This window comes from Streptomyces sp. NPDC126510 (assembly GCF_040302345.1).
Lineage (GTDB): Bacteria > Actinomycetota > Actinomycetes > Streptomycetales > Streptomycetaceae > Streptomyces.
The window spans coordinates 1-54198 of record NZ_JBEORR010000039.1; the positions used below are offsets into that span (position 1 = coordinate 1).

The window sequence follows — 54198 nt, forward strand, 5'->3', positions numbered from 1 at the left end:
CGCTCGCCGACGCCGGCAAGCTCACGGTCCACGTCGATCGCGTCCTGCCCCTGGCCGAGGCGGCCGAGGCGTTCCGCCTCAGCCAGACCCGGCGCATCCGGGGCAAGATCGTGCTCGACGTCGGCTGACCCGGCATGGCACGGGCCGGTGTCGCGGGAGCAGGACGCCGCGGCACCGGGCCGAGCGACCGCCGTACAACCCCCACAAGGTGGCCGCCAACATGCCGCCGCGCCGCGGCTGGGGCCTGCGCCCGAGCTCGTGGGCACCGATGTCCGCACCCAGGTGGCCTGCCCGGGGGTCGTGGCGACGGAGTTCAGCGACGGCTTGGCCGCAACGTCCCCTTCGCCATGAACGCCGCGGGTGTAGGTCAGGCCGGCCTGTCCGGTCTGCGGTTGGGCGAGGCGATCTTGCGTCCCCTGCCTGGAGGATCAGGGTGTCGCGCTCGACGCCCTCCTCTCCTTCGGGGCCGCGCACGCGCAGGTCGGTTCGGAGGACGGCCAGAAGCGGGTGCTGCTGGTCGGTGCCGTTCCAATACCTGGTCTCTGCGGCCGCCTCTCCGTTCGACAGTCCAGCACGCGGAAGGCGGTGTCGCCAGGACGATGGCCACGTTGACCCGGCCGGCGGCCCCGCGCCCGCCGGATTGCGGGGAGGTGCTGCTGTCGACCATGGCCTGCCGCGGGCCACAGTTGTTCTACCAGCACGCGCAGGGCGCAGGGTCTGCTGGTTCGCCGTGACGCCCCGGACGAGCACATGTCACAGCCGGCGCGCAACCCTGGTCGCCTCCAGCATCGCGTCGAGGATGCCCCGTGGAGCCACTGCGTCTCCGACAAGATGGGTTTCCCACGGCCCCGTCTTCAGTTGCTGGTACAGACCGTCGCGCGGCCGTGCCCCGTCGCTGAAGACGACCAGTTCCAGTCCTTCGATGCCGGTGGAGTGCCTCGTGTAGACCTGCTCGAGGTCCACAGTGAGCGAGTCGCCCGGCCGGATGGCGACGACATCCTGATCGGTGATGATCTCCACGCCCGCCCGGCAGAGGTTGTCGTACACCGGTTCCCGGGTGGACTTCTCTTCCATCTCGGCGATCATGTGATACGGGGTGAGGATGCTCACCCGGTGTCCGGCGACGGCCAGTGCGTGTGCTGCCAGGCCGGCCTCGGCGTTCCCGATGAGGTCGACCACGAGGCAGGATGCAGCCGTGTCCAGCTGCGGGGGGTGGGCGAACACGTCCTCGGCGCTGGTCACCCCCGGCAGGTCAGCGCCCGGGAGCTGTGGGATGTGCGGTGTGCTGCCGGTCGCGACGACGACGGCGTCGGGCTCGAGCTCGGCGACGACGGTCGCGTCGGCTTCGACGCCCGTACGCACTTCGACGCCGGCTTGGTGCGCCTGGCGCACCAGCCAGTCGATCGACTGGCCCCACTCAGGACGCATGGGCGCACGAGAGCTGATGGTCACGCGCCCGCCGAGGAACGGCCGGGCCTCCAGCAGGGTCACCTGGTGACCCCGCGAACTCGCCACCCGTGCGGCCTCCAGTCCGCCGGGCCCGCCGCCGATGACGACGACCCGACGGGACGCCCGGGCGGGTGCGATGTCCCTGAGTTCCTTCTCGCGTCCGATGACGGGGTTGTGCGTGCAGCCGGTGTACAGGCCCTGTGGCCCGCGGCCGACGCACCCCTGCTGCATCGCGACGCATGGCTTGACGTCCTGGAGGGCACCCGCGGCTACCTTGTTCGGCAGATGCGGGTCCGCGATCAGCGCTCTGGTCATGCCCACCAGGTCGCAGATGCCGTCGGCGATGAGACCGTCGGCGAACGCGGGGTCGCTCACCCTGCCCGTGTAGAGCACCGGCCGGTCGGTCGCCTTCCTCACCTCGGCGGCGTACTGGGCGTACACGCCCTGAGGAGCGTCGAACGCGGGGATCACCTTGCTTCCGATGCTCACCGGCTCCCCCGTCGCGCCCGCCACGCTGAAGTAGTCGAGACAGCCGAGCTGGTCGAGGTAGGCGACGATCTCCTTGGCACCGTCGATCCCCCTGCCCCCCGGAATCAGCTCGTCGCCGCTGATCCGCAGACCGACGACGAAACCACTGCCGACGGCTTCCCGCACGGATTCGATGACCTCGACACCGAAACGCATCCGGTTGACGAACGAACCCCCGTACTCGTCGTCACGCTGGTTGATCTCCGGCGACCAGAACTGGTCGATGAGGTGCCTGGCGTAGCCGGAGATCTCCGCGCCGTCGAACCCGGCACGCTGCAGGCGGCGGGCGGCCGCGGCGTACGCCGCCACGATCTCCCTGATCTCGTCGACCCGCAGGGCTCTCGGCACCGTACGGCTGACCTTCTCTGGAACGGGGGAGGGCGCCACCAACGCCTGCTCCGTCACCGATCCGTTGCCACGGCGGCCGCGGTGCGTTATCTGCGCCATCACCTTCGCACCCCAGCGGTGCATCTCCGCGGCGAACTTCTCGAAGCTCGGCAGCGAGGAGTCGTCCCAGTTCTTGACGGTGCCCCAGTCCTGATAGGGGGAGGAGGGGTGCACGGTCATGCTGCCGAAGCACTGGAGCAGGCCGGCGCCGCCGCGCGCCTTCTCTCTGTAGTAGTCGATGTAGTCGTCGGTGATGTAGCCATCTCGCGGGAAGCGTGTGGTGTGCGGTGTGCTCACGATGCGATTCCGCACGGTGAGGTTTCCGAGCTGGAACGGGCTGGTCAGGTGAGTCAAGCTGGACATGTCTCCGGGCCTTGTGCGCTGTTGTTCATCGGGTGGGTGTGAATCGCCTTGGCGATACAGGCGAGCACGTCCCCGGTGAGGACGAATGACGTGCCGATATGCGGATGGCGTCGTGAACGACGCGGATCAGGAGGCCGGCCCGGACTCAGGCGTCGGCCGGTGCGTCCCATCGAAGGCGGACGCTGACAACTAACCCGGTCCCGCTGTGTACCCCGGCGACCAGCGGACGGGGCGCCAGGCTTGAGGGTGGCCCACTGCCGCAGGACGGGGGCGCCTCGCCGACGAAGGCGGCTGACACACCCGTTGGGCGACCAGGAGCCCGCCCACCGGGACATACCGAGACTGCCACGAACGTGCCCCCTAAAGGCTCAACGTGCCAGAATGTGGCACGCTGTGCTGAATTGTGGAACGCACACTTAATGTGGCAGCCGAGTCGGCGCTGGTCAAGGTCAGGAACAAATCGACTATCCGCCGTTTCGGCAGCGCGACGAAGCCCTTCCGGCCGTCGCTGCGCTTGGCGATCGCCGATATCAGGTCCGGTGACGCGACGGTGCTCGATGATGCTGTGGGTGTAGTAGCCGTACGCCGGGAAGGGGCAGCCGGGGCGCCCCTGTTGATAGCAGTGACCATTACCGCCCGGCAGCAGGCCGAGAGCGTTCGACTGTGACCTGCCATTGCGACCGTTGATGTTCGTGCCGCTGTCCAGCCCGCCTCACCCGCCATCACGACACGGAGGCACTCGCCCGGGCCGTCGTCCTACGGCTGCATGTCCGGTGAGGGCACCGTGTCCCTTCTCTCCGGCGGACTCAGTGGACGACTCCATGACCGGATCCTGGCCGAGAGAGACCTGACAGCGAAGTGATGCGCCGATAGCTGATCTCGACCTCCACCGCCCTGCGCACCAGCGGTTTCAACTCAGCCTCACAGGCCAAGAGCTCTTCGAGGAGCCGTACCCGGCGCTGCGCGACGGGCCGAAGCGCCTCTTCCGCCTGCGCTCGCAGCATGGCGGGCGTCACGTCTTCCATCACACACGCCCCCTTACGCCTGCGGCTGTCCGAGTTCGGCGCGGATCTGGGGGAGCGCCTTGGTGCCGAGCAGTTCGATGCCGTGGAGGAAGTCGCGGTGCGACAGCACGAGCTCGAGACCAACCACTACGCTCAACACCAGTCTCAACCGGCGGCTGGAGTCAACGCATAAAGCCTCCACCGATCCCGGAGCGGTTCAACCTCCTCCTGCCCCATATACCAACAAGCTCCCCCTTTCTGCTCCACCAGTGCCTTCGCGTCACAGAGGTACCCCCAGCCGAACCTGGCGGCCGCTCCCACGCAGTGATCACCGTACGTATCCAAGGGACCCCCAGATCCCCCTCGTACTCCTCAACTCCAGCTGCCTACCGCCAGCGAGCCGTGTAGCCCTGATCTAGCGATCTGACGATTCTGCTGCGCCAGCGTAGTGACCCCGCCGTACTCAGGATTGGTGGACGCTCGCTGGCCGGCCGGGGCCGGCGCTGCCTGGAACGTCAATCGTTGCGGCGTGAAAGCAGAAGTGGGGCGGGCGGCCACTCAGACAGGGTGGCCGCCCACGCGCGCTGTCACAAGCTGAGGTAGAAGCGCAGGGCCGTGCCGTCGTCGCCGGTGTGCACGCGCACAAGATCGGCCACGTAGTGGACCAGCATCAGGCCCCGGCCGCCCAGCTGGCCGTGCGCCGGCGGGCGGCGGCCGGCCAGCGGATCGGCCAGCCGGCCCGCATCGCGGACCTCACACACCAGCTGCCCCTGCTCGGCCCAGACCGCGAGTGTCCCGCGGCCTCCGCCGTGGACCACGCTGTTGGTCGTCAGCTCCGCGACCGCCAGCTCCACATCCATCAGCCGGTCCCCGGCCAGGCCCAGCCGCATCGCCTGAGCGAGAGCGAACTGACGGACCGCCGGAAGATCCTCACCACCGTAGGAGAAGGCCGCGGCGTCCGGTGCAGGCACAAGCGCCTGGTTGTACCGGTCGACGACCGCCTGCCAGTCGTAGGCGTCGCTGACCGACTCACGTCCATCCCCGCTGATGAGGGTCGGGTGAGTAACCCGCGCATCAGCGATCACCTGCGGATCCAGCCGCACCTCGTCGTAGGGGCACAGGATCGTCACCGCCCGGCCCTCGAACGCGGCGTTGATCAGCGCCTCGTGCTGCGCGCACGCCGGGTACTCCACCGCGCTGCGCCCGGCCCAGATCGGCTCGCCGATGATCCGCACACGCCCCTTCGGGTGGGCGTCGGCGAATCCGCGCAGCACCTTGGGGATGATCCGCCCCGGGTTGCGGCCGGCCTCGGTCATGTCCAGGAACAGGATGCCCTCGGCGTCCCCGCCCAGACCTGCCTTGATCAGCTCCAGGTTGGGGCCGGGCACCGCCACGGCCATCGGCTCGCCGTTGGTCAGCCCCTCGCGCAGGAAGGCCACCGTCTGCTGCGTGTACTCCTGCTCGGTGCGGTAGAACAGGGCAGGGTGCACGAATGCCTCACGGGTGGTCACCGTGCTCATCACCGAGCCACCTCGATCCGGTCCAGGCCCGGCCAGAACATCTCCAAAACCCGCGGCAGCTGCGGCGGGGGATTCTCGACCACAACCCTCCCGTCGGGCAGGTTCATGGCGGTGACCGCCAGCGCGGTTACCCCGGCCACGTCGACGAAGGCCACATCCGACAGCTCCACGTACGACACGCCCGCGTGCCGCCGGGCCAGCTCGGACAGGGCCTGCTCCCACGACGGGCGCGTGAGGGCGCTGATCTCACCACGGGCACGTATCCCGGAACGACCGGGCAACGGGCTCACCTCCAACGCGGCCCTCCCAGGCAGCGCCGGGGCGGGCCCGCCCACCACATGTGGGGCATCCACTCTCGGGCTCCTTCACAATCAAGCCGCCTGCCGACCGGCCCGGCACAGGCAGAGGAAAAGCTCCTCCCGACGGGGCAGTCTATCCGGGCGGCAGACCGGCCTGGTTCTGTAAGCAGGTGGTGATTCGTCCCAGTGGGGTTGGGATGCAAGCCCCCGCGGCCCGTCACCGATCGCAGTCCCCTCCCCGCAGCGCCGCACGAACCATGCAGACACTGCCCGCGTCCGATCTCGCCACCGTCGGGCAAGGACGGGCTGTGCCGTCACGCGCCGCCCTCACGCGGCCCGGCCAGGGCGCGGGCAGCCATGGCCTGCCGTGCTTGCTGCTCCTCCCGCTCCCGGCGCACCAGTGCGCGGGCCCGGCAGGACCCTGCCCGCATCCAGATCCCGGAGCACCACCCGATGCAACGAGGCCCACGAAGGCATCTCTCCCCACGCCTGTGGTGCCGCGCGGCCATGAGATCGACAGCAGGGTCCGGCTGAGGCAGTTCGGCCGGCTCGTCTCCAGCAACGACGGCGTCGACCAGCTGTTCCAGAGCGTGAGCGTATCGGTCGTGATCCACGCTGGCGGACGCACCTCGAGAGGTGTCGACCAACCGTGGCCGGGAGTGATCACCGTGCGGCCAGACCCATGGCCGGCTCCACGGCTGCTCGCACGTGTGTTTGGCCATGATGGCCGGGGGCTACTCGCTGCGGGAAGCATGTCTCGCCGCTGGGAAGCCCATGGTGACCGGCGGGAGCGAACACCTTGGGCTTCCATACGGGAACTGGGGTGCGCGCGTGGACAGGGCCCGCACGGGCGGGACCCCAGAGATGGCAAGGGGCTGGTCGACATGACCGTGGCAACGCAGCAGGGGGGCGGCGGCGGAGGCTCCAGTGGCCTCTACGACGTCCTGGAGCTCGTCTTGGACCGGGGGCTGGTGATCGACGCGTTCGTGCGGGTCTCCCTGGTCGGCATCGAAATACTCAAGATCGACGTACGAGTCGTGGTGGCCAGCGTCGACACCTATCTGCGCTTCGCCGAGGCGTGCAACCGCCTCGACCTGGAGGCGGGCCCGCGCAAGCCGGCCGGCCTGACCGAACTCACCGGAAAGCTCACCGAATCCGGCGCCAGCGGCAAGACCAAGGGAGCACTGTCCGGTGCCGCCGAGACGATCTCCGACGCCTTCCAGCAGGCCCGTGATGAGGAGCGCCAGAAGCAGGGCGCCCGCCCCGAGCGCCGCCGGGAAGAATAGCCATGAGCACCTACGTCTACGGGATCACCCATACCTCGCACCCTTCTCTCCCCGAGGAAGTGGACGGCGTCGGTGATCCGCCGCGTCCGGTGCGTGTCCTGCGCCAGGGCGAGCTGGCCGCGATCGTCAGCGACGCCCCCGAGGAGCTGCGGCCCAAGCGGCGTGACCTGCTGGCCCACCAGCGAGTGCTGGACGCAGCCGGAGAAGGCGGCGTGGTCCTGCCGATACGGTTCGCAAGCATCTCGCCGGACGATTCGGCGGTGACTACCGTGCTCGCCGAGCGTGCGGACCACCTGCTGGAGCGGCTGCGGGTGCTGGGCGGCAAGACGGAGTACAACCTCAAGGCCAGCCACGACGAAGAGGCCGTGCTGCGCCTGGTGGTGGCGGGCAACGACGAGATCCGGTCCCTGGCAAAAGCGCACCGGGAAGCCGGTGGCGGCGCGCATGAGGACAAGGTCCGTCTCGGGGAGATGGTGGCTGGCGCGCTTCAGGCGCGCGAAGCAGCAGACGCCGAGCTGCTACAGCAGGAACTGGGGACGGCGGTTGAGGCGGTCAGCGCCGGACCGCCGAGCACCGGCTGGCTGGCCAACCTCTCCTTCCTCATCGACAGCAGCTCAGCAGAACAGTTCTTGGCCGCGGTCGATCAAGTCCGTCGGCAGCATCCGCACCTGGAGCTCCGCGTCAACGGCCCGCTACCGCCCTACAGCTTCGTCGACGTTCCGGGACAGCACGCCGAGGGCAGCACCGCGGAGGCATTCAAAGCGGCCGCGCATCAACCCACGAACCGGTGAACCTCGCCCCTCTTCGCGGCTGACGCTGCAGGACGGGCCTGTTGCACAGGGTCGCCGGCCTCGCTCCACCACGACAGCGCCAGGGGCTCATCACCGACGGGAGGAAGAGCCATGACGACCGTGGTCACTGCTGCACCTCCACGCGACAGAAGAACGATCATGACCGAGCTCATGTACCTACTCGGCAGCCCTTGTGTCCGCTGCGAAGAGGACCTTCCACCCAGCGGCATCCCTTGCGACACCGGCACCGAGACGCAGCGCATGCTCTGCCCCGATCACTTCCACAATGCCGCGGCCGAACACTTCACTCTCCGAGGCAACGCCGACCCCGCCCCGGCCGCCGACGAGGCGCTTTCCCAGGGCCTGCACGCCGTGTCCCTCCCCTGCAAATCACCTGAACGGAGCAGTACAGACCGCTGACATCCTCAGCGCCTGTGCCGGCAGGCGCGCGTGCAGCCTGATGGCATGATCGTCCTTCTTGTGGGCAGGCGACCGGTGTGTCGTGCCCCCCGGCTGAGCTCGTGTCCCGGGTGAGCTCTTGCCTGGACCAGGCCGACTTTCACGTGCTGGGTGACGCGGACAGCGGAGTTCCGGGGCTGCGTGTGACCGAGGTGCCCGCGGGCGCTTTGGTCAGCTGGACGGCCTCGGACGGGTTCACCGCGCTCTCCCGTGACCAGGCAGGCCTGGCAGCAAGCGACGACAGCATGAAAGTGATCGTGCACACCGCAGTAGCCGGGCTGCTGGTCCAGCTCGGCCACACCGTCACCGAAACACCCGATGGCGATGGCCTGGTGGTGCTCGCCGAAGCGGTCCCTCCCACGGGGTAGCAAGGGCAGCCAAGGGTCGACCCGCCCGACGCACTGGGACACCGACGGTGTGTGAGAGGCGTAGCCGGCGTGGCCCCCCTGCAGCCCACCGCTTCACTGCAGGCCGTAATGCAAGGCATTAGGGCGGAAGCGCTGCCTGCTAGTGAGGGCGGCGTCCGGTGACGTCCCCGCCCGGGTCGTCGGGCAGGGCGATGCGGGCGGTGATGCGTTTGCCGACCGGCTCCCGCTGGACCCCGAAGCCCTGGGCGACGGCCATGACGATCTCCAGGCCGTGCTGGCCCACTCTGCCCGCATCAGCGGCCCGGGCCACCGGCAGCACAGGGTCGCTGTCCCACACGACCACTTCCACCAGGTCCCCGGCGATGCGCAGCTTCATCAGCACCGGCCCGGGAGCGTACTTGCGGGCGTTGGTGACCAGCTCGCTGACCACCAGCTGCGTCAGGTCCATCGCACGAGCGGACACCGGAAGGCCGTGCTCAGCCTGCACTCGGGCGAGGAAGTCCACCGCGCGGTGGCGAGCCTCGGCGATGCAGGAATCGTCGCCGTCCAGGGCGACGGTGTCCTGTATCGGAGGGGCGTCAGGCATCACGCTTTCCTCACCATCGGGGACTGATTCCGCCGGATCCACCCTATTTCCCCCGTTCACCCGCCTGCGCGTACCCCGGACTTTCCCTCACATGCCCCGTGAGCTCGGTTACGCAAAGGCCCGAACGGGTGTTCACCGTAGTATCTGGGCAGGCTGCCAACGCACAGCGTCGGGGGCCCTGAGCCCCATCAGCGAGCGCAGTCGAGGAATCGGTGTCAGACACTCACGGAGCAGCCCGGCCCGGCCTGTCGATCGACCGCACCACAGTCGACGGCGTCCGGGTGGTCGCCCTGCGCGGCGAGATCGACCAAACCGTCAAGAACGAGCTCACCGAGGCCCTGCTGTCCTACGGCAGCGTGACGATGCCGCGGACCGTGGTGGACCTCAGCGGCGTGGCCTTCATGGACTCCAGCGGCATCAACGTCCTCATCGGCGCCCACCAGGCAATGAGTGACGCTCAAGGATGGCTGCGTATCGCCGGCGCCCAGACATCGGTGGTGCGGGTCCTTGAACTCGTCGGCCTGGACCAGGTCATCGGCTGCCATCCCACCATCGAGCAGGCCCTGACCGCCTGACTCGCGCGGCGCCCGGCCACGGCGTCCTACCGGGCTTCCGCGTCCGGGCCGTTCTGCTGGCGGGAGCGCCGCAGCACGGCCGCGCCCAGTTCCTGACCCACCGGCCCCGGCAGCGGCCGCCCCAGCGCCCAGGCGATCACGGTCTCAGCCACCGTGTGCAGCTTGGTGTTGGTGTGCTGGGAGACCTCACGCAGCACCTCGAATCCGGCGGCCGGCGCAAGCCGGTGGATCGCAGTGAGAACACCGATGGCCTGGTCGACCGTCGCATGGGAGTCGACGGCGCGCCGCAGCTGCGCGTTCTCCTGCTCCAGGCGGGCGTTCGTGGCGTCGTCACGTGTGCCGTCGGGCAAGGGCCGCGGCACGCGGGAGGTCGTCATGCTGGTCTCCATACAGGGGCAAGGCGTTCTGTACGCCTGCCCCCTACCGCGACACCAAGACACCCTCCGTGCGACGTGAAGATCACACGGGACGAGAGGCCCTTCGCCGAGCCGGGAAGGCGAAGAGCTCCTAGGGCTGTGTTCCCAACCCTCGTCCTGCCGGGTGGCCACCGCCTCCGCGTTCCCTCACGGAACGGTCAGGCGAGGGACGGGCAGCCAAGACGGGACCCGCAGGTCGGCCAGCGGCACCGCTAGGACGGTGATCTCGTGCAGGAAAGGCGAGGGATCGGGCGCCCCTCTGCCCTCTTGCACGCGGCGGCGGGGTCGCGCGCCGTCCTGTGCCCAGGTGCCACTCGTTGGCGCAGCATGACTCGGCGGGGCACTGGCACCCTTGGGCGTGTTCTTCCTGCAAGCTCGACCTCCTTCCTTGGCTGGTGTGGTGACCTCTGGGACTGGGCTCGTTGGGGCACGCGAGACACCGATCGGCTCTGGCCCGCTGACCACTGCGGCAGACCGTAAGGGCCCGGCGTCCCGAAGCCGGGATGCCGGGCCCCTACCGGGGCGCGCGATCAGGCGGGGCGGATATTCTCCGCCTGCGGGCCCTTCTGGCCCTGCGTGACGTCGAACTCCACCTTCTGGCCCTCCTGCAGCTCGCGATAACCCTGGCTGGCGATGTTGGAGTAGTGGGCGAAGACGTCGGGGCCGCCGCCCTCCTGCTCGATGAAGCCGAAGCCCTTCTCGCTGTTGAACCACTTCACTGTGCCCTTGGCCATGACTGTCTCCTATGAGGGAAACCGGGCACGCACCCTGCGCGACCGGGAGGTGATCGCCCTGGTCCGGAGAGGCGCTGAACAGCAAGAACGCCCGTGATGGCGATCACGGGCGAACGGAACTTCGGAACCACGACTGCTGATCACAACGCTATAACGGCATGACGGAAGCCGCTAGCGAAAACGCGCCAGCATCCGGCCCGGAACGAAGCGCCCATAGACACCTCGGTCACCTGCAGCCCCGGATCCCACTGTCGGCGTCGCCCAGCAGCTGGAAGCCGGCCTGGACCAGGCAAGAGCTCACCCGGGACACAAGTTCAGCCGGGGCGCACGACACGCCGGCCGCCTTCCGGCGAGAAGCACGATCATGCCACCGGCCTGCACAGGCACCTGTTCGGACGGCGGGAGGACGCGGTGGACCCCGGACGACGGCAACCGGCGGATGAGTCACGGGTGGCCCGGCTGTACACACTGACGGCTCCCGTCCTGCGAAAAGGAAGGGCAGAGCACTCACAACGGGGCGGCTCCCGGTGGCGCGGTAGGGGTAGGGGTAGGCGCCATGATCTCCGGATCGAGCTCGATCACCTGGGCGGGGATGAGCGATCGCCGGACGACTGATCCACCGGGCGGGCGGCTGCGGCCGCCATAATGGCCAGCAGGAGCGCGATCACGCCGACGATGATGTTGTTGACTATGGTCCTGGTGGTACTGACGTCTCCTGCTACAACCCAGGGCGCAAAGATCGTCCACACGCTGAGTGCGCAAGCGGCCCACGCCATGCTGTGCGAGCGCTCGTATGCCCGGCCAAAGCCACCGCTCATGATCACGGCGTATGCGATGCCGACGATCAAGTTGTTGACGGACAGGGTGGAAAAGCCGTTGAAACCCGCGATCCACGGTGAGGCCGCCAGGTAAAGGCCTGTGATCAGGGCCATCGCCTCGACGGCCTGCGCCCTCGGAGTACTCGCGACACGCTCGGCCATCTCGTGTCGACTGCGCATGGCGAGGATGTCGGGGTGCGTTTCCATGTCCGACCGGGGATGCGTTGCCATTATGGCCTCCGATTTGCCCGTTATGTGTATTACGTGAAGGCGGGTACCCCTCAGGGGCGGGGTAACCATCGCAGACCTGCCTGCGCCCTCAGGACGCCACTGACCGAGGTGGCCCTCGGAGCACCCTCGTCAGTCCTGAGGGTCTCGCTGCGGCGTCGGATCCGATGAGGCGGCCTCCGACGGGCACTCAGACTGCGAGGCGCCCGGGACGCCGTCCCGCGCGCGGACGGAAGGTCGCGTGCGCGGGGAGCTTCCATCCCGCCTTCCGTCGACCTGGACGGCGCCAAGGCTTGTCCCGTGATGATTTTTCCTCCGCATCCCATGTCCGCCGACGCACCGGCCGCACGATCGCCCACGAACGCCGCCTGACGGATGGGGGACGTGCTCGCACCGATCTGAAAGGCCACCCTGGCCAGGCAAAATGGGCAAAATATGTGAGGCTGCGCAGACTCGGGGAAGAAGGTGCGGCAACCGACAGGAGGTTGCTGTGAAGGGTGGAGATCTGGAACTGGGCGAGTTGCTGGCCGCTGCGGAAGCGGCCCCGCCCGGGGAGTCCGTCGACGTGGTGGCACACGACCTGCAGAAGCGGTTCGGTGCCGAGGCCGTGTCCTTCCTTTTCGTCGACCTCATCGGCCAGCGGCTGGTACGCCTCGCCGCGACCGGTGACAAGGCCGCCGACCCGGGCGAGCCGATCGATCTGCAGGGCAGCGTCTACGACAGCGTTCTGCAGAGCCAGCGCCAGAATGTGGAACCGGACGGCCAGGGCGGACGACGCGTCATCACGCCCGTCACCAACCGCGGCGACTGCATCGGCGTCCTGGAAGTGAGCCTGCAGTCCGCAGACGACACCGTGCTGCGCCAGGTCCGCCACGCGGCCCACGCGCTGGCCTACATCATCGTGACGGACCGCCGCTTCACCGATCTGTACCACCAGGGCCGGCGCACCACCGAGACCAGCCTGGCGGCGGAGATCCAGCACCAGTTGCTTCCCTCGGCCTCCTGCTGCGAGGCGGCCCAGTTCACTCTGGCCGCCGGACTGATCCCGGCTGACGACATCGGTGGCGACACCTACGACTACACGCTCGACCGCGACACTCTGCACCTGTCGATCACCGATGCCATGGGCCACGACACGAACTCTGCTCTGTTGGCCACCTTGCTGGTCGGCGCGCTGCGGCGGGCACGTCGCAGCGGCTGTGACGCCCTCAAGCAGGCCAGCCACGCCCACGAGGCCCTGCTGAGCCACAGCCGCGGCCTGGCCACCGGACAGTTGCTCTGCGTCGACCTCGAAACGGGGCTGTGCGAACTGGTCAACGCCGGCCACCCCCGGCCCTTGCTGCTGCGTGACGACGCCGTCGAAGAGGTGAAACTCGCCGTCAACCTGCCCTTCGGTGTGGCGGCACCCACCACCTACCGCCTGCAGGAACTGCTCCTGAGACCCGGGGACCGCCTGGTCCTGCTCACCGACGGAATGCAGGAACGCGGTGCCGCGGCCGTCGACCTGGCCTCGGTCATTTACGACACCCGCGCGCTGCACCCGCGAGAAGCCGTCCGGACCCTGACCGCCGCGGTGCTCGACGCCTGCCACGGCAACCTCAAGGACGACGCCACAGTCCTGATACTGGACTGGCACAGCAATCGCAGTCGGCCGGCCTGATCGAGGCCCCGACCCCGCAGCAGTGACGGGCCTACTCCTGAGTCCCTACTGGGAGCGGTCCCTTTGGAAGCGATCCTCTTCAGCCACCAGCTCGCCCGGAACACGGCCGACCCGGAGGTCAAGGGGCAGCTGGCACGGACCCGCTACATCGAGGCGCAGCAGCAGAAGGTCGTGAACTGGCTGCTGCCGGGCGTCTCCTCGGTCCTGGAGACGACGATCGCCTACGAGCAGGTGGCCGTGGACCTCACGGCATGGGTCGCGCGCATGGAGCCGGACCCCTATCTGAAGCAGGCGTACCAGTTCGGTGTCCTGGAGGACTTCGACCACCTGTACCGGTACGCCAACCTCTACGAGATGATCGAGCACCGCAAGGCGGAGTCGATCGTCGACAACCTCACCGAGGTCATGCCGGGCCGGCCCACCCGGTACCACCACCGCGATCCGGTCGACAACGTCCGCGACCCCTACGACAAGGACGCCACGAACCCCCTGTCGAAGCTTCACGCGCTGACGATCTTGTCGGCGGAGCAGCAGACCATGAACTTCTACATGAACACCGGCCCCACCTACATGGAGCCGATCGCCCGTCAGCTCTACCAGGAGATCGGCCTCATCGACGAGGAGCACGTCACCCACTACGAGTCCCTCGTGGACCCGGGCGAGACGTGGTGGGAGCAGCTCGTCAACCACGAGTACAACGAGTGCTACCTCTATTACTCCTTCATGGAGCAGGAAAGCGACCCGAAGGTGAAGGCGATCTGGGAGCTCCACCTGAACATGGAGCTGGAGCACCTGCACACCGCATGCGACCTGATGCGCCGCCACGACGGACGCGAACCGCAGGAAGTCCTGGCGCCCGAGCTGCCCAACGTGCTCACCTTCGAGCCGAACAAGCAGTACCTGCGCGAACTGCTGGATACTCAGATGGATCTCACGACCCTCGGCGCGGGCTACGCACCCGGTCGCTCGGCGGGGCCTCGCCGCCGTGGCGATGTAGTGGCTCTGCTGATGCGTCAGCACGGCGACATCCGCAACCTCTTCGACGAGGTCGAGCAGAGCCGGGGTGAGGAACGCCGGGACGCTTTCCGTCGCCTCGTACGCCTGCTGGCCGTGCACGAGACCGCCGAAGAAGAGGTCGTCCACCCCTTCGTCCGCAGGGCGGTCGAGGGTGGCGAGCAAGTCGTCAGGGATCGCCTGGCGGAGGAGAAGTCGGCGAAGGAGACGCTGGCGGTCCTGGACGACATGGACACCGATGACCCCAAGTTCATGCCCCGGCTGATGCAGCTGCGCACCGAGGTGCAGGAGCACGCACGGGCGGAGGAACGCTACGAGTTCGCTCACATCCGCCGCAGCACCGACGTCACCAACCTCGCCGCCATGGCCAAGGCCGTCAAAGCCGCCGAGGCGATGGCTCCCACCCGGCCGCACCCCGGTGCCGAGTCGGCCACCGCCAACGTGGCCCTCGGTCCGGTGGCCGCACTCATGGACCGCACGAGAGACGCCGTCCGCAAGGTCATGGGAAAGAGCTGACATAACAGGGAGTCGTCAAGTCGCCGACCTCAAGATCGCCAAGGGGGTACGAGACCAGTCTCCAGGGGTTCCGCCGGTAAGGCGCCGAACGCGACAGCAGCCGCGTCACGAGACAGGGCTGCAACGGGCCCGTCTCAGAAGTGAGTCTCTGGGCCACCACCGAGCGATCGAAGCATGGGGCATCCGGGCGGAATAGTGCTCGGCGTCGGCGGCGGCGGGTGATGGTTTGCCGCGAAGTGGGTGGAGCACTCGGGCACCGCGAGACCTTGCCCGCTTCCAGCAGCGCCTTCGCTTCACGCAGGGAACGGCGCAGATCCTGACGCGGATCCTGGCCCGTGAGCCGTGCGGGCACGGAGGAGGCATCCGACGGCACGTCTTTCAAGCGCACCGCCACTTCGGTGGCCCGGTCGCCGGGTGCGGGGCGGATCCGCGTCCGGATCCTGTCGCCGTACTCCTGCAGCGGCGTCGGCAGCTTGTCGGCCTGAATGTCGGCAGGTGAACGGTTGATCGTCACCGTGAGCCAGCGGTCCGCGGCGGCCGGACCTGCCGTCGAGCGCCGTAGGGCGACGAACGCGCCCGCGGTGAGTCCCGCGGCGGCTGCCCACAGTGATCTCCGGAGCGTCATGGAAGATCACATCCTCGAATGTCCATGCGCGTGCGCGTGGTCGTGGGGGCCTTCTCCCTCGTAGCGCGTCGCGGTGCGCGGCGAGTACCCCCACTCAGGCGCAATCTCCCCGATGTCCGATGCTCACGTCATGCCGATCCGCCGGCTGTCGTCCGTGTCAGGGACTGGCGCGACGCTGAGCTGCTCAGGCGCGGGCCGGGGTGGACCACTCTGTTCCGACCTGATCAGCTGTCCTTGCCCATCGCCTTACGGACGGCGTCACGAGCCCGGTCGATCACGGCTGCCACGGGTCCGACGGCGACATTCTCCGCCGCCGTCTCCACTCCCGGATGCGGGCGGGTGGGCGCCATGGCCTCGGCAGCACGGACAGCCGTGGCCATCATGGCAAGCTGCTGCGCTCCGGCCTTCTCGCGCAGCCCGGGGAACTCGTACTGTTCCTCCGAAGCCGCGTGCTGGAGCACGTCCGCGCGCAGTTCCCGCAAGGCGGGCATGAACCCGGGGTCGTCGGGGTCCATGTCATCGAGCCGGCTCAGCTTCTCCTTCGCGGCCCTCTCCTCCTCGAGACGGTCGTCGACCACCTGCTCACCGTCCTCCAGGAGACGGCGGACCGAGGGGTGGACCACTTCCTCCTCGGCGGTCTCGTGGACCGCCAGAAGGCGGACGAGCCTGCGGAATGCCTCCGCCCGGTCGTCGGCAGTCGCGTTCTCGACCTCGGCGAAGAGATCACGGATGTGGTTGTGCTGCTGCTTCAGCAGCGCCACGACGTCGTCGTTCTCGCCGGCCTCGTCGAGGTGGGGCATGGCGTCGGTCAAGAGATCTCCCTTGGAGTGCAGTCCCGCAGCTGCGTCGGCCCGTTGACAGCGGGCAGCTGGGCTTCGTCCAGGTTCTCCCTGGTGACGGGCGGCCGCGACCGCGCGGGGCCGAACGGCGCAGGTGATCACCCAGACTGAGCAGCCGGGATCTCGGCCTCGCACGGCTGCCGCGCGCCGCTGCGCATCGCGGTCGGTCACGGGGGGGGGGACCCGGGCCGGGCCTCAGGGGTGCCGGGCCGTGAAGGGGGCGTCGCAATGAGCCTGCAAGACCGGATCGCCGAGCTGCGCCGCGTCGCCCGGGAACGGTTCGGGTGGAGCGACCCGTCCGCCGAGCAGACGGAGGCGATGGCGGCACTGATCGACGGCCACGACGTGCTGGTCGTCATGCCCACCGGTTCCGGCAAGTCGGCGATCTATCAGGTGCCGACCGTCATGCTCGGTGGTCCCGCTGTCGTGGTGTCGCCGCTGGTCGCCCTGCAGCGCGACCAGGTCGCCGGCCTGCGGGAGAGCGCGGCACCGGACGCCGTGGCCGTGAACTCCGCACAGCCCCGGTCGGCCACCAAAAGGGGCTGGCGGGCGATCCGGGACGGTGATGCCGAATGCCTGTTCTTGTCCCCCGAGCAGTTGACCAAAGACAGTGTCGTGGAACAGCTGCGGGAAGTGGGCCCTTCGCTGTTCGTCGTCGACGAGGCCCACTGCGTCTCCGCCTGGGGACACGATTTCCGTCCCGACTACCTGAACCTGGGCGAGGCCGCCGAACGGCTGGGCCGCCCGCCGGTACTCGCTCTGACGGCGACGGCCGCGGCCCCGGACAGGGCGGACATCGTCGAGCACCTGACCATGCGCGAGGCCACACGTCGTGACGACCGGGATCGACCGGCCCACCATCCATCTGGCGGTGCGCGTCCTCACCGACGACCCAGCAAAACGCGAGGCGATCGCACGCTGGACGGCCCAGGCTTGCGCCCCCGGCATCCTCTACGCCGCTACCCGCAAGGACGCCGAGACGTACGCGGGGCGGCTCCGGCAGGACGGAGTGGATGCCGAGGCGTACCACGCGGGCACGAAGGCAGCCGACCGCCGCCGGATCCACGACGGCTTCCTGGCCGGCGCTCCCGCCGTAATGATGGCCATCTCCGCGTTCAGGATGGGCATCGACGGGGCGGACGTACGGTTCGTCGCCCACGCGTCCGTCCCGGATTCGCAGGACTCCTACTACCAGGAAGTCGGACGCGCCCGCCGGGACGGGGAGCCGGCCCGCGCGGTGCTGTTCCACCGACCCGAGGACCTGGGACTGCAGAAGTTCCTCACGGCCCGAACTCTGGGCGCCGACGCACTGCGCCGGATCATGACCACGCTGCGCGGCCAGGACGCCCCGCAGAGCCGTAGCCGGACGGCGCAGTTGTGCGGCCTGTCGCGCCGGAAGACCAGCGATCTGCTGAACCTGCCGGAAGAGGCGGGAGCGGTGACCCTCGAGGGCAGGCGCCGTGCGGTCCGGGCTCTGCCCGGCCGCGCGGCGGACGAGGCCGCCGAAGCGGCGGCACGGGTGTTCGAGCGGCGGCGCCGCGTCGACCGCTCGCGCATCGAGATGATGCGCGGCTACGCCGAGACGCCCACCTGCCGCCGCCAGTACCTTCTGGGCTACTTCGGCGAGCAACTGGACGCACCGTGCGGGCGGTGCGACGTGTGCGACCGCGAGGACGAGCACCCCGCCACCGGGGCCGGGTATCCGGACGCCGCTCCCCCGCCCGGGCACGGGCCCTATGAGACGAACGACCGGGTGCGCCACGCGGAGCGGGGTGTGAGCACCGTGAAGTGCACGGAGGGGGACCGCCTCGTCGTGCTGTTCGAGCAGGTCGGGTACAAGACGCTGTCCCTGACAGCAGTACTGGAGGGCGACTTGCTGACCGGCACCTGACGCACCCGGCGACCAGGCCGGGCCGGGCCGTGACGGGGCCGTGACCGGACCGAGCAGCAGCAGCAGCAGCAGGGTGAAAACACCACAAACGTTGCGCCGCGCCGCGTCGGGGTACCCGCCACCGACACTGTCGGCAGCCGCTGGGGCGGACGAGCGTTGCGGCCGGTCTGCGCAGAGGAGAGATCCATGCCCGAGACGATCAAAGAGCAGACGGTTGAGCAACTGGGCGGCTCGGGCAGCGTGCTGGTCCGGCAACGCCGTGATCATGCCGAGATGGACAGGTTGATGGACCGCTATCAGACCCTGGTGGACGGCGAGGACCGCGAACGGGTCCTGCAGGAGACCGTCCAGCTGGTCTTCAGCCACGCCTTCGCCGAGGAGACCGTGCTGTGGCCGGCCGTCCGGCGCTCGGTCGAGGACGGGTACGAGTTGACCTCGCGGGTCGAGGAGGAACACCAGCAGATCAACGATCTTGTCGCCGACATCGAACGCCTGAGTCCGGGTTCTCCTGAGCGTGAGAAGAAGGTACGGCGGGCCTTCGCGCTGATACGGCAGGACATCCGCGACGAGGAGGACCTCGTGCTGCCCCGGCTGCAAGAAGCGCTGCCCGCTGCGCAGCTGCGCCGGCTTGGCACGGCATGGGAGACGGTGCGACGCAGCGCGCCCACCCACCCACACCCCGTCATCCCGCGGCGCCCGCCCGGCAACGCGGTCCTGGGTGTGCCGCTCGGTCTCTACGACCGGATGCGCGACGCCTTCGGACTGAGCACGTCCATGGCTGCTGTCAAGAAGGTGTTCACCGGGCTCGCCGGGGTCCTGGTGCTGGTCGCGGCCGTCGCGATGCGCCGCAAACGACGTTGAACCAACTGGGTGCGGCGCCGAGTGCCGAGGGCAGCGCGGGCAGACCGTCGGCGTCGCCACGCATCTTCTGATCGGGAGGCATCATGTCCGTGTGGTCATGGGCCCGCGAACACCTGGGGGGTCGCACGACCGAGCCCTCCGCAGAGGTCCGTTCGGGTCGGTCGCAGGACACGGGCGGTAAGCCGGACACCGAGGCGGCGGACCGGCACAGCACGACGGGCACGACGCCCAACGACGTCTTCGTGGGCCGGGTCGCGGGCGACGACCCCGGCTACCTGGAGACGGGCGCCGAAAAGCGCGTCGAACCGGACACCGGAGAGGGCGACGAGACCACGACATCGACGACGTAGGCGGCAGGAAGGAAGAGCCATGGGTGATTCCGTCCGGTCCAACACCGCACCGGGCACCGGCTCCACGTCCCGCAGGTCCATGGCCGTCTGCGCGCTGATCGGTGCGGCGGTCATGGCCTCGGTCGACGAGATCCTCTTCCATCAGGTCCTGAGGTGGCTCCACTTCTAGGATCGTTCCACCTCCGGCGTGGGCCTGCTGTCCGAGGGCCGGGACGCCGACCGCCGCGTCACCGGTGGGTGAAGGCGGTCGTACCGGGTACTCGCCAGGGCATGATCAAGCGCGCACTGTGGCAGGGACTGCTCGCCGGTACCGCCGGAGGCGTCGTGATGACTCTCGGCGAGAAGATCGAGCAGGCCGTCACCGGCCGGCCCGACTCCCATGTGCCCGCGCGGGTCCTGCAGCGGCTGACCGGCCTGCCCGAACGACCCGGCCCCCAGCCGGCACCGGTCAACTGGGGCATGCACTACGGCCAGGCCGCCCTCCTCGGGGTGCTCCGTTCGGTCATGGCCCAGGCCGGACTGCGCGGACCGGTCGCCTCCGCCAAGTTCGCCGTCGTCCGCCTCACCAACGACCAGATCCTGGAGAACGCGACCGGCGTCGGCGCCCCACCGCAGACCTGGCCCCGCAAGGAACTCGTCGTGGACCTGCTCCACAAGGCCGTTTACGCCTTCGCCACCGGTGCCGTCGCCGACGCCCTGGCCGCCCGCGGCGGCCAGGGCCCCGGACAGCGCCACGCCGCCGCCCGCCCCGGCCGCCACGCCCACGTCGGCCCCCCGCCCCGTAGGCATACCGACGGGGCATGAATCCGGCGGTCGTCATCTGCAGCCACACGTCGGTCTTCGGGCCGAAGACCCACTCGAAGCTGCGCAGGTGCAGCAGGGGCCACAGTCCGCCCACGATATTGAAGGCACCATGCGCGACCGCGAGCCTGTGGGCGGGCTCCCGCACTCCGGTTCTACTCAAGGGACATCCCTCCGTAGGTTCCGGCCGGGTACCCCTGCCCAGGCGCCCTCACTCCGGGCCGAGTTCGACCGTCGTCGTGACCCGGGTGACGGAGGGGTTCCTCGGCGCCGAACCGAACCCGAAGCGCACGGGCGGCTCGACGGGTGCCATCGCCCCGAGGTCCGCGCACTCCGAGACGGCACGGCTCGGCAGCAGGTCCCGTGCGCCGTAACACTCCCGGCGGCCCGCCCGCTACTGCCGCGCACGCCCGGCAGCAGCGGGCGGGCGGGCCGGTCCGTCAGCACGCTCCATGCCGGACGGCGGGCGAGCGCGCCGGGCACGGTCCGCAGCGCGAAGCCCAGAAGCCCTCGCCGACCGGTGGTGAAACGCAGGTCGTGGCCATCCGTGTGCCGGAGGCGGCGCCCATGCCCGCGATCCAGCCGTCCAAGCGCACGCGGGCGGCGCGTGACGGCACCGGAACGCCGTCGAGGGGAGTCAGGAAAGCTGGGACACACGCTCCGGGACGCACGGCCTGGAGAGTCCGAGCCGTACATGCCTGACTCCTTCCGAGAAGTGCACCAGGGGCTCACCGAGGGGGGCTTCCCGGAGGCCCGCCGCGGCGGTCAGCGTCTCCTCCAGTACATCGACACCGGCGCCGGCCAGCGGCCACGGCTCGTGCTCGACGGGGGTCTCCCAGAGCATGCCGAGCCTGCGGGTGTACGCCCGCCAGCGCGAGGTCAGCCACACGTCCCGCTCCGTCGGATCGGTCGGGTCGCCAGGCCGGACGACCAGGCGGTAGGAGGCGTCACCGATCCATCGGGAACCGGAGTACGAGAAGGTGTCCCCGTCCGTGGACACGCGGAGGGTGCCCGGGTTGTACGGTGCGCCGATGGCGCGGGCCGCCACCATCGGGGGGAAGGCGACCTCGATGGACAGGAACCAGAGCCCGTCCCGGCCGTCACGGTGCCGTACGTACGTGCGCAGGTTGGTCTCCGCGAACGTCGGCAGGCCGGGCAGCGAGGCGGGAACACCGGGTGGTCGCACGTCCGCCATGACAAAGGGAGTGAGCCCCACCCAGGCGGCACCCTCGTACTCGTCCACGACCAGTCCCCCGGGCAGGAGCGCCTGGACGGCGTCAGGCCGGAACGGCCAGTGGACGAACGTCTGCGTCAGCCAGCCCGCCCGCAGCGCCGGCAGGCGCACCCGCTGCTCTGCCCCGTATGCCACCACCGGCGTCGGGTCCCCCGCGCACGATCGAAGAAACACACGGGGCCCGGCACCGCGGGCGGAGCGGCGCCGGCCAGATCATGAAGAGGGCCGGGACGCCGGGCGTCGGGCGAAACGCCTCGCCCGGCTCAGGGAAGGTAGTAGGTCTGCCGCAGGAACGCGGCGGTGTCCCGCAGGGCCTGGGTATAGCCCGACTTATAGCGCGCGTCCGTGTCGGTGCGCCGGCTTTCGGCCTCCGCCCACTGGTCGAGGTGGAGGGCGATGTCGAGGTGGTTGCGGTAGAGCGTGCCCTGTTCGCCGTCGAGGGCCGCTCGTGTGCGCTCCTCGTCCCAGTCCTCCAGCTCGCCGGTATCGAAATCCAGCAGTTCCCCATCAGGCCGCTGCACGGCTTCCTCCTTCGTTTCCTGCAGGCCGAGGACGAGCAGCCCGGTCGTCTTTCCCAGGTACCCGTCATCGGATCCCAGTCGCGTCTGGTGACCGGCTTCGCCGTCGCTGCGGGTCCTCGCCCGCCTGCTCTTGACGTGGGGCCGTGGTCGGGGTCATCCGGCCTGGTCGGCCGTTTGCGGGTAGGCGCAGGTGGGGACCCGGCTGCGCATGACCACGACGCCACGCCGTCGCATGCGGCCGAACCGGGTCCTGTGGCTGCTGGACCGCCTGGAAAGGGAGCCCCGGGCCGATGCGGTGATCGACGCGATCGGCCGGGGTGTGCGTGCCCTGCCGCTCGGTCGCGGCCGGGACGCGCTGCACGGAAGGTGGCTGGGCCACCCCATGCATCCCCTGATGGTGCAGGTGCCGATCGGCAGCTGGCTGTCCGCGGCCCTGCTCGATCTACGGCCCGGCCGCTCCCGTGAAGCAGAAGTGCTTATCGGCGTCGGCCTGACCGCCGCCGCCCCCGCGGCCCTGGCAGGCTGGATCGACTGGGCGGTACTGCACCGCCAGCAACAACGCGTCGGCCTGGTGCACGCCCTGAGCAACGTGACAGCCGTCGCGCTGTACGCCACCTCACTCACCTGCCGCCTCAGGGGACGCCACGCGGCCGGCCGAGCCTACGGCCTGCTGGGACTGACGGCGGTCGGAGTCGGCGGCATGCTGGGCGGCCACCTCGCCTACCGTCAGGCATCCGGCGCCAACCACGCCGAAGAGGTGCCGCACGTGGTCACGGAGGGCTGGCACCGGATCGGCACCGTGGACGAGTTCCCGGCCGGCCGGCCCGTGCGGCGCAGTGTGGACGACGTACCGGTCCTGGTCGTGCGCGAACCCGGCGGCAGCGTCCACGCTCTGGCCGACCGGTGCAGCCACCTCGCCGGACCGCTGTCCGAGGGCACGATCGCCGACGGATGCGTCCAGTGCCCCTGGCACGGAAGCGTCTTCCGCCTGGCCGACGGCTGGAACGTACGCGGCCCCGCCACCGCTCCCCAGCCCGCCTTCGACACTCGGATCACCGACGGCCACGTCGAGATACGCCTGCGCCAGGACGACCGGGCGGAGCACACGGAAAACAGCCGGGAGACAGAGCGGCAACCGGGCGCAGCGGAGGAGGGCGTGACCTATGGATCCCCTGGCCACCACGCCTGACAACAAGGCTGAGACCACCGGTGACGCCGTAGCTGACAAGACGGCTGACAACCGCCTCGCACCCCGCCTGCGCGCGCTTGCCCGGCGCACCGGACGACAGTACTCCGCAGGGCACGACCGGCCGCTGGGCGGCTATCTCGCGGCCATGACGGGATTCGGGGCGTACACGGCGGCCTGGGCCACGGCGGTACGGCTGCGCGGGAGCCCCCTGCCCGACCGGCCCCAGCCCTGGGACGTAGTCCTGACCTCGGTCGCCACGTTCCGACTCAGCAGGCTCCTGAGCAAGGCGTCCGTCACCAGTCCGCTGCGCGCGCCCTTCACGCGGTACGTCGGACCCCAGGGCCCCGCCGAGCTGCACGAGGAGGCGGAGCCGGAGGGCGGCAGAGACACCGTCGGCGAGCTGGTGACCTGCCCGTTCTGCACGAGCGTCTGGGTGGTGTCCACCCTGGCCGCCGGCCAGTTGCTGTGGCCGCGGGCCACCCGGACCGCCATGGGCGCGCTCGCGGCACTGGCCGGCGCGGACGCACTGCAACTGGCGTACGGCGCACTGGTGAGTCGGACCACCGGGGACGACTGACCTGGCCCGCGGAGTACCGGAGTACAACGGTGCCCACGCCGGCCGCTGCACTCCGTCACAACCTCTGTGCCTAGAGGCCCCGCCGAGCTCCGGCGGGGCTTCGTCGTGTCATGGAGCCCGTATGGCGGGGGCCTACAGGAAAGTGGACCGCAATGCGGCAAAGGCGTTGAGCTTTGCAGGAGTGAAGGCTGCGACTTGGTTGGTCGCGAAGAGTCCCGGGTCGGATGCTGCGCGTCGGCCGTAAGACGCGTGTCGTCACTGCGCCCTTGCTTGGGGTGCGCGAGAGAGGAGAACCCGAGTGCGATGGTGCTCACGGCGGACAAGAAACCCCATGTACTCAGAGGCCCCGCCGGGCCGCACCTGCGGGGCTTCTCGTCGCATGCCGCTGTCGACTCTCGCGGAGGCGGCCCGTACGGCATCGACCAAGGCATTCGTGCTGTTGGACGGCACCCCGCTGCCCATCGACCGCATCGCCGCCGACCGGCCCTTCTCCGGAAAGCACAAGAAACACGGGATGAACGTGCAGTTCCTGGTCTATCCGTCCGGCCGGCTGCTGTTGGCCCCCGCAGCCAGGGGCTGCGCTCGACGACCAGCGGGCAGGGCCCGGCCTCAGGGCAAACTCATCGCCAACGAGACGGGGCGGGGTCGGCGCATGGCCCCGCCCACGGGGTTCCCAACTGTCTTTCTGGCCGGGCTCTCACCTCGTCCCGGCCTCGAGTGGTCCCGAAGCTCCTCACGGTGTGGACTTTCGACGCAGAGGGAGTCATGGACACGTCACTCGTCGCAGAGAGTTGGTGAGGCGCCCTGACTTTAGAAGAAGTGCTTGCGTCCACCGACCGCGCGACCGGTCGCACCCAGGATCCACAAGATGGCGCCAACCAGAATGAGGATGCCACCGATCGTCGTCAGCAGACCCATGCCGACAAGCAGGCCGATGATCAGCAGAATAAGCCCAAGAATGATCATTTTTAACCCCATCGTCAGTTCCGGCTCAAGCGCGTGTGCGTATGAGCTTCACAAGGGCCCGAGTTCGTCCCTTGGTGGGTGGATCCCGACTAGTTCCGAACGCCAGGACCTCGGTGCGATAGCCCTTGTGCCCGGCGACACGGTGTTCACGCCCTCCTTCGAAACTTCGTTCAGTACGCCATCTCCTCGACCGTCCTCTGCTCCGGAAGGTCCTTCCACCCCGATGCGGTGCAAGGCCGCGTTCGCCTGACGGTCGCCGCCGTGGTCGAGCCGACGCGTGCGCCGCCGGCCCGACGAATACACGATGGGGCTGACTCCAGACAGGGCGGCGAAGGACGCCTCGGAGTTCAGCCGCTCGGGATTGTCCCCCACGGTGATCAGGAGAGTGACGGCGCTGTCCGGACCGACACCCACCGGTACGAGTAGCTGTGGGGCATGATGTCGACGAGCCGGGTCAGGCGTTGGTTCAGCTCATCGATCTGTCCGGTGAGCTGCTCGATGCGCTGGGCCAGCAGGCTCAGGGTGATGTGAGTGGCCTGAACCACGGCGCCCTCGTCTACCCTCGTGGCGGCCTTGTGCGCGGGGCCGTCACGCATCACCCCTCGGGCGACGCGACGTCGAGCACAGGCACAGCGTGTCCTGCCGTAGCCGAGAGAACATGCAGATCTCGCACGGTTCCTTCCAGGAGGCATGCCGTCTTGGTCCTCTTCCTGATCCTGCTCATCGCCGGAATCGCGCTGGTCGCCATCGACGCGGCCGTCGACGGCATGCCCTACCTGATGCCCATCGGCGTACTGCTTCTCATCGTCGATCTGCTCTACCTGGCGCCCGCTCCATCTGGCGCTCCACCCGGCGCCCGGCCCGCTGACCGGCTCCCGAATGCCCCGGACCAGTTCCGGCCTGACAGCACAACAGCCAGGCGCAATCGTTGGCACAAGGGCACCCGCCTCGCGTAGCAGCGCTGGACCGAGGACCAGGACGCGGTCAGCTATTCGGCGTGCTGCGGGCTGATCCCGACGGACTTCCGTTCGTCCGGGAGGCGTTCAGCGAGCGGGGTGACGACGCAGAACGTCCCGCCAGGTGGGAGAAGGCATGAGGCCGCCAGCGGCGAGGGCTTCGAAGGGTCCCCGGCTGAAGGCGAGCCACGCTCCGGTGGCCTGGGCCCGTCCTTGCAGTTCATCGGGAGCGAGTTCCTGGCGGACCGCCCTCTGGAGTCCGCCGTGGCACACCGCAGCGCCGGTTCGGCTGACCATGCCGATGCCGATGTCCCGGTCGGCGTGTGTTCGGACGGTTCTGCCCCACCGCCACGCGGGGGGAAGCGCCCACGTGGCTGTGCCGAACGATGCCCCTGGTGACATACACGCGCCATCACGGATATGGGTCGCGTTATACGCTGAGGCCCTGGGCCGCCGTCTCCGTGCCGATCTTGGCCGTGGTCGTCACTGCGGCTGATGGATCACTCCAGGTGCTATTTCCCGGAGTCGCATCCGTATCGCCCGTACTCTTCGTGTGTCAACGGCGTCACAGAGCGGGCGCCAAAACCCCTGGAGGCAACACCCCGTGCTGATTGCTCAGCGTCCCTCGTTGGCCGAAGAGGTCGTCGACGAGTTCCGCTCCCGGTTCGTGATCGAGCCGCTGGAGCCGGGCTTCGGTTACACCCTCGGCAACTCCCTGCGCCGGACCCTCCTCTCCTCGATCCCGGGTGCGGCGGTCACGTCCATCCGCATCGACGGCGTGCTGCACGAGTTCACCACCGTGCCGGGCGTCAAGGAGGACGTCACCGACCTGATCCTCAACATCAAGCAGCTGGTCGTCTCCTCGGAGCACGACGAGCCGGTCGTGATGTACCTGCGCAAGCAGGGCCCGGGTCTGGTCACCGCCGCCGACATCGCGCCCCCGGCCGGTGTCGAGGTGCACAACCCCGACCTCGTCCTCGCCACGCTCAACGGTAAGGGCAAGCTGGAGATGGAGCTCACGGTCGAGCGTGGCCGCGGTTACGTCTCCGCCGTGCAGAACAAGCAGGTCGGCCAGGAGATCGGCCGGATCCCGGTCGACTCCATCTACTCGCCGGTACTCAAGGTCACGTACAAGGTCGAGGCCACGCGTGTCGAGCAGCGCACCGACTTCGACAAGCTGATCGTCGACGTCGAGACCAAGCAGGCGATGCGTCCCCGTGACGCCATGGCCTCCGCCGGTAAGACCCTGGTCGAGCTGTTCGGTCTCGCCCGCGAGCTCAACATCGACGCCGAGGGCATCGACATGGGCCCCTCCCCCACGGACGCCGCCCTCGCCGCCGACCTCGCCCTGCCGATCGAGGAGCTGGAGCTCACCGTTCGGTCGTACAACTGCCTCAAGCGCGAGGGCGTCCACTCCGTGGGCGAACTCCTCGCGCGCTCCGAGGCCGACCTTATGGACATCCGCAACTTCGGTGCGAAGTCCATCGACGAGGTCAAGGCGAAGCTGGCCGGCCTGGGCCTGGGTCTCAAGGACAGCCCGCCCGGATTCAACCCGACCGCCGCCGCACTCGGTGCGGACGACGACTCGGACGCGGGTTTCGTGGAGACCGAGCAATACTGAACGCTGCGCTGCGCCGGTCATAGAGACACCTCGCGCACGGGGACAGGAGAATCTCCACGCTCTGTTCACCGCGCGGTGCCAAGGGGCCGTGGCCCCCGCGAACTGTCCCGCCTTCCCAAGCCCGTCGGGTAACCCGGCGCGCGTGCCGGGTTCTGTCGCACCGCAGTGCTGGATGGTGGCCCGAGGACGAAGAGTGAGAGCATCCGCGTCATGGATGATGCAGACGGTCACACGGCTCGGTGGTGGGTGGCGTTGCGCCGGACGCCGTTGGCCGTCTGGAACGACGACGTCACGGACTGGGCCGCTGCGCTGACCTACTATGCGGTGCTGGCCCTGTTCCCGTTGCTGCTGGTGATCCTCTCGATTTTGGGTCTGGCCATGCCCACGGCCAAGCCGGAGGTCATCGACCGCATGACGCAGGCGGCCCCGGCCGAGTCCCGCGCTCTGCTGCGCAGCACTCTGCGGCAGATGGTCGCGCAGCCGACGGCGGCTTGGACGTTGATCTTCGTCGGAGGGGCGGGGGCCATGTGGTCGGGATGCAGCTATCTGAGCGTCTTCCGCCGGGCGTTGTACGCCATGCAGCGGATCAGCGCGGACCGGCCGGTCTGGCGTACCGCTCCGCGCATCATCGCCACGGCACTCGTCCTGAGCTCCCTGCTTCTGACGTCGACCCTCGCGTTGTTGCTCACCGGCGGCCTGGCCCGGCGTCTGGGTCAGGCTCTGAGTCTGGGTACCGGGCCCCAGGCCACCTGGGACACGCTGCGGTGGCCGGTCGTGGCCGCGGTCGCCGTCGCCTTGGTGCTCGTCCTGTACCGGTCAGGACCGGCGTCCTCCCGCCCTGTCCGGAGGATGGCGCCCGGCGGCACATTGGCGGTGGCGCTCCTGCTGACCGTCTCCCTCGGATTCGCTGTCTATACCTCCCTGGTCAGCACTTATGACCGTCTGTACGGTTCACTGGCAGGCGTCGTGGTGTTCCTGGTCTGGCTGTGGCTCTCCAACCTGTCCCTCCTGATCGGTGCTCAGTTCAACGCGGAGCTGACGAAGCCTGCGCACGGGGAATGAGTGCTTCTTGTCGTAGGCGACCTTCAGATAACCGGTACCGACCGTCGCGTCCCCCAGGGGGACGAACACCAGCCGGTGCCGGGTCGGCAGGCCGACCGTCACCGTCGCGAACGCGGGCCGGTCTGTGGCCGTGTCGACATAGACCGCCTCCAGGACGCCGATCTTGTGCCGCTCGTGGTCGACCACGTCGTGGCCTCGCCACTCCCTGATGTCGTGCGCCTCGAACACGGAGCCCCGTCTGTCTCAGGTCAGCTGAAGACCGCTGTCGTCTTCCTCTCGCTCCTCCCTCCGTACCTGCCTACGGAGCGTCACGCCCTGGAGAGCAGCCAACTTTCAGGGCGCACCGCGGCGGAAAACCTCGTGTCCCTGGCCCCTCTACCGGCGTACGCATGATGCGCCACAGCGAACCATCCCCCTGATGTCTTCCGCCTCGACTTTCACGCGCGGGGCGATGCCTCGGCAACCGCCCGGTCCGCCGCGGTCAGCACGCGGCGACGTGGGCGATGAGCGGCGGACCGGAACACTGTCGCGGGGTCAGTAGGCGGCGAGGGAGATGGCGGTGTAGTGCGCGGTGAAGGCCACCACGGTCAGCGCATGGAAGACCTCGTGGAAGCCGAACCAGCGGGGTGCGGGGTCGGGCCGCTGGAGGGCGTAGACCACCGCGCCCGCGCTGTAGAGGAGACCGCCGACAACGATCAAAACCACTACGGCCGCTCCGCCGGTGTGCAGGAAATCGGGCAGGTAGCTCACCGGTGCCCACCCCAGCGCCAGGTAGCACGGGGTGTACAGCCAACGCGGGGCTCCGACCCACAGGACCCGGAACGCGACGCCGACCAAAGCTCCTGTCCAGACGATCCACAGCAGCACGGACCGCTGGTCCGGCGGGAGAAGGGTCACGGCCAGGGGGGTGCAGGTGCCGGCGATGATCAGGAAGATGTTGGCGTGGTCGAGGCGTCGCAGAAGAGCCTCGCCCAGCGGTCCCCAGGTGCCGCGGTGGTAGATGGCGCTCGTCGCGAACAGCAGCCAGGCGGTGACCGCATACACGGCGCCGGCCACGACCGCCTGCGGAGTACGGGCCAGGCAGATGAGCACGACGCCTGCGATCAGTGCGGCGGGGACCATTCCGGCATGGAGCCAGCCACGCAACCTCGGCTTGATCGGCTCGGCCAGGTCAGACACCCGCTCCACCAGAGCAGCAACCGAGTGAGCCCCCTCCCCTGCATGGTCGCCCTGTGATTGGTCGGGGAGCCCGTATGCACGGCGCTCTCCACGCGCTGACCCGACGTGACCACAATCGACTTCAGCGGCGTCGCGGGACACAGCTTCTCGTCCTCCCCCGGGCTCCTGGGCGTCACTGGCAACCATGCGGTCATGCTAGGAAACCTCACCCGGATACATGACGGGAGGTAGAACCCCAGAGCCACGTCGCCGGGCGCGGGCCGTTCGCCGCCGTGTGAACTCCAGTCCCCTGGACGCTACCGCCAATTGGGCCTGCCGAAGCAGAATGGAAGGGCTGGTCAGGGGAACGACCAGGGCTTCCGAACGGGCATCTCCGCTCGCCTACGCGCAGGATCGCCGATGCTTCCTGAGGTCCGCCCCCACGTATCCACCGCCCTCGCAGACCAGTTGGATCACCATCTGGACCTGGTTCCGCATCTCGAAGCCGGCCAACTCGATGTGGAGCGCGTCGCCGGGATTGCGGTGGTCGCAGCCGCCCACGGCGATGGCTATGCGGCCACCGGCCATCTCCTCGGGCTGCTGGCCGCGCTGCCTGCCCCCACCAAGGCAGGAGAACGCTTCTGGTCGGACCTGTGGAGGTCGTCGGGCCCCGCGTAATTGCTGCCCTTCAACATCATGGCTCCGGTGCTGCGTTCGCTGGCAGGAGGAGGAACCGCCCTGGCCCGGCAGGTCCTCTCGGCCGTCGATGAGATGAACCCGCCCCAGCGCGTCGCGGCCGGGGAGGTGATCGGTCAGGCCCTCGTCGAGTCCGACCATCTGCCCGACCTCAAGACACAGGTCATCGGAGAACTGTGGCTGGCGAGATATCGAGCTCACCGCCTGGCGCGTCCTGCACGCAGACCGCAGGTCGGACGATCCGGCCGGACGGAAAGCCTTCCTCGAAGCCTGGACGAGCGTCTGAGCGTCGGCTCCTTCGAGCTGCACGGCAGTCGCGCTGGACATGCGGCTCCCGTGCCCGACGACGCTTGCAGCGACTGAGGTCCGGCGACAGTCTCGGTGCGCAGGTCAGGAAGTTCCGGGACGCAGTCGCATCGGCCCGGGGCCCTCCACAGATCAGGGGCCGCGCAGCCATTGCTGCGCGGCCCCTGATTTTGCCGGCCCGGCACGAGAGCAGGCGCCTTCGTCCGGCTGGGTGACAGGGCCCGCAGGGGCGGCGGTCACCTGGACGCGGCGTGCGCGATTCCCCGGGCCGGTCTGCGAGGTCAGGCCACGTTGATGTTCTCGGCCTGCGGACCCTTCTGGCCCTGGGTGACGTCGAACGTCACGGCCTGGCCCTCCTGGAGCTCACGAAAGCCGGTGGAGTTGATCGCGGAGTAGTGCGCGAAGACATCCGGGCCGCCGCCGTCCTGGGCGATGAAGCCGAAGCCCTTCTCCGCGTTGAACCACTTCACAGTTCCCGTAGCCATGTCTCATGCCTTCCAGTCGATGAACGCCTCCCACTTCTTGTGGCAGACGGAGGTGATCGCCCTGGTTCCTGCGGCACAGCACAGCAAAACGCCCACACCGAAGGCGTGGGCAAGAGGGAAATCCGAACCACGACAGCTGACGCAGACGCTACACGCCCACACACCGCGTCACCACAGGAAATGATCACACCGCACACCGAGACCGTGCGTGCGGTGCCCGCCGACGCTGACGGGCACGCCTCATCTCATGCTGCTGCCGTCGGGTTCGCTGATTCGGCGGCCCCGCGATATTCGGCATTGACGCGCTGGGCTTCCTCGAGCTGGTCTTCGAGGATGACGATCCGGCAGGCGGCCTCGATGGGCGTCCCGTGGTCGACGAGTTCCCGGGCGCGGGCGGCAATACGTAGCTGGTAGCGGGAGTAGCGGCGATGTCCGCCTGCGGAGCGCAGCGGGGTGATGAGGCGGTGTTCGCCGATAGCGCGGAGGAAGCCCTGGGTGGTGCCGAGCAGTTCGGCGGCCCGGCCCATGGTGTAGGCGGGGTAGTCGTCGTCATCGAGACGGCCGAACGTGTCGTCTGCTGTCATTGCACCTCTCTGTGGAACACGTGGAGGGGCCCTGGCGCCGTACTGCCGCCAGGGCCCCGAAGGAACTACTACACCATCTGCCGGCCCTGCTACTGCACCGGCCCTCTGTTTCCGCAGACCCGACCGAGATGCTGTCGGAGCCGCGGGGATCGCGGTTGCTTGACCGGAGACCACCTCGCTATCGATGTCCTGCGGTACCCGGGCCCAAGAATTCCGCCCGGGCGATCCTGATGGCGCTCGGCTCCTCCGTTCTTCCCTCTTGATTAACTACTCACTGAACGGAAACTGCGAACTGCTGGTGGCCTCGAACAGCGCCACTCTTCGGCAGCCAGCCCCGTCGCCCGTCCTGCGTCTGCTCTGGCTTGGAACCCCACTGCCGAACCTCCCGGTGCGCGCGCCCGCAGCCGACGCCTTCACCGAGGTACTGCTCACTGACTTCACTGCTGGGTACTGCGAACCTTCACTTGCTGGTACTGCCACTGCGGTACCGCTCATGGCGGCCCCTGATCACTGCGGGCCACCCGGTCCGGTCGTCAGTCCCGTCGCCGTCCTGCAACCGCTCTGGCTTCGGAACTCCACCACCGCACCGTCCTGCGAACTGCAACTGCGCACTACTGCCCGGCAGTTCATCTCTGCCGGGCCTCTCTTGATCTCGGCTACGACAAAAACCTTAACCACACCGTCGACCAATGTCTACTCCAGCGAGTGTAGATTTCCGTGCGCTGGAAGACGAGGTACTCCGCCTCGACCGGTCCCATGGATGGTTCAAGCAGCTGCGAGGCTCTGTCCGGCGCTCACAGTGACCCACCGCCGCGTGGCATGTCGGGCTGGGCGTGCCGTCGCCGACTGCTCCGCGGCGAGCGTCGGCGGCATCGGCCAACACTGCGTCTCGTGAAGAACACCACCGTTCGGCACGGACGTTTCCAGCCGTGACGCCCCCCAGGTCGGCCGTTCACGAACGCGGCAGAAGGCCCTGCGCCGCCCTCGACGATCCCGGGGTGACCGAGCAGCTGGTGGCGAACCGGCACGGCCCCTGACTCGAGCAGACCGCGGGCTGCGAAGGCACGGGCGGGGCACAGGGGCTGGGTAGGCGCGGGCAGGCGCAGGGACGATTCAGGGACCAGGGTGACCCTCATGATCACGGTGATGGCCAGCGCCGCAGCCGTCCGTTCCACCACAGCCGTTGCCGACGCACGCGATACGGCACGGGCTTCCTCGAAGGTTTGCAGCAGCCGGCCGTGGCGCCTGACGCGGCGGACACTGTGGCCTTGGTCGTGTCCGAGCTCGTCACCAATGCCCCTGCGCCACGGTGGGGGCCGCTGCACAGTGGAACTGACTGCGCACCCCGGCACCATCGAGGTCGCCGTTCACGATCCCAGCCGGCATGTGCGCGCATGCGCACCCCGGACCTGAACGGCGGCACCGGGGGCTTCGGCTGGCCCATGGTCACCGGCCTCGCCCACGCCACGGCGGTCACCCGAGGGGCCTCCGGCGGCAAGACCGTGAGCGCCTTCCTTGCCTGGTGGCGTCACCGCTCAAGCAGCCGGAGGGTCGGTGAATATAATCTGTCTCGTGTCGAAGCCTGACGAACTGCTGGTTGACCTCGCCGCCCTGGTGGAGTCCGGCCAGAGCAATCGGATGTCCCTGACCGTAGTCACCGGTGGTGCTGTCATCACCGGTCGGCTGGCTCCCGAAGCAGTGTGGCGACAGAGGGTCTCGGAGGTACTGACGGATTCCGCCCGGTTGGGCGAGTTCGCCGCTGTCTTCAACACTCCCGCGACGAAGGGGCCGCCTACGCATCTGCACTTCCATGTCGCCCGGATCCTGCAGGGCGCTATGGGGATCCCGGAGACAGGCGGGATGTACCGGGTTGCGATCGAGGACGTCAGCGCCTGGACCGTGGGCGACTTCAGTTATTCCGACCACTGAGCGACGGCGACGGGAACCCGCTGCACGCGGTGTGGGCCCGACCGGCGTACCGGTCGGGCCCACACTGGGGGTCAGATGTCGGCTTGTGCCTGTTTACCCGGTCAGACCGTCGGGGGTGCCGAGCATCGCGGAGGCGTGCTGCAGCGAGCCGGGGATGCCCAGCGGCGCGGCCTTGGGGAGGGCGCGGCAGGTGAAGCCGAGCTGAGTCATGGCTTGGAGGACTTCGGCGGCGCTGAAGTCACGGCGGTCCTGGCGGGTGATGACTTGGCCGACTTGCTTGACGGGGTAGGGCGGCGGCCGATGATCACCGATTCTCCGGTGATCGGTTCGGGCTTGATGCCCTTCATCGAAGCTGTTCATGTGCGCGTCGAACACCGCCGCGTTCACGCCGACACCGGTGGTCGGGATGGTGGCGAGTGACTGGCCGGCGTTGACCGACACGGATGTCGCGGTGGCTGCGGAGGCCGGCGGAGCGGCCACGGCTAGACAGGCTCGCGGCCACGAGCGGCACGGCCGCGGCCAGGGCGATGAGTCGGTCACAACAGGTGCGGGCTTGCCATCTCATCTGTCCTTCCAAGGACGGCGATGGATTGTTCCGGCCCCCCGGTCTGGCGGCGGACTCCGGCGCCGCGACGTGTCGCTCCCGTTCTCATGCGGTGCTGGGCTCGTGTCGTCGAGCCAAGCACAGACACGGATTGTCGAAGCGCTTCGATTGCGTCGATCGCGCCTGCACCTCGAAGTGGTGTCGAAGGTCTCGAACGTGGCATTGCCGATGGGGGCGCGTCAGGCAAGAGGCTCGAGCGTCGACAGACGGGCCCCGGTGAGGGCCGTCCCATCCATCGAAGATCACTCCCGGCGTTCCACCAGAACCAGGTCAAGCGCTTCGATGAGCAGACGTCTTCTCAGAGTCGATACCGAGGCAGCGCACCCTCATATCAGCGACTGTTGCAGCAGGGTTATGTTCGAAGCGCTTCGATATTACGGTGTGTGCCCCGAGCCGACCACGTGTCACAGAGGGGAGCGCAGGTGCAGACACCGCTGATACGCATCCTGGGGCCGATCGAGATCGGCGACGGCGCACACCCGGAGCCACTGCGCGGCATCAAGCCGTGCGCACTGCTCACCGCGCTGCTGCTCAGGCCGGGGAGCGTGGTGTCCCTGGAGAAGCTGATGGACGCCCTGTGGGCGGGCGAGCCGCCGCGCTCCGCCGTGGCGAACCTGCGCTCCTACGCCCATCTCCTGCGCCGGCGGCTCCCGGTGACCACCCCGCTGATCAGCCACCAGGGCGGTTATGAACTCCGGGTCGCGCCGGACGCCGTCGACCACCTGGTGTTCGAGCGGCTGGCCGACCGGGGCCGCGGCGCGGTCACCGACGACCCGCCCCGGGCCATCGAGCTGCTCGACGCCGCGCTGGCACTGTGGAGTTCGGACCACGCGGCCCCCGGAGTCGAGCGGTACGGCATGCTGGACGGCCCGCTGCGCACCCTGGACGCCGAGCGCATCCGCGCCACCGAGGATCTGGCCGATGCCTGGCTCGGCGTCGGCGAGCCGCACTCCGCACTCCGTACGGCGGGGCAGGTACTCGCCGCGGAACCGCTGCGCATCCGCAGCTGGTTACTCGTCCTGAACGCCCATCACCACCTCGGCGAACGAGGGCGGGTGACCGATGCCTTCGAGTCGGCGCGGACCGTCTTCCGCCGCGAGCTCGGCACCGAACCCGACGCCTGTCTGGGGCGGCTGCACCAGCGCCTGCTCGCGGGGTGAGCGCCATGGCCGCCGCGCTCGTGACGGTCTGCCACGTTCTGGTCGCCGTCGTCCTCGCCGCATCCGCCGTGGGCAAGGCACGGCCCGCCGGATTCCGTGCGTTCCTCACCACGCTCGCCGACATGGGCCCGCCCGGGCGGATGGCGGTGCTCGGCGACAACGCGGCGTTGAGCACGGACTCGCGGACCGTCGGCCTCGTACCCGTGGGCGCGGTGGTCGCGGTGGTGTTCGGCGGACACGTCCGGCCCCCCGCCACAGGGCGCGACGGAGGGCCGGGCGCGACCGATGCCCCGGGCAGGCACCGGGGACGGCAGGAACCGCCTCAGTAGCAGCAGGAGTAGAGCCTCCACGGGCTGCAGTTCACACCCGGCGACTCGCAGGTGCGGCGCCAGTTCCCCTTGGCGGTGGGGTACTCGGGGCCGCAGCTCGTGTCGCGGCGGCACCAGTACTCCGTGGTGCTCGCCTCGGCCTCGGCGCGCGGCACGAGCCGGCCGAGGACGGAGTCCGCGAGTCGGTTCAAAGTGCGCATGACCAAACCCCCAATCGTGGCCGTCGCCCGTCACGACGGCGTTCGTCCATGACGCTACGGGGACGGCATACGCCTGCCATACATCGCCGATACGCGGACCCCCTACGCCCCGCTCAGGGGGGGCGCCCCTTTCTCAGACCTCGCTACCCGCCACCTCGTCGAGCCGCCCGTCCCGTAAGCGCAGCACGTCCGTGCAGCGCTCCGCCACCCCCATGTCATGCGTGGCCACCACGAGCGTGCAGCCGTACTCGGCGGCCAGCTCGCCCACCAGGTCCATGATCTGCTCACCGGTCGCCGAGTCCAGGCTCCCGGTGGGTTCGTCGGCGAGCAGCAGCCGGGGCCGGGCGATCAGCGCCCGCGCCACCGCGACCCGCTGCTGCTGTCCGCCGGACAGCTGCGAGGGCAACGCCGACTCCCGTCCCTGAAGGCCCACCGCCGCGAGGAGGTCGCGGGCGCGTGCGTCCCGGTCGAAGCCGGCCCTGCGGGGCAGCACGGGAGCCAGCACGTTGTCCAGCGCGCTCAGGCCCGGCAGCAGATGGAACCGCTGGAACACGAACCCCACTGTGCGCCGGTACGAGGCGGCGGCCCGCCGCCCCAGTGCGGTGACGTCCTGGCCGTCCACCACCACCCGTCCCCTATCGGCCCGTTCGATGGCGCCGATGACGTGCAGCAGGGTGGATTTGCCGGAGCCGGAGGCGCCGACGAGGGCGACGCTGTGACCGGCCGGGATGTCCAGGCTGATGCCGTCGACGGCCGTGATCAGCCCGTCCCCGGTGCCGAAGCTCTTGTGCAGGTCCTCCACCAGGACCGACGCACCGTCCCCCATCGGGTTCTCTCCCTCTCCGTGTCTCTGCCGGTCCTTCTTGCTTCATTCCTCGTCGGCCAACGGCCCCGCCGGCGACCGCCGTACCGCCAGGGCGGCCGCGACGACGCTGCCCGCGACGGCCGCCAGCACTCCCGCCACCGCGACCACGCTCACGGCCACCGGCAGCCCCGCCGGAATCGAGCCGGTGAAGGCCGCGGTCAGTGCGAGCCCCGTCGCGGCGCCGGGCACCGCGCCCGCCACGGCGATCACCGCACCCTGCGCGACGACCAGTCGCATGACCTCGGTGTCGGCCCAGCCGCAGGCCCGCAACATGGCGAACTCCCCGTCCCGTTCACAGCCGTCGAGGTAGAGGACATCGGCGAGGGCGAACACCCCCAGGGCGGCCGTGAGTACGGCCGCGGCCACATCGACCCCCCGTACCCCGAGGGACACCGCCTCGCCGAGGAGGGTGCCCTGGACCTCGCCCTGGAACGTCCACATGACCGCCGTGACCAGGGAGACCGCGGCCACCCCCACCGCGAGCGCCAGCGCGCCGAGCGCCGAACGGGACGGCGTACGCAGCGCCCCGCTCACCGCGAGCCCGGGCAGCGTGCGTCCGCGCCCGGCACGCCGGGCCCGTCGCGGTACGGCGACCCCGCCCCGCAGCGCCTGTGCGGGATACGGCCGCCCCGCCCGTACCGCGGGAAGCGCCCCGGCCAGCAGGGCCGTGGCCACCACCAGCGGGATCGCGAGCAGCGCGCGCCCCGCGGTGACGTCGAGGCCGAAGGCCCAGCCCAGCGGGAACGAGGCCCCGGCACCGGCGGCACCCGCCACGGCCGCGACCAGGGCGACCTCACCGAGGACGAGTCCCGCGAGGCGGGTGCCCGTCCAGCCGGTGCAGGCGAGGACGGCCAGTTCCCGCTGCCGGGTGCGTACGGAGGCGGCCACGGCGTTGCCGAGGAACAGGGCGCACACGCAGAGCACCAGGCCGAAGAGCAGCACGCTCTTACGGTCGGCGGCCTCGACGAGTGCGACGGCGGTGCCCTTGGCGGTCCAGTTCTCCGTCAGCGTGAGGGCGGGCCGCCCGAACTTGCCCTCCCCCAGTGCCACGTGCTGCGGTGCCGGGGAGGAACCTGCCGTGATGTCCACGTCGAGCCCGGTGCGGGTGGTGATCGCCTCGGCGACGGCGCGGATACGTTCCCGGGACGCCTTGTCCGTTCCGTGCACACCCGCGACCCTGACCCGTACCGCGGAGATCGGGTCCCTCGCGTGGGGGGCGTCCGGACCGGTGACGGCCTCCACCGACTGGAGGGTGGTGAGCAGTTGGGGCGGGGTGGCGAGGTAGCCGCCCGGGTTGCTGTTGGGGGCGAGCGCCTGACCGCCGAGTGCGACGCGGCCGGCCTCGTCGGCGGCCCGGGCGACGGGCGGCCGATACGTCTCCAGGGGCACCTCGGACAGTTTCGAGAAGCCCTTCAGTCGCTCGACGGCGTAGGTGCCGACCATGCTGAACTGCGGGAAGCGGGTCGCGCTCTCGTCGGTTCCCGGCAGCCTGGTCACCGGCCGGAACGCCGTGTCCTGAACGAACCACGCAGGCATGTCGCCGCCGTACGTCGACTGCCGCCACAGTTCACGGCTGTCCGAGGCGATGGGCGCGGGCCGCAGCACTCCTCCGCCGGCCGCATAGCGGGGCGCTCCGGCCTGGAGGACGACGAAGGGGTTGACGCTGATCGTGCCGTCCGCGACCGAGCGCCGGAACACGGTGTCGGCGTCGGCGCGCACGGTCGCCCCGGGGCTGACGGGCAGCCCGGCCAGCACACCGCGCAGTTCCTTCCCGCCCCGCCCGGAAAGCTTCGGAAGCGTTCCCGTGACGCTCGAGACCGACGTGCTCAACTGCTCGTCCAGATAGGGCTGGTCCGTACTGATCAGCGGGATGTCCTCGAACCCCGCCCCGCGCGCCATGTCCATGGCGGGCTTCTCACCGTCCTTCAGGTACCGGCCGGAGACCATCGCCCGGTCCACCCCGACCAGCCGGGCCTCCTGCTCGGGATCGACGGCGGCGAGCAGCAGCGTCATCGACCAGTCGATGTCGACGACCGCACGGCGGGATGTCGTGCGGTTGTGCACGTCCGTCCCGCTGGTGAAGGTGCCGTCCGCATGCCGTCGCAGCACGACGAGTTCGCTGCGCTGGGCGGGGTCGAGCTGATCGTTGACCGCGCCGGCGTCGGCCGAGGAAACCGCGCGAAGGGCACACAGCGGCTCGAACCTCCCCCCGGGGAGCACTTCGAGCGGAGGCATCTCACCGTCGTCGCAGGGGCCGTCCGCCCGGCTCAGCGCGTCACCGACCTTGGTCAGATGCCGTCCTCGGTACGTGTACAGACTCCGCCAACTCGGGTCTGTGGCCGTCGACCGGGCATCCGGCAGCACTACGGGATTGCTCGTGACGTAGACGTACACCGACCCCGGGTCCTTGGCCTTGCTCAGCGACCGGTCCGTGCTCCAGGTGTTGCGCAGCCGCAGCAGCTGCCGGGAGGCCGCGGGGTCGAGCTGCCCGGTCACGTCGACCTTCGCGTACGTCCCGGCCTGCACGTAGCCGAGCATCGCCACGGGAGCGGCGATCTCCACACCTCGCAGGCCGGCGATCTCCCGCCACTGGGCGGGCGTTATCCCACCGAACTGCCCGGACAGGAAATTGGGCCGTACCTGTCCGACGGATTTCTCACGCCCGCTCCGCGCACCGGCAGGCCGCACGAGAATGTCGTACGCGGCCCGGAAGTTGGTGTCGGCGGACGCCTTCACCGTCAGCCTTGAGGTTTCCACGGAGCCTGTCAGCAGGGTGAACCCGGCCGTGGCCACCAGCACACCGACCAGCAACGTCACCGTCCGCACGGACTGCCTGCGCAGCTGACCGGTGATCATTCCCAACATGGCGTCTCCACCGGCGTCACGGTAGGGAGCGGCCATACATGGGGGATATACGACGACGGCAGCGAAGGGGCGAGGCAACCAGACGGCTCCTGCGCGTGCCCTCAGAGGTCGCCGGGCAGGCCGAGGCCGGTGAGGGCGCCGACCGGGTCCAGGTCCGGGGTGCCTCGCGGCCACCAGTCGTCCTGGCCCGGCTCGGACTCGTAGGCGTACCACAGGCCGTCGCGGCCGAGACGGAGCTGGATGTGGCCCTGGGGGTGGGTCAGGTGGTTGCGCCAGGGCCGGAAGGCGGGCAGGTCGGCGGCGAGGAGCAGCGGCCTGGCCCGGTCGAACCGGCCGGCGGGCGGGTCCCAGGGCTCTTCCAGTACGGCGAGGCCCTCCGGTCCGCCCTGACGCCAGGCGGCCACCGCACGGGCCAGTTCCGACGTGGTGCGGCCCGCCGCGGAGGCGAGGGACGCGTACAGCGCCCGGCTACCGGCGGTGAGTCCCGCCCCGGGGCGTGCGGCGGCCAGGCGGACCGCGTCCTGCCAGAAGGTCAGCTGCCCGACCGGGTCCCGGCCGGTGCCGAGCAGGGCGTGGGCGCGGGCGGCGGCGTCCGTGGCCAGCTGGTCCAGCGCGAAGGGGTCCGGGCCACCGGGGGCCGCCGGGTAGGCCGGGGGCTGCTCGGGATGCGCGAGGGGAGGCAGTGGGGCGGGGAGGGGCGGGAGGGCGTGCGCGGCGAGGACCTCGGCGGCCCGCACGCCGGGCAGGGGGGCCGGGCCCTTGTCCTGCGCGGCGCGCGCGGCGCGGGTGGCACTCAGCCGGGACAGCGCGTCGAGCAGCTCCCGCTCGCCCCGGCCGCGCAGCAGGAGCAGGACGAAGGGATCGGCGTCGAGCAGCCGGGCGGTCTGGTAGCAGAGGGCGGCCGCGTGCTTGCAGGGGTGACCGCGGTCGGGGCAGCTGCACCGGGGCTCCAGGTCACCGGGGCCGGGCAGCAGCGGCACACCGCACTCCGCGAGCGACTGGGGCATTTCCTTGTCGAGCAGCGCCGCGATGTGCCCGGGGCGGTCTGCGGCGGCGTCCAGGAACCGGTCCCAGTCGGTGTCGTCGAGCGTGCGCAGGTGTACCTGGACGCGGTACGGGCGGGGGCGGCTGCCCTGGACGTAGGCAAGCACCAGTCCGGGCGTCACGGTGATGGCGTCGACGTGACCCTGTGCCGCGTATCCCCGCCCGCGCTCCAGCCGCTTCACGTCCAGCGCGCCCTGTTCCAGCGCCTCGACCCAGGCGTTTCCCCACCAGCTCTCGGCGAAGCGGTCGCCGTCCCGGGGTGGGAGAGGCGGGAAGGTGCGGCGGAGTTCGTGGTCGCGCGTCGGGGCGGCCATGGAGCGGGAGGGCCGGGGGGCGCGGGAGGCCGAGGAGGTGGGCGGGACGGGGGCGGGCGCGGAGGCGACCGGTGCGGAGCTCGCAGGAGAGGGGTCGCCGGAGTGCGGGGCCGAGTCCGCGTCACGGGGCGCCCAGTCGTCGGTGGGGCGGGATGCCCAGTCGTCGATGGGCGGGTCCGAGCCCGGATCACGGGATGTCGAGTCGCCCGACTCGGGCGGGGCGGGCTCGGTCCGGGGCCTCGGACCTCGGGCGTCGGGTGTCTCCCGGGGCGGCGCGGTCCGGCCGTCCCCGATCCGCGGCCTCCCCGCGGCTCGGTCGGCGTCGCCGTGCGGCAGGTCGGTCATGCGGGTGGGCCGGCCGGACCGCCCGGCGGTCGGTTCATGGTCGTCGTCGGAGGCCGTGTCCCGTAGGTCCGGCATCAGGAATGCGCCGGACAGCAGCTCCCCCACGTCCCGCACACCCCGGCCAGGGGCGTCCGCACCCGCCCGTCGCAGAGCCGCCGCTCTGTCGTCCACGGCTCTCTGCCGGGCCCGGCGCCTGCGGCGGGCACCTTCACGCTCGGTCTCCTCCCGGGCCCGCCGCGCGTCGTCCCGTGCCGCGCGCAGCGCCTCACGCGCCACGTCCGCAGCCCGCCGTCCGGCCTCCGCCCGGCCGGAGGATGGCGCAGAGACGGTCGAAGTGGCCTCCGGAGTGCTCGTCCGCGGGTCACCGGATGCCTGCGGCTCCGGCGTCACGGCCGCCGGGAGGCCCTCGGGCTGCCTGCCGGCCCGGGGCGCCCGGGCGACCTCCGGACCACCACCGTCCGCCTCGGGGCCAGTCCTCCCCTCCTGCCCGCCGGAGCCTTCGACGGCACTGGCGCCCGCCGGCGCGCCGCCGTCCTCCCGCCCGCCGGCGGCCACTCCGAAACCACCGACTGCCCCAGGCGCAGCGTCGTCCGCCCGCCCACCGTGCCCCTCGGAACCACCGGCGTTCCCTGGCGCCCCGGCAGCCCCGGAGGAACCGGCGGACTCGAAGGCATCGGCGTCCGCCGGCGCACTCCCCCGCTGCTCGGACACCGCCCTTCGCAGTGCCTCGCGTGCCACGTCTGCCGGCCTGGGCTCCCCCTGCTCCGCCGCTCCCCCGGCCGGGGACGGCGGCTCCGGGTGGGCGGCCGGGGCCGGAGCGGAGTCCTGGGCCGCCCGCTCCCGGGCCTCGCGCAGGGCACGTCGGGCCTCGTCGGACGGGCGCGCACTCATGACGTACTCCGCGGGGACGGCAGGGCGGACGGCGCGCAGCGCGGGCGGGGGGTCATGACGACCTCCGCAGGGACACCAGGTCGGACAGCTCCCGGTCCGTCAGTTCCGTGAGGGAGGACTCGCCGGAGCCCAGGATCGCGTCGGCCAGGGCCCGCTTGGACTGGAGCATCTCGGCGATGCGGTCCTCGACGGTGCCCTCGGTGATGAGGCGGTGGACCTGCACCGGCTGGGTCTGGCCGATCCGGTAGGCGCGGTCGGTCGCCTGCTCCTCGACGGCCGGGTTCCACCAGCGGTCGAAGTGCACGACATGACCCGCCCGGGTGAGGTTGAGGCCGGTGCCGGCCGCCTTGAGCGACAGCACCAGGACCGGCGTCGAACCGGCCTGGAAGCGGTCCACCATGCGCTCCCGCTCGGGGACCGGCGTACCGCCGTGGAGGAGGTCGACCGGGACGGCCCGGGTGGCCAGGTGGGAGGTGATCAAACGGGCCATCCCGACGTACTGGGTGAAGACCAGGGCGGAGCCGTCCTCGGCGAGCAGCGTGTCCAGCAGCTCGTCCAGCAGGGCGAGTTTGCCGGAGCGGGCGGCCAGCCGGTCGCCGGCGGCCTCGGTGTGCTCCTCCTTGAGGAACAGCGCCGGGTGGTCGCAGATCTGCTTCAGCGATGTGAGGAGCTTCAGCACGAGGCCGCGGCGGGGCATGCCCTCGGCCGTCTCGATGGCGAGCATCGACTCGCGGACCACCGCCTCGTACAGCGCGGCCTGTTCGCGGGTGAGGGGCACCGGGTGGTCGGTCTCCGTCTTGGGCGGCAGCTCGGGCACGATGCCCGGGTCGGACTTCTTGCGGCGCAGCAGGAACGGCCGCACCAGGCGGGCCAGGCGCTCCACCGCCTCCTCGTCCTCGCCGTTCTCCACGGCGCGCGCGTGCCGGGCGCGGAAGGACTTCAGGGGGCCGAGGAGGCCCGGGGTGGTCCAGTCGAGCAGGGCCCACAGCTCCGAGAGGTTGTTCTCGACGGGCGTGCCGGTCAGGGCCACGCGCGCGGGGGCCGGGATGGTGCGCAGCGCCTTGGCGGTGGCGGAGTAGGGGTTCTTGACGTGCTGAGCCTCGTCGGCCACGACCATCCCCCAGGCTCGCTCGGCCAGGGCCGGGGCCGCCGAGCGCATGGTGCCGTACGTGGTGAGGACGAAGCCGCCCTCCAGGCCGTCGAGACTGCGGTCGGGGCCGTGGAAGCGGCGGACGGGCACGCCGGGGGCGAAGCGGGTGATCTCCCGCTGCCAGTTGCCCAGCAGGGAGGCCGGGCACACGACGAGGGTGGGTTCGCCGCGTGCCCGCTTCAGGTGCAGGGCGATGAGGGTGATGGTCTTGCCGAGGCCCATGTCGTCGGCGAGGCAGCCGCCGAGGCCGAGGGAGGTCATCAGCTCGAGCCAGGCCAGGCCCCGCAGCTGGTAGTCCCGGAGGGTGGCGTGCAGGCCTGGAGGCGGTGCGGCCGGGCGGATTCCCGCGGTCAGGCGGTCGCGCAGGGCGGCCAGCGCGCCGGCCGGCACGGCCTGGACCGTCTCGCCGTCCACGTCGGCCGTGCCGGTGAGGGCGACGGACAGCGCGTCGACGGGGTCGAGCAGGCCCAGGTCCCGCTTGCGGGCCTTGCGCACCAGCGCCGGGTCGACCAGCACCCACTGGTCGCGCAGCCGGACGACCGGGCGGTGGGCCTCGGCGAGGGCGTCCATCTCGGTGTCGGTGAGCGGGTCGCCGCCGAGCGCCAGTTGCCAGCGGAACTGGAGGAGGTCCTCGCTCTCGAAGAAGCCGGTGCCGTCGGTCGCCGAACCGGGGGCCGGGCGGACCACCGCCGCGGCGGACAGGTCCTGCGCGAGGTCGCGCGGCCAGTGCACGGCGACCCCGGCCGCGGCGAGCCGGGTCGCCGCGACACCGAGCAGGTCGCTCAGCTCGTCCTCCGTCAGGGCCAGCGCATCGGGCGCGCCCTGGTCGGCGAGCCGGTCGAGCGGGGGCCAGACACGGGCCGCACGGCGGACGGCGAGGGCCGCGTCCACACGCGCGCGGGGACCGAAGGCGTCGTCGGCCGCGCCCGCCCACAGGGCCGCCGCGTCGGCCACGAGGGTAGGGTCGGCGAGGCTGTGCACCTGGACGATGGCGGCGCCGGCGCTGCGGGCACCGTCGTCGGACGCGCCGTCGAACAGGTCGTAGGCCGACAGGTCCAGGCGGAGCGAGATCCGCACGCCGGCGTCCATGCCGACGGCGACTTCGGCGGCCCAGTCGTGGGCGGTGGGCAGATGCTGGGCCTCTCGGGCCGCGAAGGGCCGGCCGGAGGTGTGGGGCGCGGCAGGGGTGCGGGGCAGGGTGTCGGCGACGGCGTCGAGGAACGCCCGCACCAGCGCTTCCGGTTCGGGGAGGCGGATCGGGCCGGGGCCGGGCAGGGGCACGGCGTGCCCCTCGTAGGGCAGGGCGGCGGCCACCGCGCGCAGGTGCGCGATGTCGTCCGGGTCGAGGGGGCCCGCGCGCCAGGCGTCGTGGCCCGTGGCGGTCAGGCCGGGCAGCAGCCGGCCGCGGGCGGTGAGCCGCAGGGCGTGCAGGGCGGCCGCGCCCCAGCAGGCCGTGGCGGGGTGGGCCGCGGGGTCGTGCCGGGCGCGGACGAGGAGCGGCAGGGCGGCGTCGACCGGGAGGGTCAGCGCGGGGGTGGTGCGCCGCCGGACGCCGGTGGCGCCGTGCCGTCGCACGACGGTCAGCTCGCTCACCGCGGGGTGCTCGGTTTCCTCGGCGTCCCCGGATGGTGGGGGAGGCAGGGGCTCACCCTCGGGGTCCCAGAAGGCGATGCGCCCCTGACGCGGGAGGGGCGCGGGGAGGAAGACGGCCGGGAGCCGGACCGGGACCGTCGCCTCCCCCGCCCGCTCGGCCATCGGAGCCGTGTCTCCCATACGTTCTGCCACCTCCCGCCCCGCGTGTCGGATCAGTTGTCTCCGACTCTACGGGCGGGGTCTGACAATCGGCCTCGGCGGCCCGGTCAGGGCACGGTCCGGGCGACGACGTACACCCAGGGGTACGCCGGGTTGGACAGGTCGACGACCACGTCGTGGGTGGGCGCCGGGTTCTCCTGCCGGTGCACGAAGCCGTACCAGGAGTCGGTCGTGGCGAACTTCCAGCCGGTGATCTTCCGGTCGCGGGCACCGATGGTGATGTCGCCCTGTTTCAGGTCCTTCCGGGTCACACCCAGGCCGGTCAGATAGGCGTCCAGGCCTGCCGCGTTGGTCTCGAACTGGGTGTAGAGGCGGCTGGTCTTCCAGTTGTTGGTCTCGTAGTACGCCACGTGCCAGGCGGGGTGCGGGACGGGCACCTGGTAGATCCGGCGCTGGAGCTTGGAGGGCCATCCTGCGGTCAGGCCGGTCGCCGAGTACTTCGCCTCCTTGTCCTTGCCGCTGTCGCGGCTCTGGTTCGCGGAGATCACCAGGTAGCCGGCCGGGATGCCGATGAGCAGCACGATGATCAGCAGGGTGAGGGACCTGCGGCGGATCATGTGGCGATGGTCCTCGACCGGACGGTCCGGCTCGTCGGGCCAGGGGCCCTGGTGGGGCAGGGAGGCGGTCACGGCGTCTCCTGGGTACTGCGGAGCGACTGCGTGTACCGCTCGTAGCGCTCGTAGCGCTCCACGCGGCGGCGCTTGGCGCGGCGGAAGCGGCGGGCGACCAGCCGGGCGAGGTCGGCGGCTCCGACCATGCCGGCCTCGGGGCCGAGCTGGGCCCGGACGATGCGGGCCTCGGGGCGGTAGCCGCGGCCGGTGAGGTGCCGCTTGAAGGCGTCCCGGGCCGGGCCGATCAGCAGGTCGTCGGCGGCCGAGACACCGCCGCCGATCACGAAGCAGGAGGGGTCGAGGGCGGCGGCCAGGTTGGCGATGCCGACGCCGAGCCACTGGCCGATGTCCTGGAGCAGCTCGATGCACATGGCGTCGCCCTCGCGGGCCAGCTCGGTGATCATCGGGCCGGTGATGTCGCCGATGCTGCCCTTGACGTGCTCGATGATCCCGTAGGCCACCGGTGAGTCGGCCGCCGCCAGCTCGCGGGCCTCGCGGACCAGGGCGTTCCCGGAGCTGTACTGCTCCCAGCAGCCGCGGTTGCCGCACGGGCAGCGGTGGCCGCCGGGTACGACCTGCATGTGGCCGAACTCGCCCGCGACACCGTACTTGCCGCGCTTGACCTGGCCGTCCTCGAGAATCGCGCCGCCGATGCCGGTGCCGAGGGTGATCATGACGAGGTGGTCCTCGCCGCGGCCGGCGCCGAAGCGCCACTCGGCCCAGGCGGCGGTGTTGGCGTCGTTGTCCACCAGGACGGGGACGGAGAGCCGGCCCGAGAGGCGGTCGCGGAGGGGCTCGTTGCGCCAGGACAGGTGGGGGGCGAACAGCACGCGGTTGCGGTCGGCGTCCACCCAGCCGGCCGCACCGATGCCGACGGCGTGCACGTCGTGCCGGTCGGAGAGGTCCAGAACCAGCTCGGCGATGGTGTCCTCGACGACCTTGGGGCTCTTGGACTTGTCCGGGGTCTCCGTGCGGAGCATCTCCAGGATGTTGCCGTCGGCGTCGACGACACCCGCCATCACCTTCGTACCGCCGATGTCGATGCCGACCGTGGGCACGCGGGGGGCCGTCAGGTGCGAGCGGCGCTCCCGGGTGCCGACCGTGCGGAGCACGGTGGCACGGCGGGAGCCGATGGGGGCGGTGAAGTCGCGGTAGGTGCTCATCGCCGCCGATTCTGCCTCACGGGGAGGCGGGGTGCGGATCAGAGGGTGGTGCGGATCGTCGCCGCGTGCGGGCCGGTGGGGGCTTGTCGCGCCCCGCGGCGGAGCCGCAGATCAGTACAGCCCCGCGCCCCTCATCAGCATGACCATCACGTCCGTACGAGCAGCTGGAACTCGAACGAATAGCGCGTCGGGCGGTAGGTGTGTGTGCCGTATTCCACTGCTCGGCCCGTGTCGTCGAACGTGACGCGTTGCATGGTCAGCAGCGGCGCGCCCGTCTCCTCCGCCAGCCGGTCCGCCTCCTCCGTCGTCGCCGCCCGGGCGCCGATCGACTGGCGGGCGCTGTGCAGGGTGATGCCCGCCGACCGCATCAGCCGGTAGAGCCCGGTGGTCTCCAGCTGGCCGGTGTCGAGGTCGATGAGGCCGGGGGGCAGGAAGTTGCACAGGTGGGCCATGGGCTCGCCGTGGGCGAGTCGGAGGCGCTCGACGCGGTGGACGTCGCTGTTCTCGGCGACGCCGAGTGCCGCGGCGACCTCGGCGGAGGCGGGGACCAGCTCGTTGACGAGGACCCGGGTGGCCGGGCGCTGGCCCGCCGCCTCCAGGTCGTCGTAGAGGCTGCTGAGCTCCAGCGGTCGTTTGACCTGGCTGTGCACGACCTGGGTGCCCACGCCGCGGCGGCGTACGAGGAGGCCCTTGTCGACGAGCGACTGGATGGCCTGGCGGACGGTCGGCCGGGACAGGCCGAGCCGGGCGGCGAGCTCGATCTCGTTGCCCAGCAGGCTGCCGGGGGTCAGCGTGCCGTGCTCGATCGCGGCCTCCAGCTGCTGGGACAGCTGGAAGTACAACGGCACGGGGGAGCTGCGGTCCACGCTCAGCTCGAGCTGCACGGTCGGGTCCACTTCTGGTTTCGGCACGGGCCGAGCGTAGCTCCGTGCGTTGTTGACGGGAAGTCGTGTAGTCAGATTGTCCGGACATGCAGATTGACAGCGGCGGGCTGTGCACGCACTTTGTTTTCATGCGCATCGGCGTCATCGGTACGGGCCGCATCGGCACCATCCACGCGAACACGCTGAGTCGGCATCGCGAGGTCGGCTCCCTGATCCTCACGGACGCGGACCCCGCACGGGCCCAGGAACTGGCGCACCGGCTGGGCGAGACGGCGGCACCCGGCGTGGAGGAGATCTTCCGCTGGGGGGTGGACGCCGTGGTGATCACGACGGCGACATCGGCCCACGCCGAACTGATCGGTCGGGCAGCACGTTCGGGTCTGCCGGTGTTCTGCGAGAAGCCCATCGCGCTGGACCTGCCGGGGTCCTTGGCCGCCATCGCCGAGGTCGAGGCGGCCGGGACGGTTCTCCAGATGGGCTTCCAGCGCCGCTTCGACGCGGGCTACACGGGGGCACGCGAGGCCGTGCGGTCCGGCAGGCTGGGGCGCCTGCACACCGTGCGGGCCCTGACCAGCGACCAGGCGCCGCCGGACGCCGCGTGGCTGCCGTTGTCCGGCGGGCTGTACCGGGACACGCTGATCCACGACTTCGACGTGCTGCGCTGGGTGACCGGCCGGGAGGTCACGGACGTCTACGCGGCCGGGTCCGACGCCGGTCCCCGGATGTTCCGCGAGGCGGGCGACGTCGACACCGCGGCCGCGCTCCTCACCCTGGACGACGGCACGCTGGCCACCCTCACCGCGACCCGGATGAACGGGGCCGGTTACGACGTGCGCATGGAGCTCGCCGGGGAGCGCGACCAGATCGTGGTCGGCCTGGACGACCGTACGCCGATCGCGTCCACCGAGCCGACCGGGCCGCCGGCCGCGGACAAGCCCTGGACGGGCTTCCTGGAGCGGTTCGGCCCCGCCTACGAGGCGGAGCTGAACGCGTTCGTCGAGGTCGTCCGCGGCGAGCGGGCCAATCCCTGCGACGGGCGCGAGGCGCTGCAGGCACTGCGGGTGGCGGAGGCGTGCGAAGTCTCGCGACGCGAGCGCAGGCCGGTACACCTGGCGGAGGTCCCCGGCGGCACGTCCCCGGGGCTGGCGTGACGGCGGGAGGGCCGAGGCGAGCGCAGGCCGGTACACCTGGCGAGATCCCCGGCGGCACATCCCCGGGGCTGGCGTGACGGCGGGAGGTCCGAGGCCTCCGTGGCGCTCCCCCGGCATTCACCCGACGGCGACAGGCCGAGATGCCCGGTGGGCCCCTGGGGTTCGCCTGACGAAGGTCGGGCGGAGATCCCCCGCGGCGTCACCCCGGCCTCCGCCTGACGGCGAGCGGGCCGAGGCCTCCGTAGCGCTCCCCCGGCATTCACCCGACGGCGACATGCCGAGATGCCCGGTGGGCCCCTGGAGTTCGCCTCACGAAGGGCGGGCGGCGACCCCCCGCGGCATCACCCCGGCCTCCGCCTGACGGCGAGCGGGGCCGCCCGTCCCCCCGTTGCGCCTCCCCCGCGTGGGCGTGACGGCGCGCCCCGCCGGTCAGTGCTCTTCCTGCTCCTCCTCCAGGAGCCCCGCGTCGTAGGCGAGCAGCGCGATCTGCACCCGGTTGTTGAGGTCGAGCTTGGCCAGGACGCGCGAGACGTGTGTCTTCACCGTGGCGACGCTCATGAACAGGGAGGTGGCGATCTCGGCGTTGGCCAGGCCCCGGCCGACCGCGACGGCGACCTCGCGCTCGCGGTCGTTGAGGACGGTCAGGCGGTCCCGCGCGCGGGTGCGGCGCGTGTCGGCGGCGGTGCCCGCGGCGTGCCGCATCAGCTGGCGGGTGACCGTGGGCGACAGGACCGGGTCTCCGGCGGCCACCCGGCGCACGGCCGCGAGGATCTCGGCCGGCGGGGTGTCCTTCAGGACGAACCCGGCGGCTCCGGCACGCAGCGCGCGCAGCACCTGCTCGTCGGCGTGGAAGGTGGTGAGCACCACCACCTGCGGGGCGTCCTTGCGGGCACGCAGCCGCTCCGTCGCCGCGAGACCGTCCACCGTCGGCATCCGGATGTCCATGAGCACGACGTCCGGGCGGGTGCGGTCGACGAGGACCTCCGCCTCGGCACCGTCGGCGGCCTCGCCGACGATCTCGATGTCGTCGGCGCCGCCCATCATGAAGGACAGCCCGGCCCGCACCAGCGGATCGTCGTCGACGAGGAGCAGTCTGATCGCAGTCATGAGCCCTACGTAATCACGGCCCGGCCGGGCGGCGGGGCCGGATGGGAGGAGGGGCTTGGGACGGGAGCAGGCGCGCTCACCTCCACGGCAGCCACGCCCGCACCTCGAACCCGCCCTCCGGTGTGGGCCCGTGCTCCAGTCGGCCCCCGGCCAGCGTCGCCCGTTCCGTGAGGCCGATCAGGCCCTGCCCGGAGCCGGGGACGGGCGGCACCTCCCCCTCGGGCGGCGGATTGTGCACGCGGACGGTGAGGCCGGTGCCCCGAGCGCCGGTGACGGTCACCCCGACCTCCGTGCCGGGCGCGTGCTTGCGCGCGTTGGTCAGACCTTCCTGGGCGATCCGGTAGGCGGTGCGGCCGACGGAGGGCGGGACGCCGGCGGGGTCCTCGACGCGGTGGTCGAGGGAGACCTTCATGCCGGCCTCACGGGACTCGGCGACCAGGGTGTCCAGCGCCGCGAGCGTCGGCTGCGGCCGGCCCGTGTCGTCCGGCTCGCCCGCCCGCAGCACACCGATGATCTCCCGCAGGTCCTGGAGCGCCTCGTGCGCGCTCTCCCGGATCACGCCCGCGGCCCGCGCCGTCTGTGCCGGGGGCGCGTCGGGCCGGAACTCCAGGGCCCCCGCGTGCACGCTCAGCAGCGTCAGCCGGTGCGCGAGCACGTCGTGCATCTCCCGCGCGATGGCCTCGCGGGCGAGCCGCTGCGCCTGCTCGGCCCGCAGTCGCGCCTCGGTCTCGGCCCGCCGGGCGCGGTCCCTCAGGCTCACCATGAGCTGCCGCTTGGCCCGGACGAACATGCCCCAGCCGACGGTCGCCACGGTGAGCACCACGACGAACGGAACGCTCACCAGGTAGGGGAGGTCCGGGTCGGGGCGCACCCAGTAGTAGAACGGCACCAGCGCGACGTTGACGCCGCCCACCCAGGCCACGTACCGGAAGGGCCGGTGCACGGCCAGGGTGAACAGGGCGATGAGGCCCGCGCCGCCCGAGGTGTCCGAGAGGAAGCTGAAGAGGGTCAGCGCCACGGCCAGCCCCAGCGGCCGGCGGCGGCGGAGCCAGACGGCCGCGCAGGCCAGCGCGCCGATCACCTGGTCGACGACGGCCAGGCCGTGCGGCACACGGGGGTTGTGGGCGAGGGCGTCGAGGGCCAGCGCACCCACCAGGACGGCCAGCAGGAAGCAGGAGAAGTCGACGACCCAGTCGCGGGCGGTGCGCCGGGGGCGCCGGTCGGCCCGTGCGGCGTCGGGGTCGAGGTCGTGCAGGAGGGCCGACGGAAAGAACCATCTGCGCCCGGTGAACAGCGCGGGCGTCTCCCCTGCCGGCAGCGGGGAGGCGTGCCCCACGTCGTCACCACTCACGAGCGCCAAATCTACGCAGCGCGGGCCCGGTGCACCCGCCCTCGCGCGGGATCGTCGACCAAAGTCGCCGCATCGCAGACTTTCGGTGCGTTCGTGACACCGGAGCGGGGACTTCCGGCCCGGGGGGCTCGTCCCGCGGCCGATGTGCGTGGGGGATCCGCGGGACGAGGCTGGTGGCCATGAAGCAGGTACTGGAGATTCTCGGCTTCCTCGCCCTGGTCCAGGGCGTGGCGGGCCTGGTGCAGGAGTTCACCGACTGGAACTGGGGCCTCGTGCAGCGTCTCGGGTTCCTCGACGGCTACGAGATCTACGCGAGCGTCACGCTGCTCGTGCTGGGCGTCGCCCTGTTCGCCGCGGCCGGGAGCCGGAAGTCCGTCTGACGTGCCGGCGGACGTCCGGCCCGCGGTTCCCGTCGGGGATCAGCAGCCGTGGTCGACCAGGTCGAACGACTCGTAGTGGTCGGCCGTGTAGTAGTCCTCCTGGTTCTGCTCACCGGTGACGATGCGTCGCGCGCCGCGGGTGGAGGAGCCCGGGGTGATGACCGTGTACTCGTGGTAGTAGCCGGACGACTTGCTCGGCAGGACGCCTTCCCGGTTCTGGAAGACGGTGCCGTCCTGGTCGTACGGGTAGGGGCCGCCCCGCTCGATCAGGTCGAGCGTGTCGTGGGCCTGGGACGGCAGGTCGCTGTAGCAGATGTCGCCGACGGCGGTGGGGGCCGCGTCGGCCGTGGTCGCGGAGACGGTTCCGCCGACGAGGAGGGCGGACAGGAGGGCGGCTGCTGCGCCGAGCCGCGAGGCGCGTGGGGGGAAAATCATGACGTTCATGATGACGCGCGTAGACGCTGGCATGTCAATGACAAGCCCGGAGAATTTCCTGTGAAGCCCCGTTGGTTCGCGGGGAGTTCACCCACCTTCCGGCGCCGCGACTCCCCCCTGGGCCGTACGCCCGCTCACTGGGCGTTCGTGGAGAACAGCCCGCCCGCCGGGCCCTGCTTGTCGCCGCCCTGGGCCTTCCTCAGGGCGTTGGCGAGACTCTCGATGGTGAGGGACTGCAGGATGACGCGGCCATTGCCCTCCAGGGTGGCCAGGGACAGGCCCTCACCGCCGAAGACGGCGTTCATCAGGCCCTGGCGGTTGAGGCCGCCGACGCGCTGGACGCCGTACCGGATGCCCTCCTCGAAGGCGACGACGCAGCCGGTGTCGACCTCGACGCGGCCGCCGAAGTCGGCCGGGTTCAGGTCGATGAAGTTCCCCGCGCCGGCGATGATCACCGTGCCGCGCCCGGTGAACTTCTCCAGCACGAAGCCCTCGCCACCGCTCCTGCCGGTACGGCCGCCCTGGAAGGCGATGCCGAAGTCGACGGTGGACTCGGCGGCCACGAAGGCGTCCTTCTCCGCGAACCACGCGCGCGTGCCGTCCAGTTCCAGCGCGCGCATCTCCCCCGGGAGCACGCCCGCGAAGCCGACGGTGCCCTCGCCGCTCCGGGTGGTGAAGTACTGGAAGGCCGGTGACTCGCCCGCGAGGACGCGCTGGCCCGCCTGCATGGCGGTGCCCATGGCCTGGCGCAGCAGCCCGCCCATGCCGCCGGATCCGCTGCCGTCGGGCTGCGGCTGCCCGCCGCCGCTGCCCGACGGGCCGCCCAGGCGGGTCTCCATGGTCACGTTCGTGGTCTTGAACAGGAACTTTCCGGCCTCGCAGTACACCGTCCGACCGGGCTGCAGGCTGACGACCACCATCTGCATGGCGTTGCCGACGATCTCTTGCCGAAGTGTCACGACGGGAGAACGGAAGAACCGGAGGGAAAGGTTCCGGATGTGCTCCGAGCAGGGGACCCTTCGGCGTGCCCGGAGAACCTCGACGTCCGTTCGCCGCCAGCGCCGGTGCCGCGCGGCCGCTGGGATGGACGCATGACTTCTCAGGGAATTCTGGACGGCAAGGTGGCTCTCGTGACCGGCGGGAGCCGTGGCATAGGCGCGGCGACGGCGGTGCGGCTGGCCCGGGAGGGCGCGGACGTGGCGGTCGGCTATGTCAACGGCAAGGAGGCGGCCGAGGACGTCGTACGGGCCGTGGAGGCGCTGGGGCGCCGGGCGGTGGCGCTGCGCGCGGACGCGGCGCAGGTCACCGAGGCGGCCGGGGTGGTGGACGCGGCGGCGGAGGCGCTGGGCGGGCTCGACATCCTGGTCAACAACGCGGGCGTGGGGGTGCTCGGGCCGCTGGACGCCCTGTCGCTCGCGGACGTGGACCGAGTCCTCGGCGTCAACGTACGGGGCGTCTTCCTGGCCTCTCAGGCGGCCGCCGCGCGGATGCCCGAGGGCGGGCGGATCATCACGATCGGCAGTTGCATGGCCCAGCGGGTGCCGGGGCCCGGCGGGACGCTCTACACGACGAGCAAGGCGGCCCTGGCCGGTCTGACCAAGGCGCTGGCCCGGGAACTGGGCGGGCGCGGGATCACGGCGAACCTCGTCCTTCCCGGACCGATCGACACGGACATGAACCCTGCGGACGGGCCGTACGCGGCCGGTCAGGCGGCGATGACGGCCCTGGGGCGGTTCGGGACGGCGGACGAGGTGGCCTCGATGGTCGCCTACCTGGCGGGGGCGACGTATGTGACCGGGGCGGAGTTCTCGGTGGACGGTGGGCACGCGGCGTAAGGCCGCGGAACGCGCGGTGCGGTGAGACCCGCGGGGCGCGTGGCCTGCTG

Annotated in this window: 57 protein-coding genes and 6 pseudogenes; 30 read left to right on the top strand and 33 right to left on the bottom strand. The window is 70.7% G+C overall.

Features of this window, described 5'->3' with window-relative positions; translation table 11 throughout:
- The coding region (locus ABTX60_RS36705) for a zinc-binding dehydrogenase (protein WP_352101398.1) at positions 1-128 on the top strand (128 nt) is incomplete at its 5' end.
- A gap of 625 nt (positions 129-753) precedes the next feature.
- Here the strand turns inward: ABTX60_RS36705 and ABTX60_RS36710 are convergent.
- Positions 754-2727 carry an oxidoreductase gene (locus ABTX60_RS36710; RefSeq protein WP_352101329.1) on the bottom strand — a complete coding sequence of 658 codons (1974 nt, stop codon included), beginning with the start codon at positions 2725-2727 and terminating at the stop codon, positions 754-756.
- 403 nt (positions 2728-3130) lie between these two features.
- Here ABTX60_RS36710 and ABTX60_RS36715 point away from each other — a divergent pair, with 403 nt between their 5' ends.
- Positions 3131-3394, top strand: coding sequence for a hypothetical protein (locus ABTX60_RS36715; RefSeq protein WP_352101330.1), 264 nt, complete (start codon positions 3131-3133; stop codon positions 3392-3394).
- A gap of 139 nt (positions 3395-3533) precedes the next feature.
- On the opposite strand, the gene ABTX60_RS36720 is transcribed toward ABTX60_RS36715, so the two are convergent.
- From ABTX60_RS36720 to ABTX60_RS36730, 3 genes are all read right to left on the bottom strand, one after another.
- Positions 3534-3752, bottom strand: a complete 219-nt coding sequence (locus tag ABTX60_RS36720) for a hypothetical protein (protein ID WP_352101331.1) — start codon at positions 3750-3752, stop codon at positions 3534-3536.
- 566 nt (positions 3753-4318) lie between these two features.
- Entirely contained in the window at positions 4319-5251 is a 933-nt protein-coding gene (locus ABTX60_RS36725; protein ID WP_352101332.1) for an anti-sigma factor RsbA family regulatory protein, read from the bottom strand.
- On the bottom strand, positions 5251-5541 hold the full coding sequence (locus ABTX60_RS36730) for an STAS domain-containing protein (protein WP_352101399.1): 291 nt from the start codon (positions 5539-5541) through the stop codon (positions 5251-5253). The genes ABTX60_RS36725 and ABTX60_RS36730 overlap by 1 nt, the downstream gene beginning before the upstream one ends.
- A gap of 893 nt (positions 5542-6434) precedes the next feature.
- On the opposite strand from ABTX60_RS36730, the gene ABTX60_RS36735 reads away from it, so the two are divergent.
- The 4 genes from ABTX60_RS36735 (at position 6435) to ABTX60_RS36750 (ending at position 8454) form a co-directional block, all read left to right on the top strand.
- Positions 6435-6836, top strand: a complete 402-nt coding sequence (locus ABTX60_RS36735) for a gas vesicle structural protein GvpA (RefSeq protein ID WP_352101333.1) — start codon at positions 6435-6437, stop codon at positions 6834-6836.
- A 2-nt stretch (positions 6837-6838) separates the two neighbouring features.
- Positions 6839-7627, top strand: a complete 789-nt coding sequence (locus ABTX60_RS36740) for a GvpL/GvpF family gas vesicle protein (RefSeq protein ID WP_352101334.1) — start codon at positions 6839-6841, stop codon at positions 7625-7627.
- 111 nt (positions 7628-7738) lie between these two features.
- On the top strand, positions 7739-8047 hold the full coding sequence (locus ABTX60_RS36745; protein WP_352101335.1) for a hypothetical protein: 309 nt from the start codon (positions 7739-7741) through the stop codon (positions 8045-8047).
- A gap of 182 nt (positions 8048-8229) precedes the next feature.
- The gene (locus ABTX60_RS36750; RefSeq protein WP_352101336.1) at positions 8230-8454 is read left to right on the top strand and encodes a hypothetical protein; all 225 of its coding nucleotides are present in this window, start codon (positions 8230-8232) and stop codon (positions 8452-8454) included.
- A gap of 139 nt (positions 8455-8593) precedes the next feature.
- On the opposite strand, the gene ABTX60_RS36755 is transcribed toward ABTX60_RS36750, so the two are convergent.
- Positions 8594-9040, bottom strand: a complete 447-nt coding sequence (locus ABTX60_RS36755) for an ATP-binding protein (RefSeq protein ID WP_352101337.1) — start codon at positions 9038-9040, stop codon at positions 8594-8596.
- Positions 9041-9252: 212 nt separating this feature from the next.
- Between ABTX60_RS36755 and ABTX60_RS36760 the strand changes: the two genes are divergently transcribed.
- Entirely contained in the window at positions 9253-9615 is a 363-nt protein-coding gene (locus tag ABTX60_RS36760) for an STAS domain-containing protein (protein WP_352101338.1), read from the top strand.
- A 26-nt stretch (positions 9616-9641) separates the two neighbouring features.
- Here ABTX60_RS36760 and ABTX60_RS36765 read toward each other — a convergent pair whose 3' ends face one another.
- From ABTX60_RS36765 to ABTX60_RS36775, 3 genes are all read right to left on the bottom strand, one after another.
- Positions 9642-9992, bottom strand: coding sequence for an ANTAR domain-containing protein (locus ABTX60_RS36765; RefSeq protein ID WP_352101339.1), 351 nt, complete (start codon positions 9990-9992; stop codon positions 9642-9644).
- A 569-nt stretch (positions 9993-10561) separates the two neighbouring features.
- Positions 10562-10765, bottom strand: coding sequence for a cold-shock protein (locus ABTX60_RS36770; protein WP_014670069.1), 204 nt, complete (start codon positions 10763-10765; stop codon positions 10562-10564).
- A gap of 578 nt (positions 10766-11343) precedes the next feature.
- Positions 11344-11814 (bottom strand): SPW repeat protein, encoded by a 471-nt coding sequence (locus ABTX60_RS36775; RefSeq protein ID WP_352101340.1) that lies wholly within the window; start codon positions 11812-11814, stop codon positions 11344-11346.
- Positions 11815-12301: 487 nt separating this feature from the next.
- Here ABTX60_RS36775 and ABTX60_RS36780 point away from each other — a divergent pair, with 487 nt between their 5' ends.
- The 3 genes and pseudogenes from ABTX60_RS36780 (at position 12302) to ABTX60_RS36790 (ending at position 15001) form a co-directional block, all read left to right on the top strand.
- On the top strand, positions 12302-13471 hold the full coding sequence (locus ABTX60_RS36780; protein ID WP_352101341.1) for a PP2C family protein-serine/threonine phosphatase: 1170 nt from the start codon (positions 12302-12304) through the stop codon (positions 13469-13471).
- A 63-nt stretch (positions 13472-13534) separates the two neighbouring features.
- A pseudogene (locus ABTX60_RS36785) lies at positions 13535-14425 on the top strand (hypothetical protein); the annotation flags it as partial.
- 42 nt (positions 14426-14467) lie between these two features.
- Positions 14468-15001 (top strand): hemerythrin domain-containing protein, encoded by a 534-nt coding sequence (locus tag ABTX60_RS36790; RefSeq protein ID WP_352101400.1) that lies wholly within the window; start codon positions 14468-14470, stop codon positions 14999-15001.
- On the opposite strand, the gene ABTX60_RS36795 is transcribed toward ABTX60_RS36790, so the two are convergent.
- On the bottom strand, positions 14985-15626 hold the full coding sequence (locus tag ABTX60_RS36795) for a hypothetical protein (protein ID WP_352101342.1): 642 nt from the start codon (positions 15624-15626) through the stop codon (positions 14985-14987). The two genes, ABTX60_RS36790 and ABTX60_RS36795, sit on opposite strands and share 17 nt — an antisense overlap.
- A gap of 224 nt (positions 15627-15850) precedes the next feature.
- Positions 15851-16426 (bottom strand): hemerythrin domain-containing protein, encoded by a 576-nt coding sequence (locus ABTX60_RS36800; protein ID WP_502992471.1) that lies wholly within the window; start codon positions 16424-16426, stop codon positions 15851-15853.
- Between the two features lie 267 nt (positions 16427-16693).
- On the opposite strand from ABTX60_RS36800, the pseudogene ABTX60_RS36805 reads away from it, so the two are divergent.
- From ABTX60_RS36805 to ABTX60_RS36825, 5 genes and pseudogenes are all read left to right on the top strand, one after another.
- A pseudogene (locus ABTX60_RS36805) lies at positions 16694-18356 on the top strand (RecQ family ATP-dependent DNA helicase).
- 186 nt (positions 18357-18542) lie between these two features.
- Positions 18543-19217, top strand: coding sequence for a hemerythrin domain-containing protein (locus ABTX60_RS36810; RefSeq protein WP_352101344.1), 675 nt, complete (start codon positions 18543-18545; stop codon positions 19215-19217).
- A gap of 83 nt (positions 19218-19300) precedes the next feature.
- Positions 19301-19567, top strand: coding sequence for a hypothetical protein (locus ABTX60_RS36815; RefSeq protein ID WP_352101345.1), 267 nt, complete (start codon positions 19301-19303; stop codon positions 19565-19567).
- Between the two features lie 19 nt (positions 19568-19586).
- On the top strand, positions 19587-19736 hold the full coding sequence (locus ABTX60_RS36820) for a DUF2243 domain-containing protein (protein WP_502992466.1): 150 nt from the start codon (positions 19587-19589) through the stop codon (positions 19734-19736).
- A gap of 101 nt (positions 19737-19837) precedes the next feature.
- The gene (locus tag ABTX60_RS36825; RefSeq protein WP_352101346.1) at positions 19838-20371 is read left to right on the top strand and encodes a hypothetical protein; all 534 of its coding nucleotides are present in this window, start codon (positions 19838-19840) and stop codon (positions 20369-20371) included.
- A 208-nt stretch (positions 20372-20579) separates the two neighbouring features.
- On the opposite strand, the pseudogene ABTX60_RS36830 reads toward ABTX60_RS36825, so the two are convergent.
- From ABTX60_RS36830 to ABTX60_RS36840, 3 genes and pseudogenes are all read right to left on the bottom strand, one after another.
- Positions 20580-20905: pseudogene (locus ABTX60_RS36830) on the bottom strand (hypothetical protein); the annotation flags it as partial.
- Between the two features lie 100 nt (positions 20906-21005).
- Positions 21006-21740 carry a YqjF family protein gene (locus ABTX60_RS36835; RefSeq protein ID WP_352101347.1) on the bottom strand — a complete coding sequence of 245 codons (735 nt, stop codon included), beginning with the start codon at positions 21738-21740 and terminating at the stop codon, positions 21006-21008.
- A 125-nt stretch (positions 21741-21865) separates the two neighbouring features.
- Positions 21866-22123 (bottom strand): hypothetical protein, encoded by a 258-nt coding sequence (locus tag ABTX60_RS36840; RefSeq protein WP_352101348.1) that lies wholly within the window; start codon positions 22121-22123, stop codon positions 21866-21868.
- A gap of 208 nt (positions 22124-22331) precedes the next feature.
- Here ABTX60_RS36840 and ABTX60_RS36845 point away from each other — a divergent pair, with 208 nt between their 5' ends.
- The 3 genes and pseudogenes from ABTX60_RS36845 to ABTX60_RS36855 all read left to right on the top strand — a co-directional run.
- Positions 22332-23312: a Rieske (2Fe-2S) protein gene (locus ABTX60_RS36845; protein WP_502992467.1), complete on the top strand. Its 981-nt coding sequence runs from the start codon at positions 22332-22334 to the stop codon at positions 23310-23312.
- A complete protein-coding gene (locus ABTX60_RS36850; protein WP_352101349.1) occupies positions 23287-23889 on the top strand; it encodes a DUF1360 domain-containing protein in 603 nt (200 codons plus the stop codon). The genes ABTX60_RS36845 and ABTX60_RS36850 overlap by 26 nt, the downstream gene beginning before the upstream one ends.
- A 391-nt stretch (positions 23890-24280) precedes the next feature.
- Positions 24281-24505 (top strand): annotated as a pseudogene (locus tag ABTX60_RS36855) (IS5/IS1182 family transposase); the annotation flags it as partial.
- Positions 24506-24699: 194 nt separating this feature from the next.
- Here ABTX60_RS36855 and ABTX60_RS36860 read toward each other — a convergent pair.
- Genes ABTX60_RS36860 through ABTX60_RS36870 form a run of 3 tightly spaced genes read right to left on the bottom strand, consistent with a single transcriptional unit; the run spans position 24700 to position 25400 of the window.
- Entirely contained in the window at positions 24700-24855 is a 156-nt protein-coding gene (locus ABTX60_RS36860; RefSeq protein ID WP_010059700.1) for a hypothetical protein, read from the bottom strand.
- Positions 24856-24903: 48 nt separating this feature from the next.
- Positions 24904-25269, bottom strand: a complete 366-nt coding sequence (locus ABTX60_RS36865) for a transposase (protein WP_352101350.1) — start codon at positions 25267-25269, stop codon at positions 24904-24906.
- Complete coding sequence (locus ABTX60_RS36870; protein WP_352101351.1) at positions 25233-25400, bottom strand: hypothetical protein; 168 nt, start codon at positions 25398-25400, stop codon at positions 25233-25235. The genes ABTX60_RS36865 and ABTX60_RS36870 overlap by 37 nt, the downstream gene beginning before the upstream one ends.
- A gap of 153 nt (positions 25401-25553) precedes the next feature.
- Here ABTX60_RS36870 and ABTX60_RS36875 point away from each other — a divergent pair, with 153 nt between their 5' ends.
- From ABTX60_RS36875 to ABTX60_RS36885, 3 genes are all read left to right on the top strand, one after another.
- Positions 25554-25811, top strand: a complete 258-nt coding sequence (locus tag ABTX60_RS36875) for a hypothetical protein (protein WP_352101352.1) — start codon at positions 25554-25556, stop codon at positions 25809-25811.
- 604 nt (positions 25812-26415) lie between these two features.
- On the top strand, positions 26416-27432 hold the full coding sequence (locus ABTX60_RS36880; protein ID WP_352101353.1) for a DNA-directed RNA polymerase subunit alpha: 1017 nt from the start codon (positions 26416-26418) through the stop codon (positions 27430-27432).
- A 210-nt stretch (positions 27433-27642) separates the two neighbouring features.
- Positions 27643-28494, top strand: a complete 852-nt coding sequence (locus ABTX60_RS36885; protein WP_352101354.1) for a YihY/virulence factor BrkB family protein — start codon at positions 27643-27645, stop codon at positions 28492-28494.
- Here ABTX60_RS36885 and ABTX60_RS36890 read toward each other — a convergent pair.
- Both ABTX60_RS36890 and trhA read right to left on the bottom strand, forming a co-directional pair.
- Complete coding sequence (locus tag ABTX60_RS36890; RefSeq protein ID WP_352101355.1) at positions 28384-28722, bottom strand: PRC-barrel domain-containing protein; 339 nt, start codon at positions 28720-28722, stop codon at positions 28384-28386. The genes ABTX60_RS36885 and ABTX60_RS36890 overlap by 111 nt on opposite strands.
- Positions 28723-29028: 306 nt before the next feature.
- Positions 29029-29859 carry a PAQR family membrane homeostasis protein TrhA gene (gene trhA / locus ABTX60_RS36895; protein WP_502992468.1) on the bottom strand — a complete coding sequence of 277 codons (831 nt, stop codon included), beginning with the start codon at positions 29857-29859 and terminating at the stop codon, positions 29029-29031.
- Between the two features lie 213 nt (positions 29860-30072).
- On the opposite strand from trhA, the gene ABTX60_RS36900 reads away from it, so the two are divergent.
- Positions 30073-30330, top strand: a complete 258-nt coding sequence (locus ABTX60_RS36900; protein WP_352101357.1) for a hypothetical protein — start codon at positions 30073-30075, stop codon at positions 30328-30330.
- 27 nt (positions 30331-30357) lie between these two features.
- On the top strand, positions 30358-30711 hold the full coding sequence (locus tag ABTX60_RS36905; RefSeq protein ID WP_352101358.1) for a hypothetical protein: 354 nt from the start codon (positions 30358-30360) through the stop codon (positions 30709-30711).
- A 224-nt stretch (positions 30712-30935) separates the two neighbouring features.
- Here ABTX60_RS36905 and ABTX60_RS36910 read toward each other — a convergent pair whose 3' ends face one another.
- Together ABTX60_RS36910 and ABTX60_RS36915 are read right to left on the bottom strand one after the other, a co-directional pair.
- Positions 30936-31139: a cold-shock protein gene (locus tag ABTX60_RS36910; RefSeq protein ID WP_031104458.1), complete on the bottom strand. Its 204-nt coding sequence runs from the start codon at positions 31137-31139 to the stop codon at positions 30936-30938.
- Positions 31140-31384: 245 nt separating this feature from the next.
- Entirely contained in the window at positions 31385-31723 is a 339-nt protein-coding gene (locus tag ABTX60_RS36915) for a MerR family transcriptional regulator (protein WP_351635108.1), read from the bottom strand.
- Positions 31724-32857: 1134 nt separating this feature from the next.
- Between ABTX60_RS36915 and ABTX60_RS36920 the strand changes: the two are divergent.
- Together ABTX60_RS36920 and ABTX60_RS36925 are read left to right on the top strand one after the other, a co-directional pair.
- A pseudogene (locus tag ABTX60_RS36920) lies at positions 32858-33243 on the top strand (ATP-binding protein); the annotation flags it as partial.
- A 52-nt stretch (positions 33244-33295) separates the two neighbouring features.
- Positions 33296-33652, top strand: a complete 357-nt coding sequence (locus ABTX60_RS36925; RefSeq protein WP_352101359.1) for a hypothetical protein — start codon at positions 33296-33298, stop codon at positions 33650-33652.
- Positions 33653-33745: 93 nt separating this feature from the next.
- Here the strand turns inward: ABTX60_RS36925 and ABTX60_RS36930 are convergent.
- A pseudogene (locus ABTX60_RS36930) lies at positions 33746-33999 on the bottom strand (SCO5918 family protein).
- Positions 34000-34678: 679 nt separating this feature from the next.
- On the opposite strand from ABTX60_RS36930, the gene ABTX60_RS36935 reads away from it, so the two are divergent.
- Entirely contained in the window at positions 34679-35416 is a 738-nt protein-coding gene (locus ABTX60_RS36935) for an AfsR/SARP family transcriptional regulator (RefSeq protein WP_352101360.1), read from the top strand.
- Positions 35417-35421: 5 nt separating this feature from the next.
- Positions 35422-35745 carry a S26 family signal peptidase gene (locus tag ABTX60_RS36940; protein ID WP_352101361.1) on the top strand — a complete coding sequence of 108 codons (324 nt, stop codon included), beginning with the start codon at positions 35422-35424 and terminating at the stop codon, positions 35743-35745.
- Here ABTX60_RS36940 and ABTX60_RS36945 read toward each other — a convergent pair.
- The 8 genes from ABTX60_RS36945 to ABTX60_RS36980 form a co-directional block, all read right to left on the bottom strand.
- Complete coding sequence (locus tag ABTX60_RS36945; RefSeq protein WP_352101362.1) at positions 35739-35945, bottom strand: hypothetical protein; 207 nt, start codon at positions 35943-35945, stop codon at positions 35739-35741. The two genes, ABTX60_RS36940 and ABTX60_RS36945, sit on opposite strands and share 7 nt — an antisense overlap.
- A 133-nt stretch (positions 35946-36078) precedes the next feature.
- Positions 36079-36771, bottom strand: a complete 693-nt coding sequence (locus ABTX60_RS36950; protein WP_352101363.1) for an ABC transporter ATP-binding protein — start codon at positions 36769-36771, stop codon at positions 36079-36081.
- A 42-nt stretch (positions 36772-36813) separates the two neighbouring features.
- Complete coding sequence (locus ABTX60_RS36955; protein WP_352101364.1) at positions 36814-39675, bottom strand: FtsX-like permease family protein; 2862 nt, start codon at positions 39673-39675, stop codon at positions 36814-36816.
- A gap of 101 nt (positions 39676-39776) precedes the next feature.
- Positions 39777-42269, bottom strand: coding sequence for an SWIM zinc finger family protein (locus ABTX60_RS36960; protein WP_352101365.1), 2493 nt, complete (start codon positions 42267-42269; stop codon positions 39777-39779).
- 52 nt (positions 42270-42321) lie between these two features.
- Positions 42322-45192, bottom strand: a complete 2871-nt coding sequence (locus ABTX60_RS36965) for an SCO1167/SCO6262 family helicase (RefSeq protein WP_352101366.1) — start codon at positions 45190-45192, stop codon at positions 42322-42324.
- 86 nt (positions 45193-45278) lie between these two features.
- The gene (locus ABTX60_RS36970; protein ID WP_352101368.1) at positions 45279-45860 is read right to left on the bottom strand and encodes a sugar kinase; all 582 of its coding nucleotides are present in this window, start codon (positions 45858-45860) and stop codon (positions 45279-45281) included.
- Positions 45857-47005, bottom strand: a complete 1149-nt coding sequence (locus ABTX60_RS36975) for an ROK family glucokinase (protein ID WP_352101369.1) — start codon at positions 47003-47005, stop codon at positions 45857-45859. Before ABTX60_RS36975 ends, ABTX60_RS36970 begins: the two co-directional genes overlap by 4 nt.
- Positions 47006-47151: 146 nt before the next feature.
- Complete coding sequence (locus tag ABTX60_RS36980; RefSeq protein WP_352101402.1) at positions 47152-47889, bottom strand: GntR family transcriptional regulator; 738 nt, start codon at positions 47887-47889, stop codon at positions 47152-47154.
- Positions 47890-48017: 128 nt separating this feature from the next.
- Here ABTX60_RS36980 and ABTX60_RS36985 point away from each other — a divergent pair, with 128 nt between their 5' ends.
- Entirely contained in the window at positions 48018-49040 is a 1023-nt protein-coding gene (locus tag ABTX60_RS36985) for a Gfo/Idh/MocA family protein (protein ID WP_352101403.1), read from the top strand.
- 429 nt (positions 49041-49469) lie between these two features.
- Here the strand turns inward: ABTX60_RS36985 and ABTX60_RS36990 are convergent, their stop codons facing one another.
- Positions 49470-50147: a response regulator transcription factor gene (locus ABTX60_RS36990; protein WP_352101370.1), complete on the bottom strand. Its 678-nt coding sequence runs from the start codon at positions 50145-50147 to the stop codon at positions 49470-49472.
- Between the two features lie 76 nt (positions 50148-50223).
- A complete protein-coding gene (locus ABTX60_RS36995) occupies positions 50224-51498 on the bottom strand; it encodes a sensor histidine kinase (protein ID WP_502992469.1) in 1275 nt (424 codons plus the stop codon).
- A gap of 179 nt (positions 51499-51677) precedes the next feature.
- On the opposite strand from ABTX60_RS36995, the gene ABTX60_RS37000 reads away from it, so the two are divergent.
- Complete coding sequence (locus tag ABTX60_RS37000; RefSeq protein ID WP_352101371.1) at positions 51678-51878, top strand: hypothetical protein; 201 nt, start codon at positions 51678-51680, stop codon at positions 51876-51878.
- A gap of 39 nt (positions 51879-51917) precedes the next feature.
- Here ABTX60_RS37000 and ABTX60_RS37005 read toward each other — a convergent pair whose 3' ends face one another.
- Positions 51918-52313: a ribonuclease gene (locus ABTX60_RS37005; RefSeq protein WP_352101372.1), complete on the bottom strand. Its 396-nt coding sequence runs from the start codon at positions 52311-52313 to the stop codon at positions 51918-51920.
- Positions 52314-52447: 134 nt separating this feature from the next.
- Positions 52448-53272 (bottom strand): AIM24 family protein, encoded by an 825-nt coding sequence (locus ABTX60_RS37010; RefSeq protein ID WP_352101373.1) that lies wholly within the window; start codon positions 53270-53272, stop codon positions 52448-52450.
- A 132-nt stretch (positions 53273-53404) separates the two neighbouring features.
- Here ABTX60_RS37010 and ABTX60_RS37015 point away from each other — a divergent pair, with 132 nt between their 5' ends.
- Complete coding sequence (locus ABTX60_RS37015) at positions 53405-54148, top strand: SDR family oxidoreductase (RefSeq protein ID WP_352101374.1); 744 nt, start codon at positions 53405-53407, stop codon at positions 54146-54148.
- Positions 54149-54198: the final 50 nt, after the last annotated feature.

Bases quoted from the DNA above. Each gene is read 5' to 3' on its own strand.
- ABTX60_RS36740 (WP_352101334.1), top strand. From the start codon at position 6,839: ATGAGCACCTACGTCTACGGGATCACCCATACCTCGCACCCTTCTCTC.
- ABTX60_RS36735 (WP_352101333.1), top strand. From the start codon at position 6,435: ATGACCGTGGCAACGCAGCAGGGGGGCGGCGGCGGAGGCTCCAGTGGC.
- ABTX60_RS36810 (WP_352101344.1), top strand. From the start codon at position 18,543: ATGCCCGAGACGATCAAAGAGCAGACGGTTGAGCAACTGGGCGGCTCG.
- trhA (WP_502992468.1), bottom strand. From the start codon at position 29,859: ATGGTTGCCAGTGACGCCCAGGAGCCCGGGGGAGGACGAGAAGCTGTG.
- ABTX60_RS36885 (WP_352101354.1), top strand. From the start codon at position 27,643: ATGGATGATGCAGACGGTCACACGGCTCGGTGGTGGGTGGCGTTGCGC.
- ABTX60_RS36900 (WP_352101357.1), top strand. From the start codon at position 30,073: ATGCTTCCTGAGGTCCGCCCCCACGTATCCACCGCCCTCGCAGACCAG.
- ABTX60_RS36725 (WP_352101332.1), bottom strand. From the start codon at position 5,251: ATGAGCACGGTGACCACCCGTGAGGCATTCGTGCACCCTGCCCTGTTC.
- ABTX60_RS36965 (WP_352101366.1), bottom strand. From the start codon at position 45,192: ATGGGAGACACGGCTCCGATGGCCGAGCGGGCGGGGGAGGCGACGGTC.
- ABTX60_RS36720 (WP_352101331.1), bottom strand. From the start codon at position 3,752: ATGGAAGACGTGACGCCCGCCATGCTGCGAGCGCAGGCGGAAGAGGCG.
- ABTX60_RS36860 (WP_010059700.1), bottom strand. From the start codon at position 24,855: ATGATCATTCTTGGGCTTATTCTGCTGATCATCGGCCTGCTTGTCGGC.
- ABTX60_RS36770 (WP_014670069.1), bottom strand. From the start codon at position 10,765: ATGGCCAAGGGCACAGTGAAGTGGTTCAACAGCGAGAAGGGCTTCGGC.
- ABTX60_RS36795 (WP_352101342.1), bottom strand. From the start codon at position 15,626: ATGACGCTCCGGAGATCACTGTGGGCAGCCGCCGCGGGACTCACCGCG.
- ABTX60_RS36975 (WP_352101369.1), bottom strand. From the start codon at position 47,005: ATGAGCACCTACCGCGACTTCACCGCCCCCATCGGCTCCCGCCGTGCC.
- ABTX60_RS37000 (WP_352101371.1), top strand. From the start codon at position 51,678: ATGAAGCAGGTACTGGAGATTCTCGGCTTCCTCGCCCTGGTCCAGGGC.
- ABTX60_RS36845 (WP_502992467.1), top strand. From the start codon at position 22,332: ATGACCACGACGCCACGCCGTCGCATGCGGCCGAACCGGGTCCTGTGG.
- ABTX60_RS36910 (WP_031104458.1), bottom strand. From the start codon at position 31,139: ATGGCTACGGGAACTGTGAAGTGGTTCAACGCGGAGAAGGGCTTCGGC.
- ABTX60_RS36710 (WP_352101329.1), bottom strand. From the start codon at position 2,727: ATGTCCAGCTTGACTCACCTGACCAGCCCGTTCCAGCTCGGAAACCTC.
- ABTX60_RS36755 (WP_352101337.1), bottom strand. From the start codon at position 9,040: ATGCCTGACGCCCCTCCGATACAGGACACCGTCGCCCTGGACGGCGAC.
- ABTX60_RS36800 (WP_502992471.1), bottom strand. From the start codon at position 16,426: ATGCCCCACCTCGACGAGGCCGGCGAGAACGACGACGTCGTGGCGCTG.
- ABTX60_RS36940 (WP_352101361.1), top strand. From the start codon at position 35,422: ATGGCCGCCGCGCTCGTGACGGTCTGCCACGTTCTGGTCGCCGTCGTC.
- ABTX60_RS36745 (WP_352101335.1), top strand. From the start codon at position 7,739: ATGACGACCGTGGTCACTGCTGCACCTCCACGCGACAGAAGAACGATC.
- ABTX60_RS36765 (WP_352101339.1), bottom strand. From the start codon at position 9,992: ATGACGACCTCCCGCGTGCCGCGGCCCTTGCCCGACGGCACACGTGAC.
- ABTX60_RS36990 (WP_352101370.1), bottom strand. From the start codon at position 50,147: ATGACTGCGATCAGACTGCTCCTCGTCGACGACGATCCGCTGGTGCGG.
- ABTX60_RS36950 (WP_352101363.1), bottom strand. From the start codon at position 36,771: ATGGGGGACGGTGCGTCGGTCCTGGTGGAGGACCTGCACAAGAGCTTC.
- ABTX60_RS36775 (WP_352101340.1), bottom strand. From the start codon at position 11,814: ATGGCAACGCATCCCCGGTCGGACATGGAAACGCACCCCGACATCCTC.
- ABTX60_RS36960 (WP_352101365.1), bottom strand. From the start codon at position 42,269: ATGAGTGCGCGCCCGTCCGACGAGGCCCGACGTGCCCTGCGCGAGGCC.
- ABTX60_RS36985 (WP_352101403.1), top strand. From the start codon at position 48,018: ATGCGCATCGGCGTCATCGGTACGGGCCGCATCGGCACCATCCACGCG.
- ABTX60_RS36815 (WP_352101345.1), top strand. From the start codon at position 19,301: ATGTCCGTGTGGTCATGGGCCCGCGAACACCTGGGGGGTCGCACGACC.
- ABTX60_RS36915 (WP_351635108.1), bottom strand. From the start codon at position 31,723: ATGACAGCAGACGACACGTTCGGCCGTCTCGATGACGACGACTACCCC.
- ABTX60_RS37005 (WP_352101372.1), bottom strand. From the start codon at position 52,313: ATGATTTTCCCCCCACGCGCCTCGCGGCTCGGCGCAGCAGCCGCCCTC.
- ABTX60_RS37015 (WP_352101374.1), top strand. From the start codon at position 53,405: ATGACTTCTCAGGGAATTCTGGACGGCAAGGTGGCTCTCGTGACCGGC.
- ABTX60_RS36825 (WP_352101346.1), top strand. From the start codon at position 19,838: ATGATCAAGCGCGCACTGTGGCAGGGACTGCTCGCCGGTACCGCCGGA.
- ABTX60_RS36955 (WP_352101364.1), bottom strand. From the start codon at position 39,675: ATGTTGGGAATGATCACCGGTCAGCTGCGCAGGCAGTCCGTGCGGACG.
- ABTX60_RS36820 (WP_502992466.1), top strand. From the start codon at position 19,587: ATGGGTGATTCCGTCCGGTCCAACACCGCACCGGGCACCGGCTCCACG.
- ABTX60_RS36850 (WP_352101349.1), top strand. From the start codon at position 23,287: ATGGATCCCCTGGCCACCACGCCTGACAACAAGGCTGAGACCACCGGT.
- ABTX60_RS36945 (WP_352101362.1), bottom strand. From the start codon at position 35,945: ATGCGCACTTTGAACCGACTCGCGGACTCCGTCCTCGGCCGGCTCGTG.